Raw genomic sequence first — 55,745 nt, 5'->3', positions numbered from 1 at the left:
CGGCCAGCCGGCGGCGGTGGTCGTCCGCCGAGCCGTGGGAGAAGTTGAGGCGCACCACGTCGACGCCGGCGGCGATCATCGCCTCCAGCACGCCCTCCCGGTCGCTGGCGGGGCCCAGGGTGGCGACAATCTTGGTGCGGCGAACCGGCTCGTGGATCGGGGCATGGGGCGGCAGTGTCATGAGCTCCTCGGCAGTACCAGGATGGCACGAAAGTCGTTGACGTTGGTGCGCGTCGGCCCGGTCACGATCAGGTCGTCGAGCGCTTCGAAGAAAGTATAAGCGTCATTGCGTGACAGATAGGCGTCCGGGTCAAGGCCCAACGCCTGCATGCGTGCCCAGCAGCCAGGATCGAAGATCGCGCCGGCGTTGTCCTCGGAACCGTCGATGCCGTCGGTGTCGATAGCCAGAGCGTGGATGCCCTCGGCCCCCTGGAGGGTCGAAAACAGTCCCAGCAAATACTCGACGTTGCGTCCACCGCGTCCGTCGCCGCGGACCGTCACGCTGGTCTCGCCGCCGGACAGGATCACCAGCGGCCGCGTCAGGCCGTCCTGGGCGGAGAGCGCCATGCGCCCCTGGGCCCGGCCAAGCTCGCGGGCTTCGCCTTCCAGATCGTCGCCCAGCAGCCGCACCTCGACACCCTCGTCTTCGGCAGACTCGCGGGCCGCGGCCAGGGCGTCGCAGGCGCGGGCCAGGATCTCGCTCTCGTCCCGGGCGAAGCCGGGGTCGGCGGGGCGCGGCGCCTCGGTATTGGCCTCGAGCTGGTGACGCACCGCGTCGGAGATCTCGATGTCGTAGCGTTTGAGGATCGCCAGTGCCTCGGCCGGGGTGCTGGCATCGGGCAATGTCGGGCCGGAGGCGATCAGCGAGGCCTCGTCGCCGGGCACGTCGGAGATCAGCCAGGTCAGCACCCGGGCCGGGTGGGCGGCGGCGGCCAGGCGTCCGCCCTTGATCGCCGACAGGTGGCGGCGCACGGTGTTGATCTCGCGGATCGGCGCACCGCTTCTCAGCAGCGCCTTGTTGATGGCCTGCTTCTTGGCCAGCGGGATGCCCGGCGCCGGCAGCGTCATCAGCGCCGAACCGCCACCGGAGATCAGCGCGATGACCAGGTCGTCCTCGCCGAGGTCCTCGACGGCCTCGAGCATGCGACGAGCGGCCTTCTCGCTCAGGTCGTCGGGCATCGGGTGCGAGGCCTCGAGGACCTCGATATGGCGACACTCGGCACCCTGACCTTGAGGACCATGGCCGTAGCGGGTCACCACCAGGCCGGACAGCGGCGCCTCGGGATGGCGCGCCTGCCAGGCGCGCTCCAGGGCGGCCGCCATGGCGGCCGCCGCCTTCCCGGCCCCTACCACCAGGGTGCGGCCGGCCGGGGGATCGGGCAGCCGGTCGGGCAACAGCGTGTCGGGATGCACGGCCGAGACCGCGGTCTCGCCGAGCCGCTTCAGCCAGGCACGCGCCGCCTCGGGCCGCTCGCGGGAAAGCAGGGGGGAAAGGGCATTCATTCGGGGGTCTCCTTAACAAAAGGGCCCGGTGACGAGCCTGGGGTCTACAGGGGAAGACTCAACACCGGGCAAAGGACCGTCAAGCGACGGTCCAGGTAGACGACGACCCGACGCCTACCATCAGGGAGCAGTCACCTCCCCTGTCCCCCGCCGACCGTCGCCCGACGGCCGGCGGGACGGACTCAGCGGCTGCCGATCTCGTGATCGGCGAGCTGTTCCAGGGCACGGGCGATGCCGGCGTGGTCCCAATCGGCGCCGCCGTGGGCGACGCAGGCCTGGAACAGCTGCTGGGCATTGGCGGTACCGGGCAGCGCGACGTTGAGGCTGCGCGCGCCCTCCAATGCCAGGTTGAGGTCCTTCTGATGCAGCTTGATCTTGAAGCCGGGATCGAAGGTGCGGTTGATCATACGCTCGCCGTGGACGTCGAGGATCTTCGACTGGGCCAGGCCGCCGAGCAGCGACTCGCGAACCTTGGCCACGTCGGCGCCGGCCTTGGAGGCGAACAGCAGCCCCTCGGAGACCGCCTCGATGGTCAGGGCGACGACGATCTGGTTGGCCACCTTACAGGTCTGGCCGGCACCCTGGTCACCGATGTGGGTGATGGTCTTGCCCATGATCTCGAGCAGCGGCTTGGCGCGCTCGAAGCCTTCCGGGGTGGCGCCGACCATGATGGTCAGGGCGGCATTGATGGCACCGCCCTCGCCGCCGGAGACCGGGGCGTCGACGTACTCGCCGCCGGCGTCCTGGATGCGCTTGGCGAACTCCTGGGTGGCCAGCGGGGCGATCGAACTCATGTCGATCACCAGGGTGCCGGGCTTGAGGCCCTCGATGACGCCGCCCTCGCCGAACAGCACCTCTTCGACGTCAGGGGTGTCAGGGACGATGGTGATGATCACTTCGGAGGCCTCGGCGACCGCCTTGGGATTATCGAGTTCCTGCATACCCTTGGAGGCCAGGGTCTCGTCCAGGGTGCCACGCTTGACGGTGGTCAGTTCGTGGCCGGCGTCCATCAGGTGACCCGCCATGGGACGGCCCATGATGCCCAGGCCAATAAAACCGATCTTGCTCATGATGATTCTCCTGTCACTTGCGTGATGCGTCGCATCGTCTCTTGATCTTTCCAGGTGCGAAACGCGTTACGGGCTCGAGATACCGAGCACAGTCGCGTTTCAGCGAACGCTATCCAGCCAGCCAAGACCTTCCTGGGTCGACCCGGCCGGCTTGTACTCGCAGCCGATCCAGCCCTGGTAGCCCAGGCGATCGAGGTGGCCGAACAGGAAGGGATAGTTGATCTCGCCGGTGCCCGGCTCGTGGCGCCCCGGGTTGTCGGCCAGCTGGACGTGGGCGATGCGATCGAGGTGCTTCTCGATGGTCGGCGCCAGGTCCCCTTCCATGATCTGCATGTGATAGATGTCGTACTGCAGCTTCAGGTTGTCGCTGCCCACCTCGTCGAAGATCGCCAGCGCCTGAGCGGTGCGATTGAGGAAGAAGCCCGGAATGTCGCGGGTGTTGATCGGCTCGGCGATCAACAGGATGCCCGCGGCCTTGAGCTTCTCGGCGGCGAAACGCAGGTTGTCGACCAGCGTCTTGCGAGCCTCGTCGTCGCTCACGCCCTGCGGCTGGATGCCGGCCAGGCAGTTGACCTGGGTGTTGCCGAGCACCTTGGCGTACTCGATGGCGCGATCGACGCCGGCGCGGAACTCCTCGACGCGGTCCGGATGGCAGGCGATGCCGCGCTCGCCGGCGCCCCAGTCGCCGGCCGGCAGGTTGAACAGTACCTGGGTCAGGTCATTGTCATCGAGGCGCTGGCGGATCTCGGCGGCCTCGAAATCGTAGGGGAAGAGATATTCCACGCCCTTGAAACCGGCCTTGGCGGCGGCCTCGAAGCGGTCGAGGAAATCGACCTCGGTGAACAGCATGCTGAGATTGGCGGCAAACTTGGCCATGTGAATCTCCCTGTGTCTTCTCGTGTATGTCAGCGTACTTCTCGAGCCGCCCGGCCGCCGGTCCCCACCGGTGGCCGGGCGACGACCATGCTCAGCGCAGGGCGGCGATGGAGCTCGGCGCGTCTGCCTCGTTCTCGGCCAGCGCCTCGAACTCGTTGACAGTGCTCAAATCCTTGCCGCTCATCGAGATGTTGGTGACTCGCTCGAGAATCACCTCCACCACGACCGGCACCTTGTGCTGATCCTTGAGCTGCTTGGCCTGCTCCAGCGCCGGGGCGATTTCCTCGGGGTCGGTAACGCGGATCGCCTTGCACCCCAGGCCCTCGACCACGGACACGTGGTCCACGCCGTAGCCGTTGATCTCCGGGCAGTTGATGTTCTCGAACGACAGCTGCACCTGATAGTCCATGTCGAAGCCTCGCTGGGCCTGACGGATCAGCCCCAGGTAGGAGTTGTTCACCAGCACGTGGATGTAGGGCAGGTTGAACTGCGCGCCCACCGCCAGCTCTTCGATCATGAACTGGAAGTCATAGTCGCCGGAAAGCGCCACGATGTCCGCCTCCGGATCGGCGCGACGCACGCCGAGCGCGGCCGGAATGGTCCAGCCCAGCGGACCCGCCTGGCCGCAGTTGATCCAGTGGCGCGGCTTGTAGACGTGCAGGAACTGGGCGCCGGCGATCTGCGACAGGCCGATGGCCGTCACGTAGCGGGTGTTCTTGCCGAACGCCTTGTTCATTTCCTGATAGACGCGCTGGGGCTTGACCGGCGTTTCCTTGAAATCGGTCTTGCGCAGCATGGTGCGCTTGCGCTCCTGGCACTCCTCGGCCCACTGGCTGCGATCCTTCAGCTTGCCCTCGGCCTTCCACTCCTTGGCCACTTCGACGAACAGCTCCAGGGCCGCCTTGGCATCGGACACGATGCCGAGGTCCGGGCCGAAGATGCGGCCGATCTGGAACGGCTCGATGTCGACGTGAACGAACTTGCGGCCTTCGGTGTAGGTGGCCAGATCGCCGGTGTGGCGGTTGGCCCAGCGGTTGCCGATCCCCATCACGAAGTCGGCTTCGAGCATGGTGGCATTACCGTAGCGGTGCGAGGTCTGCAGCCCCACCATGCCGGCCATCAGCTTGTGATCGTCGGGAATGGTGCCCCAGCCCATCAGCGTCGGGATGACCGGCACGCCGGTGATCTCGGCAAACTCGGTGAGCAGGTCGCTGGCATCGGCGTTGATGATGCCGCCCCCGGCCACCAGCAGCGGCTTGTCGGCCTCGTCGAGCATGCCCAGCGCCTTCTCGACCTGGGCACGGGTCGCGGCCGGCTTGTAGCCCGGCAGCGGCTCATAGGTGTCCGGATCGAACTCGATCTCGGTCATCTGGACGTCGATCGGCAGGTCGAGCAGCACCGGGCCCGGACGCGAACTACGCATGATCTGGAAGGCTTGCTGGAAGGCACGCGGCACCTGGGCCGGCTCGCGCACGGTGATGGCCCACTTGGTGACCGGGCCGGCGATGGCCTGGATGTCGACTGCCTGGAAGTCTTCCTTGTGCAGCTTGCTGGCCGGCGCCTGGCCGGTGATGCACAGGATCGGGATGGAGTCAGCAGAAGCGGAGTACAGACCGGTGATCATGTCGGTGCCGGCCGGCCCCGAGGTGCCGATGCACACGCCGATGTTGCCCGGCTGGGTGCGGGTGTAGCCCTCGGCCATGTGCGAGGCGCCTTCGACATGGCGTGCCAGGACGTGATCCACGCCCCCGACCTTGCGCATGGCGGCATAGAAGGGGTTGATAGCGGCGCCGGGCAGGCCGAAGGCAACATCAACGCCTTCCTTCCGGAGCACGTGAACGGCAGCTTCCGCGGCAGTCATACGAGCCATGACGAATCCTCCAGTGACGGGTTCTATTTTTTGGAAAATATTTCTGTATACAGAGACTAGACCCGTACCGAGAGCGTCGTCAACACTTTTTGGAAAACATTTCCAACCTTATATCTTCAAAAAAATACCCAAGCCATATCAGTAGCTTGGGATATTGGAAAATTTATCCACAAATTCAATGATCGCGACGCCAGACGCCATACCTCCGAAGGGGTAGGCACCGGCCCGGGCGAGCCGCGCTCGTATACCCTCAGGGGGTGAGGCGCAGGCTCGCTTCGCCGATACCGGCGAAGACCAGCCGGGCCCGCTGGCCGGCGAGCATCTCCACCACCCCGTCGAAGGTCCCCGTGGTGATCACCTCGCCGGCGGCGAATCCCTCGCCGTCCCGGGCGATGCGAGCATTGACCGCTTCCACCAGCAGCGCGGCCGGATCGCCGCCGGGATGGCCACCCCGGCCGGCCAGGGCCTCCCGGCCGTCGAGGGTCAGCCGGTACTCGGCATCAACCATCTGGTCGAGCGCCCCGGGCGCGATGCCACTGCCGAGCACGAAGCCGCCATGGCTCAGGCCGTCCGCCAGTTGCCACAGGGGCGGTACCTCGGGCCAAGCGTCGAAACGACTGTCGACCAGCTCGATGGCGGCATGCAGGCCATCGACCCGGGTGGCGATCTCGGCCAGGGTGTAGGGCGCCTCGCGGGCCGGGATGTCCTCGCCGAGCACCACGGCGAGCTCCGGCTCGAGGAACACCACATAGTGGTTGCGGCGCCGAACGCTCCCGGGCGAGGCCTGGTTGCGCTCGGCGAACAGCCGGGAATAGCGCGGCGTCTCGCCGCGCACGATGCCGCCCAGCTTCCAGCCGGCATGGGTGCCCAGGGTCGCGGAGACCCGCTCTTGGATGGCGTAGGCGTCGGCCTCCTCGGCCAGTGGAATTTCGCGGGGCACCGGAATCGCTCGCCCCTCGCGGTGGGCGGCGATCAGGCGCTCGGCGCCGGCACTGATGATCTCGTCGCGTGTCATGCTCAGAACCCCTTGGCCGCGCCGCGCGGCCGCGCCGGCTGTGGCCTGTCGCACTTCAGGAACTGCCCATGGCCCGGCTCGGCAACGGGCCGGCCGTCCCGCGAGACCATCTCTCCCCGACACAGGGTCAGCACCGGCTTGCCGGTGAGCTCCAGCCCCTCGTAGGGGGTGTAGTCCACGGCATGGTGCAGGTCGGCGTTGCGTACCGTGGTGCGGGCGGCGGGATCCCACAGGGTCAGGTCGGCGTCGCTGCCGATGGCGATGGTGCCCTTGCGCGGATAGAGGCCGTAGATCTTGGCCGGCTGGGTGGCGGTCAGCGACACGAAGCGGGTGGCATCGATGCGCTGCTTGACCACCCCCTCGGAGAAAAGGATCGACAGCCGCGTCTCCAGCCCAGGGATGCCGTTGGGAATGTGCGCGAAACCGGCGGACTCGCCGTGCAGCTTCTTGCCCTTGGGATCCTCGTAGCGGAAAGGCGCATGATCCGAGGAGAACACCTGGAAGACGCCGCTCTCCAGGGCCTCCCAGACCGCCTCCTGGGCAGCGGGATCCCGTGGCGGCGGGCTGCAAACGCACTTGGCCCCCTCGAACCCCTCCTGATCCAGGTCGGAGGCGGTCAGCATCAGGTACTGGGGACAGGTCTCGCCGTAGACCCGCAGGCCGCGGCTCTGGGCCCAGCGGATCTGCTCGATGGCCTCGGGGCCGGAGACGTGCACGATCAGCAGCGGCACGTCGATCAGCTCGGCCAGCGAGATCGCCCGATGCGTGGCCTCCCGCTCGGCGATGCTCGAATGCGCCACCCCGTGATAGTAGGGCGCGGTCCTGCCCTGCTCCTCGAGCAGCTCGGTGAGGTAAGCGATGCAGTCGGCGTTCTCGGCGTGCACCATCACCATGCCGCCCTCGCGGCGGGCCATGGCCAGCACGTTGAGCACCTCGCGGTCGTTGAGCTTGAGGTCGTCGTAGGTCAGGTAGATCTTGAACGAGCTGTAGCCCTCCTCGATCAGCGCTGGCAGCTCCTCCTTGAGCACCGTCTCGGTGGGGTCGGTGACGATCATGTGGAAGGCATAGTCGACGACGGCCTGGCCCTCGCTGCGCCGATGGTAGTCCTCCACCGCGGCGCGCAGGCTCTGGCCCTTCTGCTGGGCGGCGAAGGGAATCACCGTGGTGGTGCCGCCACAGGCCGCCGAGCGTGTGCCGCTCTCGAAACCATCGGCCATCACCGCGCCGTCGCCGAGCGGCTGGTCCAGGTGGCAATGGGCGTCGACGCCGCCGGGCATCACCCACAGCCCCTCGGCGTCGATGACCTCCCCGGCCTCGCCCGGTTCCTGGATCAGTTCCTGGCCCAGGGCGACGATGCGCCCGTCCTTGATGCCAATGTCGGCGGTGTAGCGGTCGGCCGCGGTGATCAGCTGGCCGTTGGTGATCAGGGTGTCGAAGCGTGACATGTCGTGTGCCTCGTCGTGAGTGTCGGAAGGGAAAAGGGGCTTAGCTCATGGCGTTGGGCAGCCATAGCACCAGCCCGGGCCAGAGCGTGATCAGCAGTACGAAGAGCAGCATGATGACGAGGAACGGCAGGCTGCCGAGCATGACGTCGCCGATCGAGCCTCGCCCGCGCACGCCCTGGACCACGTAGAGGTTCATGCCGATGGGCGGGGTGATCAGCGAGATCTCCATCATGATCACCAGGAAGATGCCAAACCACACCGGGTCGAAGCCGAACTGCACCACCATGGGCACCACGATGGGCACGGTGGCAATCATCATCGACAGGGTCTCGAGGAAGCAGCCCAGCACCAGATAGAAGACCACCAGCGCCAGGATCAGCTCCAGCGGCGACAGCCCCAGGTCGGCGACCCACTGGGTCAGGGTATGGGGAATGCCGAGGATGCCGACGATGTAGTTGAGGAAGAAGGCCGCCACGATGATCAGCATGATCATTGCCGTGGTGCGGGCCATCGACAGGAAGCACTCATGCAGCATGGCAAGCGTCAGCTTGCGGTTGATCGCAGCAAGCACCAGGGCGGCGACCACGCCCAGGGCGGCGGCCTCGGTGGGGGTCGCCCAGCCGCTGTAGATGCTGCCGATGACGATGGCAAAGACGAAGGCCGGTGGCAGCAGGTCCACCAGGGAAGCGAGCCGCTCGCGCCACGAGGCCAGGGGCTCGGCCTCGCCGGCCACCCCCGGGCGCAGCAGGCTGAAGGCCATGATCGCCAGCATGAAGGCCCCCGCCAGCGCCAGCCCGGGCAGTATGCCGGCGATGAACAGCTTGCCGATGGAGGTGTTGGTGATCGCGCCGTAGATGATCATGTTGATGCTCGGCGGGATCAGGATGCCCAGCGTCGCCCCGGCGGCCAGGGTGCCCAGCGCCAGGCGCTCGCTGTAGCCACGCTCGGCGAAGGCCGGCAGTGCCACGGTTCCAATGGTGGCGGCGGTGGCCACCGAGGAACCGGACATGGCGGCGAACACCGAGGAGGCGCCGATGTTGGTGTGCAGCAGCCCCCCGGGCATGCGGTTGAGCCACACCGACAGGGCACTGTACATGCGTTCGGTGATGCCGCTGCGCAGCAGCAGCTCGCCCAACAGGATGAACAGCGGGATGGCGGTGAGGATGAAGTCGTTCAGGGTCCCCCACAGGGTATCGCCGAAGGAGAACAGCAGCGGCGTACCCAGGTACATCAGGGTGCCCAGCGCGGCCACCGTGAAGATGGCCACCGCCACGTGGATGCCGGCCGCCATCATGCCCAGCATGACGAGAAAGCCGATCAGGACCTCGATTGCACCGATCATGTCGACGCCTCCCCTTGCACGTTATGGGTCGTGTCTCCGACGTAGTCCTGCCGGGCCTCGTCCAGCTCGTCCCGGGCGCTGCGCGGGCCGTAGTCTCGGTTGAGCGCACGGAATCGACCGGTCACGAGCTGCCCCAAGGCATGCAGGGCCAACAGGCAGGTGAACAGGGCGAAGACGCCGAGCCCCAGGATCCACAGGGTCTGGGGAATCCACAGCGGGGTCTGCAGCGGGGTGCTGGCGAGGCTGCCGAACTCCAGCGTCTCGTGCAGCGTGGCCAGCGCCCTCCACAGCATGAACAGTGAGAAGCTCGCCAGCATCGCCATGGCCAGGGCGTTGAGAGGCGCCTGCAGGGCCTTCGGCAGGCGGGTCATCAGCACGTCGACCCGGGTATGGGCGCGGTGCAGCAGGGCATAGGCGAAGCTGAAGGCGACGCCGATCGCCAGCACGTAGCCGCCGATCTCATCGACGCCCTGCAGCGAGAAGTTGAACAGCTTGCGGGCGATCACCTCAAAGGTGATCAGCAGCGACAGGCCCAGCGCGCCGTAGCCGGCGGCCACGGCGGCGCCGTGAGCCAGCCCACGGGCGAGCCAGTAGAGACTCCGTAATACCATCGGGCACCTCCAGAGCGCCCCGGCCGCGGCCGGGGCGCGGTTTGACGACGCTTACTGGATGCTCAGGCCAGTGGCCTCGCCGACGGTGGCGTTCCAGTCCCGGGCGCAGCCGTCGTACTGCTGGCTGCAGGTCTCGGCCCACACCGGCAACACCGCCTCGCGGGTGATCGACTCGACCAGCTCACGGGAGTCCGGGTCGATGTCCACCAGGTCCATGTCGTAGGCCTCGTGGCCGGTGCAGCTGTCCTGACCGGTGTTGCAGGCGATGGCGTCGTCGTTGACGTCATAGGCCAGCTCCCACATCTGGTCCTCCAGCCGGGCGAAGGCCTCGGTGAGCTCGCGCTGCTGGGCCTCGCTGAAGCCGTTCCAGGTGTCCAGGTTCATGAAGTGCCCCTGCACCGAGTAGGCCAGCGGCAGCGGCACGAAGGTGTCGGTAACCTCTGGCCACTTGCCGTTGTTGCCAGCCGAGGGCGCGGTCACGCCACAGTCGGCCACGCCGCGTTGCAGGGCCAGGTAGACCTCGCTGAACTGCAGGGTCACCGGGGTCGCCCCGAGCCCCTGGACCAGGCGCGACATGGACGGCGTGAAGACCCGCACCTTCTTGCCCTCCAGGTCCTCGACGCCCTCGATGTCGCCATTGCAGAACATCATCTGCGGACCAAAGGGCCAGAGCGTCATCAGCTTGGCGTTGAAGCGCTCCTGCAGGCGGGCATCGAACTTATTGCGTACCGCGTCCACCGCCTCGCGCTGAGCATCGAGCCCCGAGGCGACGCCGGCCAGGTCGATGCCCTCGAAGAAGGGCTCGTCCCGGGAGGCCATGCCGATCTGTACCGACATCACGTCGAAGGCGCCGGAACGGATCAGGCGCAGGGCGTCGGCCGCCTCGACGCCGATGGCGTCCATGGGGTTATAGACGACCGCCAGGTCGTCCCGAGCGTCGAGCTCGCTGAAGAAGGGGCGCTCCACCTCCTCCACATGCAGCTTGTTGCCGGAGAAGTTGCCGACGGTGCGCAGCATGGTCTCGGCCTGGGCCAGCCCGCCGATCAGCAGGCCGGCGGCCAGGGTCCCGCCGAGGGCGGCGATCTTGGGCGTCATGGTTGGCATCGGGTCACCTCTTGATTGGGATTGTTGATGGTGGTCTTGCCTGAGTATCCAGCCTCACGCCGCCAGGCGCGGGTCCTGGAAGAGCCGTCCCCAGCCCGCGATCCGGCCGGGATCGACGCCGGCCAGGGCGAGGGTCTTCCACACCGTCACGCTGACCGAGTCGTAGATGGGGATGCCGAGCTCCCGCTCCAGCTCGGGCACGATGCCCGCGCCGCGCAGGTTGGTGCACAGGATGGTGATGGCCTCCGGCTCGGCCTTGGCGACCTCGCGGACCATGCCGGCCAGGGTCGCCTCGTCGTATTCGGAGAAAGAGAAGTTGCCGCGATCGTTCAGGTGGCGCTCGGCGACCACCTCGATGCCCTCGGCCCGATAGTTGTCGACGATCGCCGCCTGGATGTCGTCCAGATAGGGCGTCACCAGGCCTAGCCGGGTCACGTCGGTACGCGCCAGCGCCTCGTTGAGCGCCAGTACGCTGGTGGTGGCCGGCACCCCGGTGGCATCCAGGATGGCCGCACACAGCCGGCGATCGCTCTCGAAGCCCAGCCAGCTCGCGGAGGTACCGTTCCAGGCGATGACATCCATCCGGGCATCGTTGAGCAGGCGGGCGGCTTCGAGCAGCGGGGCCGGGTCGAACTGCGCGAGTGCCGCCTCGTTCAGGGAGATCTCCTTGACCGTGAAGCGCTGGAAATGCACCGAGACAGACGGCGACAGGTCGTGCAGCAGGGCAGCCGTGCAAGGCTCCAGCACGGTGTTGGAGGACGGCGTGAGCATGCCGATGAGGGTGCGATCCATGGGCGTAATCCTTGTTTTTATCGTATTCTGCATTTTGAATTCAAAATACACGAACCTCAGCGTTGCACAAGCGAGAGATTTTGCAAGTACACTTTTCCCTCGCCGCACCGCCCTCAGGAGATTCCATGGATCACACCGCCCTGCACGACGAGCCCGCCGCGCCCCACACCACCGCCCCGCGGCTGAGGCGTATGTCGCTCTATGAGGTGGTCGCCGAGCGCCTGCGCGACATGGTGTTGGAGGGCGAACTTGCGCCGGGCAGCCGGATCTCGGAAAAGCGACTCTGCGAGAGCTTCGAGGTCTCGCGCACGCCGCTGCGCGAGGCGCTCAAGGTGCTGGCCAACGAGGGGCTGGTGGAGCTGCTACCCAATCGTGGGGCCAAGGTGACCGAGGTGGACCCGCAAGCGGTGGCCGACCTGTTCGAGGTCATGACGGAACTGGAGGGACTCTCGGGGCGCCTGCTGGCCGAACGGGCCGACGACACGGCGATCGCCGAGATTCGCGCGCTGCACGAGCAGATGCTCGACCATTACCGACGCCAGGAGCGCCAGGACTACTTCGCCCTCAACCAGCACCTGCACCGTCGCTTGACCGAGATCGCTGACAACGGCGTGCTGCTCGAGCTGGAAACCTCACTGACGGTGAAGGTCACCCGGGCCCGTTACGCGGCCAACCTGCAGCTGGGACGCTGGGAGGAGTCGGCCCGGGAGCACGCCGAGATCCTGGCGGCCCTGGAGGCCCGCGATGCCGAGACCCTGTCGCGCACCATGCGGGACCACATGCGACGCACCGGCGAGGCGGTGCTCCAGGGGCTGGGAGCGGCGGAGTCATTGGAAAAACAATAATCGCCAAATTATTGTTTTAAATACAAAAAATAAAATATTGTATTCTGTATTTTGTATTTTCCAATAACCTGACCTATGGTTTTCCTTGAGTCGTCACCGCGCTGCGGCGCGACCATTCCGTCCACCCGCGAAGGAAAACCGCATGACAACAACAACGCGTACCCCCCGTATGACCACCGCCCTGCTGCTCGCCCTGGGCCTCGGCAGTCCGCTGATGGCCCACGCCGAGTCCCTGCGCTTCGGCGGCAACTTCACCGATGACCACTCCAGCAGCCGCGCCATGGAGATCTTCCAGGAGCAGTTGGCCGAGCGCACCAACGGCGAGCTGACCGCCCAGCTGTTCCCCAACATGCAGCTGGGTGGCGCCGGCGAGAACGTCGACCAGGTCGCCTCCGGCGCCATCATGGGTACCTGGATCGGCGTCTCCTATCTGTCGCGCACCGTGCCCGAACTGGAGGCCCTGAGCCTGCCCTTCGCCTTCGACAGCCGCGAGGACGCCTTCGCGTTGATCGACGGCGAGGTCGGCGAGCTGCTCGACGAGAAGCTCGCCGAGGCCGGTTTCACCGCCCTGGGCTACATGGAGCTGGGCTTCCGTCACGTCACCAACGGCGTGCGGCCCCTCGACACCATCGAGGACTTCCAGGATCTCAAGATCCGCCTGCAACCCAACCAGACGCACCTGGACACCTTCCGCGCGATCGGCGCCAACCCGGTCTCCATGGACATCAACGAAGTCTACGGGGCCCTTCAGCAGGGGGTTCTGGACGGCCAGGAGAATCCCTACAGCATCATCAGCACCAAGCGTCTCGACGAGGTGCAGAGTCACCTCTCCGACACCGGCCACTTCTATGACTACATCGTGGTGGTCGCCAACCGCGACAAGTTCGAGTCGCTGAGCGACGAGCAGCAACAGGCCGTGCAGGCCGCCATGGACGAGGCCGTGGCCTGGCAGCGCCATACCGCCGCCGAGGAGGACACGGCCGCCCGCGAGACCCTGATCGAGCGCGGCATGGAGTTCACTCCGATCAGCGACGAGACCCGCAGCGCCCTGCGCGAGGCCAGCCAGGGCGTGGTCGATGACCTGCGCGACAAGATCGGCGCGGACATCGTCGACCGGGTGCTCGGGGAGCTCGAGTCATGACACCCGCCTGGCACCGGCTGGAGGCATACGCCTCCACCCCCTTCAAGCGCCACTTCCTGCATGGCCTGGCGTTGCTCGACCGCACTTCCTACTACGCCATCCTGGTAGCCATGGCCCTGATGACCCTGCTGGTCTCGGCCCAGGTGTTCGCCCGCTATGTGCTCGGCACCTCCATCGACTCCGCCGACGAGCTGTCGCGCCTGTTCTTCGTCTGGGCGATCTTCCTGGCCATCCCCCACGGCATCAAAGTGGGCATCCACGTCGGTATCGACGCCCTGGTCAGCCTGCTGCCGCAGGCCTTACAGGAGCGACTGGCCCAACTGATGGCGCTGATCGGCGCCGTGTTCATGGCGGCGCTGTGCTGGATCAGCCTCGGCGCCGTGGCCGACAAGTGGCAGGAGCTGATGCCGACCCTGCCGGTCACCGCCGCCGTCTTCTACATCGCCGTGCTGATCTGTGCCGGGCATGGATGCCTGCACCTGATCGCCCAGGCCTGTCGACTGGAGCCGCTGCCCAGCGCGCCTCCCGGCCGGCAAGGAGGGAACGACTCATGACCCCCGCCATCATCTTCACCTTCCTGGGCTTCGCCCTACTGCGAATGCCGCTGGCCTTCGCCCTGGGGCTGGCCTCACTGATCGGCCTCTACGTCGGAGGCATGGACTTCGCCGTGCTGCCCCAGCGCATGATGCACTCGGTCAACAGCTTTCCGCTGATGGCCATCCCGCTGTTCATGCTGGCCGGCGAGCTGATGGTCGCCGCCGGCATCCTCCAGCGCCTGGTGGATTTCGCCAACTCGCTGATTGGACGCGTCCACGGCGGCCTGGCCCACGTCGCCATCGTCGCCGGCATGGTGCTGGCGGCGGTCAGCGGCGCCGCCGTGGCCAGCGCCAGCGCCCTGGGCAGCTCGCTGGTACCGTCCATGCGTCAGCAGTACGACACCGGCTACAGCAGCGCCGTGGTCGCCTCGGCCGCCAACCTGGGCGCCATCATCCCACCCAGCAACGCCATGATCGTCTATGCCCTGATGGCCGGCTCCTCGGTCTCGGTGGGCGGACTGTTCATGGCCGGCGTGGTGCCAGGCATCATCCTGGCCGTGGGCTTCATGGGCCTGGCCAGTTTCATCGCCATGCGTCGCCGCTACCCGCTGGCCGGCGGCGAGATCGGTCTCAAGCACGTGCTGGTGCAGACCTGGCGCGCCCTGCCGATCCTGCTGATGCCCATCGTCGTGGTCGGCGGCATCGTCACCGGGGCCTTCACGCCCACCGAGGGGGCCGCCATCGCCGTGATCTACGCGCTGCTGATCGGCTTCTTCGTGACCCGCCAGCTACGCCTGGCGGACCTGCCCCGGGCGATGTTCAACGCCGCGGTGACCGCGGCCATGGTCGGCGCGCTGATCGCCTTCGCCTCGACCATGACCTTCGCCTTCACCATCGACCTGATCCCGATGCGGCTCACCGACTGGATCCAGGGGGTCACCGCCGATCCACTGATGTTCCTGCTGCTGGTGATGGCGCTGCTGATCGGGGTGGGCATGTTCATCGAGTCCAACGCCGCCTACATCATGCTGGTGCCGCTACTGGCGCCGATCGCCCTGGCCTATGGCATCGACCCGCTGCTGTTCGGCTTCCTGTTCGTGATGAACCTGGTGGTGGGCATGATGACCCCGCCGGTGGGCGTACTGCTGTTCGTGATGTGCGGCATCTCCAAGATCAGCCTCAACGAGCTGATGAAGAGCGCCTGGCCGTTCATCGCCTTCCAGTACGCGGTGCTGATCGCCTGCATCGCCTTCCCTGGCATCGTCACCTGGCTGCCCCGCGCCCTGGGCTACTGACCCGCAAGAAAGACATGACACGCGTCCCCCGCCACGACGGCGGGGTCGGCCCCCTGCGGCCCGAACGACGACGATAACAAGGAACGACAAGAGAACACGCCATGAAACTCCTCGTCATCAATCCCAACATCTCCACCGACGTGACCCGCCTGATCGAGGCCGAGGCACGGCGCAGCGCTCGCCCCGGAACCGCGCTGACCATGGCCACCGCCCCCTTCGGCGTGGCCTACATCGAGACCCGGGCCGAGGCCCAGATCGGCGGCTATGCCGCCATGCAGGTCGCCGCCGAGGCCCATGAGGGCCACGACGCCGTCGTGGTCGCGGCCTTCGGCGACCCGGGTCTCACCGCCCTGCGCGAGATCCTGCCGATACCGGTAGTGGGCATGACCGAGTCCGCCCTGGTCAGCGCCTGCCAACAGGGCAGCCGCTTCTCGGTCATCGCCATTTCCCAGCGCATCCAGGCCTGGTATCGGGAGACCATCGCCGCCTATGGCCTCGTCGACCGTCTGGCCAGCATCCGCGCCCTGGACGAACCGCTGGCCCACATCGGACACGTCCAGGAGGACCAGGGCGATCGCCTGGTGGCGCTGGCCGAGCGGGCGGTGGCCGAGGACGGCGCCGACGTGCTGATCCTGGCCGGCGCCCCACTGGCGGGGCTCGCCCGCACGGTGGCCCACCGACTGCCGGTGCCGGCCCTGGACGGTGTGACCTGCGCCCTTCACCAGGCCCAGGCGATGGTCGACCTGGATCCCGCCGTCGCCCGCGGCGGCAGTTTCGCCGTGCCTCCCACCAAGGACTGCCGGGGCCTGCCCGAGGCCCTGTCACGGCTGGTCGGCCGCCAGCCGCTCGCCACCCAGGGTGCTTGAGGCCGCCGGCCCGCCGCCCGCGGCGGGCCGTGCCCGGTCGACCTCCATCGAGACGCTTCACCGTGAGGATAATAATGACAATGCTGATTCCGACCGACCTGCCCCGCCGTTTCCTGGCTCCCTGGCTGCTGGGCGCCGCCCTGAGCGCCGGCGCCGCCCAGGCCTCCGATCTGCCCGTCGCCACACCGGCCGACCATGGCATCGACCCCGGGCACCTCACGGCGCTCTCGGCCTGGCTGCGCGAGGACGGCCTGGATGTGCGCAGCCTGCTGGTAATCAAGGACGGCGAGCTGGTCTTCGAGCGCTATACCGATGGCCTGACCCGCAACCACAACTACGAGCTCTATTCGGTGACCAAGACCGTCACAGCGCTGCTTGCCGGCATGCTCATCGAGGACGGCAAGATAACGCTGGACGAAGACATCGCCTCGGTGATCAGCGACTACCGGCCGGATCTCGCCGAGCGGGTCGCCGACATGGACGACATCGAGCTGCGCCATGTGCTGTCGATGTCGTCTGGCCTGGCCTATGACTTCGCCCCCGAGGGCGATCCCATCTACTACGGAGCCGACGATCGCCTGGACCTGATCGCCGATACGCCCACCCGGTTCGCACCCGGCAGCGACTTCGAGTACACCGACGTCAACCCGGTATTCGCCGCCGCCATGCTCGACGCCGCAAGCGACGTGCCGCTGCCCGAATATGCCGCCGAGCGGCTATTCGAGCCCATGGGCATGGAGCACTACGCCTGGCAGCGCGCCGACGACCGTGGTCTGGTGTCCGCCGGCTGGGGGCTGAGGCTGCGCCCGGTGGACCTGGCCAAGCTCGGCATGCTGCTGATCAACGACGGCCAGTGGCAAGGCGAGCAGCTGGTGCCCGCCGACTGGATCGCCCGGATGACCACCCCGCAGGCAGTGCGCGACTTCGGCTACTACCTTTGGCGCCAGCATATCGTCGACACCGAGATGAGCTATGACATGATGGGCTTCAAGGGACAGTTTGTCACCGCCCTGCCCGAGCATGACACCGTGGTGGTGATGACCGGCATGCTGCCCATCGATGGCGGGCTGCGTCACGCCAAGAACGTGCGACTCTTCCGCGATATCGTCAACGACTACGTGCTCCCGGCACTAGACGCCGAGACGGCGGAGGCCGAGGTCGCGCAGGAGGCCCTGGAGGCGGAGCTCGCCGCCAGCCTGGCCAGCCACCCCGAGCCCGGCGTCTTCGTCGATCCCACCGACGAGCCCCAGCGCTGAACGGGGCCGGCCGCCGGGGGCTGCCCGGCGGCTTCTCGGCTCCTGGCCGGGCACCGTATACTGAACACATTCCGGCCCTCGCGACCCCTAGACCCAAGGAGGCCATGCCCATGACCACGGACACCGAGGCATCCGTCGCCGACGATACAGGCGGCGCCACCGCCGGTCGGCGGCGCATCCAGACTACTTCGCTGGCCCAGGAGGCCTATCGCATCCTGCAGCGGATGATCGTGCACGGAGAGCTGGCCCCGGGCGAACGGATCGTCGAGCCGACGCTGTGCGACCAGCTCGGCATCTCGCGCACCCCCCTGCGCGAGGCCCTGCGCATGCTGGCCAGCGAAGGCCTGGTGGCCACCCGGCGCAACCGCAACGCCGTGGTCACCCTGATCGATCCTCAGGAGCTCGAGCACCTCTTCGAGGTCGAGGCCGGCATCGAGAGCCTGGCCGTGGGCCTGGCCGCCGAGCGCATGACCAATACCGAGCTCAAGCAACTGGAGTCCCTCCAGGAGCGTCTGGAGAAACTCCATGCGAAGGGCGACCGCGACGCCTACTTCGAGCTCAACCAGCGCATCCACGCCCTGCTGGTGGCCGGCGCCAAGAATCCGGTGCTCGAGGAGACCCACCGCCGCCTGCTCGGCCGCCTGGAGCGCGCCCGCTATCTGGCGCTGGACCGCATCGGCCGCTGGCAGGAGTCCACCGACGAGCACCGCGCCATCCTCGAGGCGCTGAAGGCCCGGAACGGCGAACGGGCCCGGCGCCTGCTCGCCGACCATGTCCAGCACACCGGCGACTCCATCACCGATATCAACCGCGGCTGACGCCGAGCGCCCTTCGCCCTCCCCCGAAACGACGACACCCGCCGAGGGGCGGGTGTCGTCATACCGTTGCGTGCCGGGGCCGATCGCAGCGATCAGCGACGCTTGCTGTAGGGCAGCGCCATATGCCGGTTCACGTCCTTGTAGAGCAGGTAGCGGAACGGGCCGGGGCCGCCCGCGTAGCAAGCCTGCGGGCAGAAAGCGCGCAGCCACATGTAGTCGCCGGCCTCGACTTCCACCCACTGCTGGTTGAGGTGGTAGACCGCCTTGCCCTCGAGCACATAGAGGCCGTGCTCCATGACGTGGGTCTCGTCGAAGGGGATCACCCCGCCGGGCTCGAAGGTGACGATGGTCACGTGCATGTCGTGGCGCAGGTCGTCCTGGTCGACGAAGCGGGTGGTGGCCCACACCTCATTGCAGTCCGGCATCACCGACGGGGCGATGTCGTTTTCGTTGACCACGAAGGGCTCGGGCACCTCGATGCCGTCGACGTACTCGTAGGCCTTGCGGATCCAGTGGAAGCGCACCGGGGCGTCGGCCTCGTTGCGCAGCTGCCAGTCGCATCCCGGCGGCAGGAAGGCATAGCCACCTGGCACCATGCGATGCTTCTCGCCGGCGATGGTCAGCACCATCTCGCCCTCCACCACGAACAGCACGCCCTCGGCGCCCGGATCGCTCTCGGGACGCTCGCTGCCGCCGCCGGGAGAGACCTCCATGATGTACTGGGAGAAGGTCTCGGCGAAGCCTGACAGCGGACGCGACAGCACCCACAGGCGGGTGTTCTCCCAATGGGGCAGCTTGCTGGTGACGATGTCGCGGTACACGCCCTTGGGGATGACGGCGAAGGCCTCTGTGAACATGGCGCGGTCGGTGGTCATCACTTTCTGACCCGGATGACCGCCCTGGGGAGCGTAGTACTGACGCTGACTCATGAGGTTTCCTCTTGTTCGCTGGTAGACGCGACGGCCTCGCCCTGGGGCAGGGTCACGCGGATGTCGATCGGATGCTCGTCGCAGTTATTGCCCTCGCCGCCACGGTCGACGACCAGGAACTCGCCCTCGCGCTCAAGCACCGACTGGATGGCGTGCCAGGTGCCGGCGCGGTAGTTGACGCCTTGGCGGCCGTCGGTGACGAAGGCCCGCACCTCGGCGGGATCGATGGCCTCGCCCGGCGGCGCCACCACGACGATGAAGCGCTCTTCGTGCATCGGCACGAAGGCCTGACTGCCCTGGGGATGGCGTTCCAGAAACGTCAGCTCCAGCGGTACCGTGACGGGCTGGCTGACGAAGATGCTGATCAGCGCCCGGGCCTGGTCGCCGAGGGTCTCGACCTTGGCCAGGTCGTGGTAGCGGCGGGTGCGCCCGGCATTGATATGAAAGTAGTCGGACGTGCGGGTATCGATCACGTCGCCGAAGGGCGCGAAGGCCTCCGGCGTCAGGGGACGGGCCTCGAGTTCGAGCATGCAACCTCCTGTCGGGGAGAGCGGGCGGCCCTCCCGGGAATGGTGAGACGGTCAAGACGGCCTGCCCAGGCACCGAGGCCTCGACGTATCACGGCGCATCCCGGCGGTCAGGCATTGACCTGCCGGCTATCCGGTACCATCATCTTAACCGCCGAAACTCAAATTTCAATAACGGCCAGCTAGTGAAAAAACAGTTGTGGAAATTTTTTCCACGATAGGCTTCACTCACTATGGCTCGTCTACGCAGCGGAGAGGCTGCGTAGCCAGCGATACCACCACACCCGAAAGAGGATGCGGCGAATCGAGAAAGGCTTGATGAGTGAAACGCGAATTTCGTGATATCACTCGATACTCTCTCGACGTATCAGGTCCGACGACCGTGACGTCGAGGCGGTTCGGCGCAGACCAACAACAACCCGAGGTCCCGTATGTCTCAACAACCTCAGTCCGGTGAAACGACGTCCCACGTCCACAAACACAAGGGCGCGTTTCAGATTCCCCACATCTATGTGATCCTGTTCGTGTTCATCGCGCTGGCGTCGATCGCGACCTACTTCGTGCCGGCCGGCGTCTACGAGCGCATCCCTGGCCCCAACGGGCGCATTACCATCGACCCCGAATCGTTCCAGTTCGTCGAATCGACCCCGGTGGGTCTGGTCGACTTCATGCTGGCGATTCCCAACGGCCTGATGAGTGCCGGCCAAGTGGTGTTCTTCACCTTCATGATCGGCGGCATGTTCATGGTGCTGCATCGCACGGGCATCATCGAGATCGGCGTCGACAAGCTGAGCCGACGCTTCGCCAACCGCAGCCTGCTGCTGATTCCGGTGCTGATGACCGTGTTTGCCGTCATCGCTACCATCATCGGCACCCAGGAACTGGCGCTGGTCTACGTGCCGGTGATCCTGCCGCTGATGATCGCGCTGCGTTTCGATTCGGTGACCGCCGCCGCCGTGGCACTGTGCGCGACCACCGCGGGCTTCACCACCGGCATTCTCAATCCCATCAACACCGGGCTCGGCCAGCAGCTGTCCAACCTGCCGCTGTATTCCGGCTTCGGCCTGCGGGCGCTGGCGTTCGCCGCGGTACTGGGCGCCGGGATCTTCTTCGTGATGCGCTACGCGCGGAAGATTCGCCGCAACCCCGAGCTCAGCCTGATGGCCGACGACGCCACCGAGGCCGAGAAGCGCATTCACTTCCAGCATGCCACCGACGAGGGTGCGCTGATCGCCAATACCCGCCAGAAGTGGGCGGCGCTCGCCACCTTCGGCTTCCTTGCCCTGCTGGTCTACGGCGTGCTGACCCAGGGCTGGTTCATGATGGAGATGGCCGGCCTGTTCATCGTCATGGGCATCGTCGTCGGCCTGATCGCCGGGCTGTCCACCGAGGACATCTGCGAGGGCTTCAACAAGGGCTTCCGCGACGTGCTGGTCGGCGCCATGATCGCTGGCGTGGCACGCGGCGTCGCCGTGGTGCTCGAGGACGGCCAGATCATGGACACCCTGGTCTACGGCCTGGGCAACCTGGTCGGCGAACTGCCCACCCTCCTGTCGGCCATCGGCATGTACTTCGCCCAGCTCGGCTTCAACTTCGTGGTGCCGTCCGGCAGCGGCCAGGCCCTGGTCACCATGCCCATCATGAGCCCGCTGGCCGACCTGATCGGCGTCACTCGCCAGACAGCAGTGCTCGCCTACCAGCTCGGAGACGGCATCGGCAATATCCTCTACCCGACCTCCGGCTATTTCATGGCGACGCTGGCCATCGCCGGGGTGCCCTGGCAGAAGTGGGTCAAGTTCTTCCTGCCGCTGTTCGGCACCTGGGTACTGATCTCGCTGGGCTTCCTGGCCTTCGCCCAGGCCACCCAGTGGGTCGGCTGACACCCTCCCTCCACGACTGACGTCCCACGCCGGGCGCCGTGCCCGCTGTCCGAGATGCCCTCGGACGGCAGGCACGGCGCCCGGCTTTTCATGGGTCGTCGGAAACGCCATGAGGGCAAGCCTCAGCCCTGCGATGCGGGGTGATGCTCGGCCCAGTGCCGGGCGATGTCCAGCCGCCGGGTCACCCAGACGCGATCGTGAGCCTCGATATGATCGAGGAATCGCTGCAGGGCGCGGAAGCGGCCGGGGCGCCCCAGCAGACGACAGTGCATGCCCACCGAGAGCATCTTCGGGGTGTCCTCACCTTCCGCGTACAGCACGTCGAAGGCATCGCGCAGGTAGGTGAAGAAGTGGTCCGCGGTGTTGAATCCCTGGGGCGCGGCGAAGCGCATGTCGTTGCTGTCCAGGGTATAGGGCACTACCAGGTGGCTGTGCTCGCGGCCCTGGCTGTCCGCCTCGCGAGTCCAGAACGGCAGATCGTCGCCGTAGTAGTCGCTGTCGTAGAGGAAACTGCCCTCGTCGAGCACCAGGCGCCGGGTGTTGGGGCTGTCGCGCCCGGTGTACCAGCCCAGCGGCTTCTCGCCGTAGAGCGACTGGAAGATCTCGATCGCGCGGCGCATGTGCTCGCGCTCGACGCTCTCGGGCACGTTCTGGTAGTGGATCCAGCGATATCCGTGACAGGCGATCTCGTGGCCCAACTCCTTGAAGGCCTGAGCCACTTCGGGGTTGCGCTCCAGCGCCATGGCCACGCCGAACACGGTCAGCGGCAGGCCGCGGCGCTCGAACTCACGCAGGATGCGCCACACGCCGGCCCGCGAGCCATACTCGTAGATCGACTCCATGCTCAGGTGGCGGTCGGGGTAGGCGTCGGCGCCGATGATCTCGGACAGGAACTGCTCGGAGCCGTCGTCTCCGTGCAGCACGCAGTTCTCGCCGCCTTCCTCGTAGTTGAGCACGAACTGAACGGCAATGCGCGCCTTGCCGGGCCACTTGGCCTCGGGCGGCGTGCGGCCGTAGCCGATCAGGTCGCGCGGATAGTCGCGTCGTGTCGTTGAGGTCATGGCGAAGCCTCCCGGTCTTGTGATGATCCGTTGTTTTGGGTCGGCTCGGGGCGAGGGCTCGCGATCCTGAGCGACACTTACTGTATACAATAAAATTCTAGAATGTACTCACTTATCTTGCAAGCGACGCTCCAGTCGCCGAGCAGGGGCCTCGACGGCTCCAGCGGCCCGGTTACCGGCCGCGTTCAGGCCGTCAGCGACATCAGCGCCCGAGCCTGGGCCAGGGCCGCATCCAGCGAGTCCACCAGCCGGCAGCCCGGCGGCGCCTCGAGCTCCGCGGCCAGCCCGGCCAAAGCGGCACCGCCGACGATGATGACGTCCGGTGCCAGCGTCGCCGCCTGTTCACGAACCGCCGCCGCGGTGCGCTCCCGGGCCTCGTCACGCTGTGCGGGCAGTGCGAGATCGTCGATGATCACCGGCGTGATCCCCAGGCATTGGCGGCCGACGCCCAGGTCGTGGAGCACATCCTCGATCATTCGTGGCCAGCGTCGCCCTGGGGTGATGATCGAGAAGCGCGCCCCCAGCTGCAGGGCACTCAATACCGAGGCCTCGAGCATGCCGACCACCGGCACCGGGCTGAGCTCCCGCGCGGCCGCCAGGCCGGGCTCGCCGAAGCAGGCCAGCAGCACGGCCTGCTGTATCGCGAGATCCTGTGACTCGAGGCTCGCCACCAGTGCACCCGCGGCCAGGGCACAATCCCGTCGCGAGGCGATATAGGGCACACCCTGAGCGGCCGTCTCGGCCCGCACTTCGACCTGCTCGCCGTAGAAGGCTGCGGCGCGCCTTGCCATCCAGTCGGTCATGGCGACGTTGGTGTTGCCGTTGAGCATCAACAGGCGCATGGCGGCTCCTCCACTGGGATACGGCATTCAGCCTCCCTCTTTGTATACAAAAAATCAATCCCTCTCGCATCCCTCGGCTTGCACACGCCTTGCCGGCCGATGCGACGGCCCGAGGACCGGGTCGTGGAAGGAAAACAAGGGTAAGACCCAAAATGTATACATTCTATCGACTCAAAGAACACCATTTAAAAACAAGTGATTTGCAATTTTTCATGTATACATAAAAAGACGACATGAAATTATTCTTAGACATTTCGCAAGTTATTGTTAATAAAAAGAAAGCATGATCCCTTCGACGGCCACGGGTCGCTTGATTTTTCGACTTCGTCGCGACTACTTTGTGTACAAAGACATTTTCTTTTGTCCACAAAAACAATCCTGGAGCTTCCATGCAGATTCGCGTCATCAACCCCAACACCACTCGCGGCATGACCGACACCATCGCCACCGCCGCCCAGGGGATCGCCGCGCCCGGCACTCGGATCAGTGCCACCCAGCCAGCCCATGGCCCGGTCTCCATCGAGAGCCACTTCGACGAGGCGATCAGCGCCGTGGGCGTGCTCGAGGAAGTGCGGGCCGGCGAGCGCGAGGGGGTGGATGCCTACATCATCGCCTGCTTCGGCGACCCCGGCCTGCTGGCCGCGCGGGAGCTGACCCGAGCCCCGGTGATCGGCATCGCCGAGGCCGCCTTCCACATGGCGACGTTGATCAGCACCCGCTTCTCGGTGGTCACCACACTGGGCCGCACAGGCATCATCGCCGAGCACCTGCTGGACCAGTACGGTTTCCACCACCACTGCCGCCGAGTCCGCGCCGCGGAAATTCCGGTACTCGACCTGGAGGACGACGGCGAGGCCGCCCTGGCACGCATCATCGACGAGGGCCGCCGGGCCCGGGACGAGGACGGCATCGGCGCCATCGTGCTGGGCTGCGGCGGTATGGCCGATCTCACCGACGAGATCGCCACGGCGGTGGGCCTGCCGGTGGTCGAAGGCGTGACCGCCGCGGTCAAGCTCGCCGAGGCCCTGGTCGGCCTGGGGCTGGGCACCAGCAAGCACGGCGACCTGGCCTTTCCCCGTCCCAAGCCCTTCATCGGCCGCTACGCGCACTTCTCGGAGGACGCCAACCTGAGCTGACGGACGCTCGCTCCTCGAATCCCGCACCCCGCGCGTCCGCGGGAGAACGACAACCACAATCACTGCACCCGTTTGCGAGGACCCCATCATGACCCTCTCGACTTCCCGCCCCGCCACGGGCGACGATAGCCACGTGAACCCTGCCGCCTCCCACGACACCAAGGCCGCCGGCCACGAGTCGCTGGCGCCTCAGAAGACCCGCATCATGGGCCGCACCTCCTACCTGCTGGCCTGGTTCGGCGGCTGCGTGTCGATCGGCACCTTCACCATGGGCTCCAGCGTGGTCGGCACCCTGAACCTGCTGCAGGCCACGCTGGCGATCGCCATCGGCTGCTTCGTGATCGGCATCGCTCTGGCGCTGAACGGGGCCGCCGGCTACAAGTACGGCATTCCCTTCATGGTCCAGGCGCGCAGTGCCTTCGGCTTTTCCGGCACCCGTCTGCCGGGTCTGGTACGCGCCGTGCCGGCGATCGTCTGGTACGGCTTCCAGAGCTGGATCGGCGCCGGCGCCCTGAACATGGTCTCGTCGACGCTGTTCGGCTTCGACAACCTGATCTTCTTCTTCATCACTTTCCAGCTGCTGCAGATCGCCCTGTCGGTACTGGGCTTCCAGGGCATCAAGTGGCTGGAGAACATCGGCAGCGCCTTCATCCTGTGTTCGCTGGTGTACATGTTCTACAGCACGGTGCAGCGCTACGGCGACGAGCTCTCGGCCAGCATGCTGACCATGGACGGCTCCTGGGGCCTGCCCTTCTGGGGCGCCACCATGCTGTTCCTGGGCATCTACAGCACCATGATGCTCAACGTCAGCGACTATTCCCGCGAGCACAAGGAGGGCAGCGGCCCGGGGCTGCTGACCACCCTCTACGCCATGTCGATCCTGCCCTGCACCCTGTTCATGGGCCTAATCGGCTACATGGTGTCCGAGGCCACCGGCGTCGCCGACCCGATCAAGGTGTTTTCCAATGCGGTGGACAACACGCCGCTGCTGATGACCACCCTGCTGTTCATCGCCTTCGCCCAGGTCACCACCAACGTGCTCAACAACGTGGTGCCGCCGACCTACGTGCTGATGGACGCCTTCAAGCTGAAGTTCCGCACCGCCACGGTGATCGTCGGCCTGCTGGCCTTCGCCACCTTCCCCTGGGAGCTGGTCAAGGACGAGTCCGCCGCCGGCCTGCAACTGTTCGTGCAGACCTACTCTGCCTTCCTCGGTCCGATCTTCGCCATCCTGGTGGTCGACTACTACCTGATTCGCCGCCGCACCCTGGACCTCGGCAAGCTGTATGACGCCGAAGGCCCCTATCGCGGCGTCAACCCGGCGGCATTGATCGCCACCGCCGCGGGGGCCGTGGTCGCCCTGAGCTTCGCTTCGGTCTCCTGGTACGCCAGCCTGCTGCCAGCCGGCCTGACCTACCTGCTGCTGATGAAGACCTGGGGCCCCTGCCAGCGCTTCCGCGACTGACGCCCCGCCCGCAAGCCATACGGCCCTCCCCCGGCGGGGAGGGCCGACTATCATCACAACAAGACACCAAGGACGCTGCCATGACGGACATGACCGACCGCGAGCTGGAAATTCGCCACCGCGATCCGCGGCTTTACAACGACGACCTGGCACCGATCAAGAAGGGCGATCGCAACTGGGGCTGGTTCGAGATCTTCAACGTGTGGTCGAACGACATCCAGAGCCTGTTCGGCTACACCCTGGCGGCCTCGCTGTTCATCTCCTACGGCCTGAACGGCTGGGCGGTGATGGCGGCGATCATCCTCGCCGGCTTCGTGGTGATGGCGCTGGTCAACCTGACCGGCAAGCCCAGCGTCAAGTACGGCATTCCCTTCCCGGTGATGATCCGGGCCAGCATGGGCGTCCACGGGGCCAACTTCCCAGCCATGCTGCGCGCCATCATCGGCATCTTCTGGTACGGAGTGCAGACCTACTTCGCCTCCACCGCGGTGGCGCTACTGCTCACCGCGCTGTTCGGCGATCCCGGCGGCCAGTGGCTCGGCATGTCGATCATCGGCTGGCTGTCGTTCGTGATCGTCTGGGTGTTCCAGATCGCGCTGTTCTGGCAGGGCATCGACAGGATCAAGCACTTCCTCAACTGGGCGGGGCCACTGGTCTACGTGGTGATGGTGGCGCTGATGCTGATCGTATGGTTCCAGGCCGGCAGCGACCTGCTGCCCGCGGTGAGCACCATCTTCAGCGGCCAAAGCGACTATGAGGGCAGCGCGATCGGCGCCTTCCTGGCGATCACCGGCACCATGATCGCCTACTTCGCCGCGGTGGTGATCAACTTCGGCGACTTCACCCGCTTCGTGCGCAGCGAGCGCGAGATGAAACTCGGCAACCTGCTGGGGCTGCCGCTCAACGTGGCCTTCTTCTCGTTCATCGCCCTGATCATCACCGCCGGCACCCTGGCGCTGTTCGGTGAGACCCTGACCAACCCCTCGGACATCATCGAGCGGGTCGATTCCCTGCCGCTGACCATCATCGCCGCCATCACCTTCTTCGCCGCTACGGTGGGCATCAACCTGGTCGCCAACTTCATTCCCCCGGCCTACGACCTGGCTAACCTCTTCCCACGCCGCATCAGTTTTCGCATCGGCGGACTGATCACCGCGGTGGTGGCCTTCTTCGTCGGCGCGCTGTGGGTGGCGGTCATCAGCCGCATCGGCATCGCCGGCTTCGTCAACGCCCTGGGGGCCATCGTGGCGCCCTTCTACGGCATCATCGTGGTGGACTACTACCTGGTGAAGCACCAGCGCCTGAACCTCCAGGACATGTTCTCCACCGATCCCCGGGGGGCCTACCACTACGTCAAGGGCTGGAACAAGCGCGCCATCGGCGCCTTCGCCCTGGCCGCGCTGTTCTCGATCTCCTCGGTGTGGGTTCCGGCCCTGGAGGCGCTGGGCGGCTACGCCTGGCTGATCGGCGCCGCCCTCGGCGGGCTCTTCTACTACCTGCTGATGCGCGGCCAGCCCCAGGCGATTCCGGAACAGGGCTGAGCCCTTCTCCGCCGGGCAGCATCGCCGCCGACGCCACCGCGCGGCCGCTGAAATCAGAATTTCAGCGGCCGCGCATCTATGGTAGCGTCTCGGAAACGATCGCCCGCCTCCCGGGACGCCTTCTCTCTTCACGGCCAGCCAGAGGACCCGGTATGTCCGGCTCTCACTCCCAGCCCCAGGAAAGACCTCGCTCCCTCGAAGCCCGGATCCAGGAACACCTGCCGGACCTGCCCTCCAGCGAGCGCAAGCTCGCCGAGCTGATCCTCGACTTTCCCGGCGAGCTCTCCGCCTACAATGCCACCGAGCTGGCCAAGCTGGCCGGTGTCTCCAAGGCGGCCGCCTCGAGGCTGTTCAAGCGCCTGGGCTTTCGCAACTTCGAGCAGGCCCGCCGCTTGGTCCGCGACATCAAGCAGTGGGGCTCGCCCATCTACCTGCACGAGCGCCAGCAGGATTCATCTCCCCAGCCCTCCGAGAAGCAGGCCTTCCTGGATGACCATGTCACCGCCCTGACACGCACCTTCGACCAGCTTCCCGCCGATGACATCGAAGCCGCCCTGCAGCGCATCGTCGGCGCCCGGCGCATCTGGCTGGTCGGCTATCGCAACAGCTATTTCATGGCCGCCTACGCCCGCTGGCAGTTCATCCAGTTCCGACCCCGCGTCGACCTGCTGCCCCATCCGGGCGAGACCCTCGGCGAGCACGTCACCGAATTCGAGCCGGACGACCTGCTGATCGCGGTGGGCATGCGCCGGCGCGTGCCGGAGCTCGACCGCGTGATGCAGGCCGCCCACGAACGCGACATGCCGGTGCTCTACATCACCGACTCGCTGGCCGGCGACAAGCCCTTCACCACCTGGACCCTGCGCTGCGACATCTCCAGCAGCTTCCTCTTCCACAGCTACGTGGGGCCCATGGGGCTGATTCACTACCTGAGCGTGCAGGCCTTGCGACTGACCGGAAAGGCGGGACGCCTGCGCCTCGAGGACATCGAGATCGCCCACGAGAAGCTGCGCGACTTCGACGACTGAGCTTGTGAGATACCCGCCGCAGCACCTGCCCCGCGACGTTGGCAGGGTAAGGACATATCGCCGGGGCGACTGCGCCGCCTGACCTGACCTCAACGACGAAGATCGCCCGAGCTCAGCCCGAGAAGATCTCGTAGAGGTCCGGCGACTCGTCTTCTTCCTCGTGAATGGAGAGCGAGGCCTCGATGGCCTTGAGGTGGCGACTCATGAAGGCGCGGGCCCGCTCCCCGTCGCCGCCCTCCAGATAACCGAGCAGATCATCGTGGTCGTGGGATTCGCAGCCCAGGTGGCCGGCGTTGCCGTAGACGGCAAGGATCAGCGAGGAGCGCGAGCACAGCTGCTCGACGAAGGCAGCCAGGGTGGCATTGCCCGAGATGTGCGCCAGCCGCCCGTGGAAGGCAGCAGACAGCTTGATGGCAGTGCTCTGCTCGCCGGCCTTGAGGGCCCGGTGTTCGCGGCGCGCCATGTCGCGCAGGGCCTCGAGGTCATCGCCGTTGATACGCCGCGCCACCTCGGGCATCAGGCCGCACTCGACCATCTGGCGCGCATCGAAGACGTCCTTGGCCTCGTCGGCGGTGGGACGCGTCACGCTGGCGCCGCGGCGCGGCGTCAGCGTGACCAGCTGCTCGAGTGCCAGGCGCTGGAGAATCTTGCGGATGCCGGTGCGGCTGATGCCGAAGACTTCCGAGAGCGCATCCTCACGCAGCCGTGCGCCGGGCTTGAGCCGATGCTCGATGATGGCATCGCTGATCGAGCGATGAATCGCCTCATGGCGTTCGGCACCGTCGCCGTTCTTGCCGGGACGGCCGCCGCCCGCGGCGGGCTTGCGCTCGGTGTCGACCTGGCGCTGGTTCATGGGCTGCACACCTCCTGAAGACCCTTACCAGGCCGCATTGTATACGCTTTCCCACCGCAAACACGACCGCCGCCCACCGGGGGACGGCGGGCGGCGGCATGCACGGGGTAGCAGCAGGGTTCAGGGGGTCCAGCCGGCGACCCGCTGGCGCTCCTCGTCGGTCATCTGGGTGAGGTTGCCCAGCGGCATGTAGCCGCTCGCGATCACCTGCTTGACCTGCGTGGCCTGGCGCAGCAGCTGGTCCTCGGTCTCGAGGCTGACCCCGGCCGGCGCCGCCGCGAAGCCTTCGTGCTCCGGATTCTGGGCGTGGCAGGACACGCAACGTTTCTCCATGATCGCGTGGATCTCGCCCAGCGCATCGCCGGCGGCGACGGTCTCGCCACCCGAGGCGGCATCACCGGTGGCGGCCGCCTCTTCGCTGACCGAGGGCGACTCGGTGCTGGCGGTGGCCACACCGTTGTTGCTCGACGGCGCGCCGATCCACACCGCCACCAGGATCAACGCCACGCCGGCGGCCGGATAGGCCGGCTTGGTGTGCCCGGCATGCATCAGCACGAAGAACTGGCGAATCAGGGCCCCGGCGAAGATGAACAGCACCATGATCAGCCAGGACAGCTCATGGGTGTAGGTGAAGGAGTAGTGGTTGCTGAGCATCAGCAGCACCACCGGCAGCGTGAAGTAGGTGTTGTGCACCGAGCGCTGCTTGCCGCGCTTGCCGTCGATGGGGTTGGGCGTCTCGCCGGCCTTCATCGCCTTCACCATGCGCCGCTGGCCGGGGATGATCCAGAAGAACACGTTGGCCGACATGGCGGTGGCCATCACCGCGCCGGTCAGCAGGAAGGCCGCCCGACCGGCGAAGATGTGGGTGCTCAGGTAGGCGACCACCACCATCAGCACGGCCACACCGAGGCTGAGGATGCCATCGCGCTCCATGTTGGGGCTGATGCGCTTGCACATCTCGTTGTAGACGACCCAGCCGCCGAGCAGGAACAGCAGGGCCACCACGTTGGCCTGCCAGCCGGTCAGGTTGGCGGCCCACTCCCAGGAACTGTTCGGGTTGACCAGGTAGAAGCTGGGATTGGCCATGTACAGCAACACGAACAGGCCGAAACCGGACAGCCAGGTGGTATAGGCCTTCCAGAACGACCAGTGCAAATCCTCGGGCAGCTTCTCGGGGGCACTGGCGTACTTCTGGTTGTGGTAGAAGCCGCCGCCGTGCACGGCCCACATCTCGCCGAACACGCCCTTGTTCTTGTCCTCGGCCGCCTTGGGCGGACGCAGGCCATTGTCGAGCATCACGAAGTAGATCGACTCGCCGATCCAGGCCACGGCGGCGATCACATGCAGCCACCTCAGCAGGAGGTTGGCGAAGTCGAGAAAGTAGGCTTCCATCGGTCAGGCCTCGTTGGAATTATGCGATTGTTGTCTCGATGCTGGCGGTAGAGTGCCAGCTGGGCAGTGGCTGAAGAGACGGCGAGCCCGGCCCCTGGCCGGACACCGCTTAGCTGCCGCGATAGGTGGAGTAGCTGTAGGGCGACAGCAGCAGCGGCACGTGATAGTGCTGGCCGGCATCGGCCACGCCGAAACGCAGCGGAATCACGTCGAGGAAACGCGGCTTGTCCGCGGCAACGCCGCGACGATCCAGATATTCGCCGGCATGGAACACCAGTTCGTACTCGCCGACGGTGAAGGCCTCGCCCTCCAGGATCGGCGCGTCGCAGCGGCCGTCGTCGTTGGTCACGGCCTCGGTCAGCAGCTGACGCTCGCCGCCCTCCAGGCGGTAGACCTCAATCCGGATGCCCTCGCCCGGCAGGCCGAGGGCGGTATCCAGCACGTGAGTGGTGAGGTAGCCCATCATCTTCTCCTCTTGTCATCGGTGCCCGGCGAGACGCCGGCGGGAGTGTCATCGCGATCGGCGCGCCGACCGCGCGCCTACTCTTTAGAAACAGTTTTAGCTGGTGATAGAGTACATTTCAAAGACTTTATTGTATACAGTTTTATCGCTATCCTGACGGTATCGAGGCAGACACGCACCATAGGAGCCCTACCATGAGCACCAAGACGCTTTCGCCACGGCCCAGCCAGCTGGATCAAGCCGCCTTCGTCGAGCGCTTCGGCGACATCTATGAACACTCGCCCTGGGTGGCCGAGCTGGCCTGGCAGCGCGGCCTCTCAGCCGAGCAGGACAGCCCCGAGGGGCTGGCCGAGGCCATGGGCCGCGAGCTCAGCGAGGCCGACGCCGAGCGCCAGCTCGAGGTGATCCGCGCCCACCCGGACCTGGCCGGTAAGGCGGCGATCGCCGGCGAACTCACCGACGACTCCACCAAGGAGCAGGCCGGCGCCGGGCTGGACCAGTGCACCCCCGAGGAAATGGCCCGCTTCGAGCGCCTCAATGCCGCCTACAAGGAGCGCTTCGGCTTTCCCTTCGTGATGGCGGTCAAGGGCAACGACCGACACGATATCCTCGCCGCCTTCGAGACTCGGCTGAGCAACGAACCAGCAGAGGAACGTCGCACCGCCATCGAGCAGATCAACCGCATCGCCGCCTTCCGTCTGGAAGAGCGCGCCGCCTGAGCGCGCCTCGACGCGGATAACGCCAAAGCGCTGCCGGGATCTCCCGGCAGCGCTTTTTTCATGCCTCGCGGCTTGGGTGATTCGCGTGACGGCTGGAATGCCGCGGGGCGGGCAAGTGCCCGCCCCGGCCCTCATTTCTCGGCCTTCAGACCACCCTGATCGGCCGCTTGCTCGGCATCCGCCTCGGCAATCGCCTCACGTTCACGGGCCTCATCCGCCAGCGTCTTGCGCGGCAGCGTCAGGTTGAGCAAGAAGGCCGTGATCGCGGCGACCACGATAGGCGCCCCGCCGATCACGTTCTGCAGGGTCTCAGGGAACTCGGCGATGGCCGAGGGCACCGCCGAGATCCCCAGGCTCAGCGCCAGGGCCAGCCCGACGATAGTCATGTTGCGGGCCGACATTTCATCCTTGGTCAGCAGCTGGATGCCGGTCATGGTGATCATCCCGAACACCGTGATGGTGGCACCGCCGAGCACCGGATAGGGAATGGTGGTCATGATGGCCCCGAACTTGGGGCTGAGACCGGCCAGCAGCATGAAGATCCCGGCAATGGCCAGGACGTAGCGGCTGATCACCTTGGTCATGGCCACGATGCCCACGTTCTGGCTGAAGGTGGACGTGGGCAGGGCGCCAAAGAAGGCACTCGCCGCCGTGGTCAGACCGTTACCGAGCAGGCCACCGGTCAGCTCCTTGGTCTTCAGCTCGCGGTTCATGCCGGCCACGCTGGTCGCCGAGAGGTCACCGATGGTCTGCACGGAGTTGATCACGCAGATCACCACCAGCGAGACGATGGCCGCCGAATGGAACTCCATCTCGAAGGGCATCACCTGGGGCACAGCAATCCACTCGGCATTGGCCACGGAGCTGAAGTCGACCATGCCCAGCGGCAACGCGATCAGGTAACCGACCAGGATGCCGACGATGATCGCCGAGAGCTTGACCACGCCTTTGCCGAACTGGGAGGCCAGCAGCACGGTAACCAGAGTCACCAGGCCCACGCCCCAGTTCTGCAGCTCGCCGAAGCCGGGAGCATTCACGTTGCCACTGCCGGCGATGTAGCGGATGGCGATGTCGTACAGCGACAGGCCGATGACCAGCACCACCGTGCCCGCCACCACCGGCGGAAAGAGATGGCGAATGTACTGGATGAAATAGCCCACCACCATCATGGTGATGCCGCCGATCAGCTGGGCGCCGAGGATGCCCTCGATGCCGAACTGGCTGCCCACGGCGATCAGCGTCGGCACGTAGGCAAAGCCCACGCCGAAGATCGCCGGCAGCCGGGCGCCGAATTTCCAGACGCCGTAGAGATGGAACAGCGTGCAGATCCCCGAGGCCAGCACGGCGATCTGAATCAGCAGCAGTTTCTCCTGCGGCGTGGAGCCCACCACGCCAGCAATGATGATGGGCGGCGTGATCACGCCGGCGATCATCGCCAGCACGTGCTGGAGGGAGATCGGCAAGGCCTTCAGGAAGGAGGGCCTGCCATGGAAATCGAATATCGAAGTGTTGTTGACGTTGGTCTGCATGATATCGGCCATTGGGTGTGGTGTTGTTGTGGCGTCCTGCTCCCTCGGCATGCACGCACCGGGGAGCGGGGATCCCATGGGTGTCCGTCGCGGACAGCCGGCCTCGTCGGGTGGGTCCCGGCCGTCTCGTGAACGGCCGTTGTTTATGGTTGTGTATCGAATACCACCCTAATTGGATACAAAGAGGACGAGATCCTTGCAGCACGATAATGGAGCATCATGTATACAATCAAGGCATCTCTACGATCCGATTCCCGGGATCTGAACTAGACTCAAGGCAGTGAGGCGACGCGAGGAGCGATCCATGTTCCGCGACCGGCGGGATGCTGCCCAACAGCTGGCGCGACGACTCGAACACCTGAAGGGCATCCGCCCCTTGATCCTTGCCATCCCTCGCGGCGGGGTGCCCATGGCGCGACTGATCGCCGACGAGCTCGAGGGCGATCTCGATGTGGTACTGGTACGCAAGCTGGGGGCTCCGGGCAATCCGGAGTACGCCATTGGCGCGGTGGGCGAAGAGGACCGGGTACAGTTGGAACCGGCGGCACAGTACTACGACGAAGATGACATCGCCCGAGAAGTCGAGGCTCAGCAGGCACGTCTCGCCGAGCGCCGTCGGCGATACACGCCGGTGCGTGCTCCGATCGATCCGGCTGGCCGCATCGTGGTGATCGTGGACGACGGCAGCGCCACCGGCGCCACCATGGCCATGGCGCTGACCAGCCTGCGACCGCACCGTCCGGCGCTGCTGGCCGCCGCGCTCGGTGCCGCCCCTCCGGAGACGATAACGCGCCTGAAGCCGCTCGCCGACGAGGTGGTCTGCTTGCTGACGCCAGCAAACTTCAGCGCTGTCGGCCAGTTCTATGCCGACTTCGGCCAGGTCAGCGACGACGAGGTCGTTCGCCTCCTGGGCACCGAGCACGGTTGAACCGGCAGATGACTTCTACAAAAAAGGGCCAACGCCTTTCGGCGATGGCCCAAAGGCCCGGCAATGGGCCCCTTGCCTGACGTGTTTCAGGAAATTCCGGTCGCCTTCATTTGACCTTCGACCAGTTTCTGACTCTTCTGCACGTAATCCTGCCCCAGGCTCATCAAGGTCTCGGCATCCGACTTCAGACGATCGCCGAGCGACTTCACCGTTTGCTGCTGCCCGTCCAGCGCCTTCTGGTAGTCCTCGACCCCTCTTACCGACAGCCAACTGCGCGCCTGTGCCAGCGCCGCCTCAGAAAACGACTCAGCGACGCCGAACTGGGTAACCACCAGCTTTTCGGCGGCCTCCAGATTGAGGGCACCGTAGGCCCGGAACGGGGTAACGAACATGGATTCGAACTGCTCGCCGGTCTTGACGGTCGCGGTCTTGGTCATGGCACACCTCCAATGGAAACGTACAGCGGGTGAAGCGCCCGTGTTGCATTGCAACATAGCAGCCGTTTTTGTGCACCGCAACATCAAATTCGCCCTTACGACTATCGAGGTTAACTCCCTGGCTATCGAGCCATTGCCTTGCAAAGTCGGCTAGCAAAACCCAGGACCGGGCACGCGTTCGAGCCGATGTCCAACGTCGTGTGCCGAGCACGGACACTGCTAGGCCCGCGCCTAGCGATAGGCGCCCTCGATGTCGGTCACGCGCAGCGCCTCGCGCCCCAGGCCGCCGTGGCAATCGAGCATCCGTTCGCGCCAGGCGTGGACCGGGTCGGCATTGGAGACCAGATCGGCGCTGGAGACACAGCGCGCCCACATGAAGAAGCCGAATACCAGATAGTCGGCTCCGGCCGGCGCCGCGCCGTCCAGGAAGTCGGCGTCTTCCAGATGGCCACGCAGCGGCGCCAGAGCCGCATCGAGCTGGGCGAGCCCCTTGGCCGGCGAATGGAACTCCTCCAGCGAGCGGCCGAAGCGCTTCTCGCGACTCTCGCGGAAGTAGGCACGGTCGTCGGGGTGGATGGCGTTGAACAGGTCCATGATGATGGTGCGCATCATGGCCGGCGCCAGGGCTCGCTCGGCGTAGTGCTTGAAGAAGCGGCCCCGGACTTCGGCCTGCCCATCGCCGAGCAGCGGCGCCTCGGGATAGGTGCGGTCGAGGTAGCGCAGGATGGCATAGCTGTCGGTCACGACTTCGTCACCATCGACCAGCACCGGCACCTTGTCGTGATTGGCAAAGGTCAGCTCGGCCTTGTCGGTGAAGCGCCAGGGCCGCGCCTCGACGTCGAGGCCCTTGTGGGCCAGCGCATAGCGCACTCGCCAGCAGTAGGGAGAAAAACGCAGCCGCTCGTCCAGGCCGCAGAGGTCATAGAGCACCCGTGTCATACCGACTCCTCGTCACCGATGGAAAAGCCCGATGGTGACAGGCTTGCCGCCGGCCCGCCATGTCGCGAGCCGCCCCGGCTACCTTGTCCATTAGTCGAACCAATGTCTGCCTCCCCTGGCCAGCTTCTGTTCCCGTTGCCACGCAGCACCTTGAATTCACGACCAACTTTTCATAGTGACGGGCCAGCCAGGCTTGATAATTATTGGTAATACCAATTTACCCTGGATGGTGATCACAATCGGGCGGCCCTATGGTGATAGGAGTTTCGTCATGTCTCACGGTGCCGACCGCCTCGCTCGAGGGGGTGTCACAGTGTCGCAGAGCGGCACGGCTCGATCCGCTGCAGGGCGCGTGAGAAAGCCGTTGGCGGAGAGTCGCAGCATGAATCACGCCGCATCGACATAAAAACGGAAATTTTTTCCATAGATTTATGAAAACCACTTCCATAGTATCGAACCAACGGATGCCTTCCCGTTCCGGAGCCGCCATGAACATCCACTACGACTCGCGACTCGATGGCGACCTGCCTCGCCAGGACAAGGCCACGGTGCTGGCCGACCTGGAGCGGTCCGTGCCTGGCATGACCCTGCTGCACCGAGAAGAGGACCTGCGCCCCTTCGAGTGCGACGGTTTATCCGCCTACCGTGTCCTGCCGATGCTGGTCGCCCTGCCGGACGACCTCGACCAGGTCGCGACCCTGCTGACACGCTGTCATGCCCTCGGCGTACCCGCGGTCACCCGCGGCGCCGGTACCGGCCTGTCCGGCGGTGCCCTGCCCCTGGAACAGGGCGTACTACTGGTGATGTCGCGCTTCGACCGCATCCTGGAAGTGGATCCCGACGCCCGAACGGCCCGGGTCCAGCCCGGAGTGCGCAACCTGGCCATCTCCGAGGCCGCCGCCCCTTTCGGGCTCTACTACGCGCCCGACCCTTCCTCGCAGATCGCCTGCTCGATCGGCGGTAACGTCGCCGAGAACGCCGGCGGCGTGCACTGTCTCAAGTATGGCCTGACCGTGCACAACGTGATGCGCGTCGAGCTGCTGACGCTGGAGGGCGAACGTCTGGTGCTCGGCAGCGAGGCGCTGGACGCTCCCGGCTTCGACCTGCTGGCGTTGATCAACGGCTCCGAGGGCATGCTCGGGATCGTCACCGAGATCACCGTCAGGCTGCTGCCCAAGCCCGAAAGCGCCAAGGTGCTGATGGCGAGCTTCGACGACGTGGCACAAGCCGGTCGCGCGGTGGGCGACATCATCGCCGCCGGCATCGTGCCCGGGGGGCTCGAGATGATGGACAGCCTGGCGATCCGTGCCGCCGAGGACTTCATCCACGCCGGCTACCCGGTGGAGGCCGCGGCCATCCTGCTGTGCGAGCTGGACGGCGTAGAGGACGACGTGGACGCCGACTGCGAGGCCGCCAGGCGGGTGATGGAAGCCGCTGGCGCCATCGAGGTCCGTCAGGCTCGCGACGAGGCCGAACGCGCCCTGTTCTGGGCCGGACGCAAGAACGCCTTTCCGGCAGTGGGCCGCATGTCGCCCGACTACTACTGCATGGACGGCACCATTCCGCGGCGCGCCTTGCCCCGGGTGCTAGGGACCATCGCCGAGCTCTCCGAGACGTACGGCCTGCGCGTGGCCAACGTCTTCCACGCCGGCGACGGCAACATGCACCCGCTAATCCTCTTCGATGCCAACCGCGAGGGCGAGCTGGAGAGGGCCGAAGCGCTGGGCGGTCAGATCCTCGAGGCCTGCGTGGCCGCCGGCGGCTCGATCACCGGCGAGCACGGGGTGGGCCGCGAGAAGATCAACCAGATGTGCGTGCAGTTCCAGTCCGACGAGCTGACGACCTTTCACAGCGTGAAGGCCGCCTTCGACCCCAAGGGGCTGCTCAACCCGGGCAAGAACATCCCTACGCTTGCGCGCTGCGCCGAGTTCGGCGCCTTGCACGTGCACCACGGCAAGCTGCCGCATCCCGATCTGCCACGTTTCTGAGGAGTGCTCATGGATACGTCCACCCAGACGCTCCCGGACAGGGACGCCACCCAGGAGCTCGGCGAACGCATTCGCCAGGCCGACGCCGAGGGCACGCCGCTGCACATCATCGGCGGCGACACCAAGGCCTTCTATGGTCGGCAGGTCGAGGGCCAGGCGCTCTCGACCCGCGAGCATCGCGGCATCACCACCTACGATCCGGTGGAGCTGATCGTCTCGGCACGCGCCGGCACGCCGCTGGCCGAACTGGAGGCGACGCTCGCCGAACAGGGCCAGATGCTGCCCTTCGAGCCGCCTCATTTCGGCGCGGGGGCCACGGTAGGCGGCATGGTCGCCGCCGGACTCTCCGGGCCGCGGCGCCCCTGGGCCGGGGCAGTGCGCGACTTCGTGCTCGGCATACGCATGATCGATCGCCACGGCCGGTCGCTGCGCTTCGGCGGCGAAGTGATGAAGAACGTCGCCGGCTACGACCTGTCGCGGCTGGCGGTCGGCGCCCAGGGCACCCTGGGGCTCGTCGCCGAGGTCTCGCTCAAGGTCCTGCCACGCCCCGCCGCTCGCCACGGCCTGCGCCTGCCGATGTCACGGGAAGAGGCCAGGCAACGCCTGGCCGAGTGGGGCCGTCGACCGCTGCCGATCAGCGCCGCCGCCTGGCAGGACGGCGCCCTGAACCTGCGTCTCGAGGGCGGTGCCGGCTCGGTGGCCGCGACCCGGCGCGAGTTCGGCGGCGACGACCTGGAAGACGACTACTGGGGCTCACTGCGCGAGCTGCACCTACCCTTCTTCGACGGCACGGATCCGCGGCCCCTGTGGCGACTTTCCCTGCCCCAGCGGGCGCAGCTGGATATCGAGGGGCTCGACGAGGACGCCATGCTGCATGACTGGGCCGGCGCCCAGCGCTGGCTGAAAAGCGACCTCGACGCCGGGACGCTGCGCGACGGCGTGACCCGCGCCGGTGGCCATGCCACCTGCCTGGCGCCCGGTGCCGCCGAGCCCTTCACGCCGCTGGCGCCACCGCTGGTCAAGTATCACCAACGCCTCAAGGCCGAGCTGGATCCCCATGGGATCTTCAATCCCGGCCGACTCTACGGGGGGCTATGACATGCAGACGCACTTCACCGCCGAGGACCTCCAGCAACCGCACCTGCGCGAAGCCGACCGGGTGCTGCGCAGCTGCGTGCACTGCGGCTTCTGCAACGCCACCTGCCCCACCTACCGGCTGCTCGGCGACGAGCGCGACGGTCCGCGCGGACGCATCTACCTGATGAAGGCACTGCTCGAGGACCGCGAGGAACGCGCCGACATCACCGCCGAGACCCGACTGCACCTGGACCGCTGCCTGAGCTGCCGCAACTGCGAGACCACCTGCCCTTCCGGGGTGGAGTACCACAAGCTGCTCGACATCGGCCGCGCCGAGCTGGAGCGTCGCCTGCCGCGGCCGGCCAGCGAACGGGCCTTCCGCTTCGCCCTGCGTCACGCCGTGGTGGAACCGGCCCGTTTCAAGGCGCTACTCAAGGTCGGTCTGACCTTTCGGCCGCTGCTCGCCGGCCGCCTCGCGACCAAGCTGCCGCCCGCGCCGGTGGACGCCGGCACGCGTCCCGACGGCCGACGCCATGCCCGGCAGATGCTGATTCTCGAGGGCTGCGTGCAGCCCGGGCTCTCGCCCAACACCAACGCCGCCGCCGCGCGAGTGCTGGATCGCCTGGGCATCGGTCTGACACCGGTTCCGGAGGCCGGCTGCTGCGGCGCCGTGGACTTCCACCTGGACGCCCAGGAAGCCGGCAGGGATCGCGCCCGCGCCAATATCGACGCCTGGTGGCCGCACATCGAGGCCGGCTGCGAGGCCATCGTCCAGACCGCCAGCGGATGCGGCGCCTTCGTCAAGGAGTACGGCGAGCTGCTCGCCGACGACTCCGCCTATGCCGAGCGTGCCGCCCGGATCAGCGCACTGGCCCGTGACCTAGTGGAAGTGCTGCGCGACGAAGATCTCGAACCGCTACACGCCAAGGCCGAAAGGCGCCTGGCCTTCCACTGCCCCTGCACGCTGCAGCACGCCCAGAAGCTGGGCGGCGCAGTAGAAGGCGTACTGACTCGACTCGGCTTCTCGCTGACCTCGGTCCAGAGCCCGCACCTGTGCTGCGGCTCGGCGGGCACCTACTCGATCACACAGCCCGAACTCGCCGCCCGGCTGCGCGACGACAGGCTCGACGCACTGGAAGCCGGCGAGCCGGAGGTGATTGCGACGGCCAACATCGGCTGCCAGACCCACCTCGGCGGCGCCGGTCGTACCGCCGTGCGCCACTGGATCGAACTCGTCGATGAGGCGCTGGCATGACCGGCCATCCCTCGTGGGAGCGCAATTCATTGCGCGAATGGCGCCGCCAGGCGCCCTGCCGCCGGCACGCAGCCGACCACCGCTTCGCGGCGGATCGCGCTGCGGAGCAGCGCTCCCACGTCGTGCATTCCCTTGCGGCGCAACAACTGTCCGGCGCCGGCCGTACCGAAGTGCGCCACTGGATCGAACTCATCGACAAGGCCTTGATCCGGGCCTCGGGCGACGGGCCTCGAGCCACGAGCGGCCCGAAGCCCGAAGCCCGTGGCACTCGGCCGAACAACCATTTCTCCCCCCGAGCCCAAAGCCCGAAGCCCAAAGCCCGAAGCCCGAAGCCCGAAGCCCGAAGCCCGAAGCCCGGGGATCCTCTGCTCTAACCCAAATCCAAACCAAGGAGCATGCCATGCAGACCAAAGCCATTCTCGGCCTCACCGAGGTCAACGCCATCCTCGACGCCGCGCAGCGTGAGGCCGAAGCCAATCAATGGAACGTCACCATTTCGATCACCGACGACAGCGGCGAACTGCTGGGACTGCGCCGCCTCGACGGCGCCTCGCCGATGACCGCCATGATCAGCGCCCAGAAGGCTCGCACCGCCGCCCTGAGCCACAAGGAGACACAGGTCTTCGAGCGCATGATCAACGAGGGCCGCCACGCCTTCCTGTCCGCGCCCCTACAGGGCCTGATGGAGGGCGGCGTGCCGGTGGTCGTCGACGGCCAGGTGATCGGTGCGGTGGGCGTCTCCGGCGTCAAGGCCGACCAGGATGCCCAGGTGGCCCGCGCCAGCATCGCCGCCGTGCTCTAGCGCCCTGACGCAGGGATAGACCATGGCAACCAGGCGGCCTCTCGGGCCACCTACTCTTCTCACGGTCATCCGCAGCGAAACACCAGCACGCGTTCCGTCCCATGCCAAGACTCCGGCTGCCGCCGGGTCTTGGCGTTTCGTGGCCAATACTTGCATCCATCAAGAATATTGCATAGGTTTTGTATAGCATTCGACGCAATGCACGGATGCCAGACACGCCCATCACCGGACGAGAGGTACATCATGAAACGTATTGCGACTGCTGCCATTACCCTGAGCGCCCTGATGATGCTGGGCGGCACCGCCCTGGCGGATCACCATGAAGGGGACGAGATGGCGCCGAACAGCGGCGCAGACAGCGCCAACACGGTGGAAGAGTCCAGTATGAATCACGACGAAGCCGCCATGGGCGACGAGCCCATCGTCGAGGAAGGCGGCACGGACACTGCCAACGCCCCGTCGGATGCAGATACCTCCCACGCCGAGGGCAGTCTCGACGAAGATATGGCACCCAAGGGAGGCGTGGATTCCGCCAACGATCCCGAGGGCTGAGGTCAGGTATCGCGAAAGCCTATGACCAATGCCAGCCCCCGGCCTCATGCCGGGGGCTGGCGTGAGAAAATACACTAGCTCGACAGCATCCAGTCGACGAATGCCCACTTGGCGGTACGACGATCCTCCGGGTGCACATCGATCACCCCATACCCGCTGGACGTACCCAGCGAGAGATTTTCCAGGCCCACCAGCATGCCGCGCTCGATCAAGTCATCCACCAGCCCTCGCCAGCCAAGTGCCACGCCCTGACCGGCGATTGCCGCCTGTACAAGTAATGGATAATTATTGAAGATCAGCTCGGAGGGCGCCAAGTGCGCCCTGCCGCCCATGCGTTCGAAGTAACCGGGCCAGTCCAGCCAGCGCTGCCCCTGATCGGCGGTCAGCGTCAGCAGCGGCACCTCACCGAGCCGGTCCAGATCATCGATCGACCCATGCTGTTCCAGAAACCCCGCGCTGCACACCGGAAAGACTTCCTCGTCCAGCAGGCGCGGCGCCCCCTCCAACCCTCGCCGGTCGCCGAACACGATGGCGATATCGACCTCCTGCCCCTGCCAGTCGAAGCCCCCCTGGTTGGTCATGATCCGCACATCGATGTGCGGGTGCAGCCGACGAAACACTGGCAGCCGAGGCAGCAGCCAATAGGAGGCCAGCGAGAAGTCGGTGAGGATGTTGAGCCGCGGATTGCGATGACGCTGCTGCAGCCGATCGATGGTGCGCTCGATGGTCGAAAACCCCTCCTGCACGGCCTCGAACAGGACCTGGCCCGGCTCGCTCAGGCGCACGCCGCGATGCACCCGATCGAACAGCTTGAGGTCGAGCGCCTCCTCGAGGGCGCGAACCTGCTGGCTGACCGCGGACTGGGTCGAACGCAGCTCCTGTGCGGCAGCGGTGAAGCTCAGGTGACGGGCCGCCGCCTCGAACACCCTCAGGCCATTGGGCGACACCCTTTTTTCCATCAAAGACATTAATTCTACTAATCCCAGACATAAAAAAACAGCGAGTTTACAGGGTATGAGATTAGCATAGAGACTGGGAGTAGCTTCACCACCCACTCCGACAACGCCTGGGAGCCTCCCGATGTCCCACCAGCAGCCGAATATCCTGTTTCTGATGGCAGACCAGATGGCGGCCCCGTCGCTGCCTTTCTACGGCCACAAGGTCGTCAAGACCCCGAATCTCTCCCGCCTGGCCGAAGAAGGCGTCGTCTTCGACTCGGCCTACTGCAACAGCCCGCTGTGTGCGCCGTCGCGCTTCACCCTGATGGCCGGCCAGCTGCCCTCGCGGATCGGCGGTTTCGACAACGCCGCGGAACTCTCCGCGGATACGCCGACCTACGCCCACTACCTGCGCGACGCCGGCTACCTGACGGCGCTGTCCGGCAAGATGCACTTCTGCGGCCCGGACCAGCTGCACGGCTTCGAGGAGCGCCTGACCTCCGACATCTATCCGGCCGACTTCGGCTGGTTCGTCGACTGGGAGAACGTCGAGGAGCGTCCGAGCTACTACCACAACATGTCCTCGGTCACCCAAGCCGGGCCCTGCGTGCGCTCCAACCAGCTCGATTTCGACGATGAAGTCACCTTTCGCGCCCAGCGATTCATCTATGACTATGCGCGCAGCGATCGGGATCGCCCCTTCTGCCTGACGGTCTCGCTGACTCATCCCCACGATCCCTACACCATTCCGCAGGAGTACTGGGACCGCTACGATCACGACGAGATCGACATGCCGCGGGTGCCCTACTCGCGCGAGCTGATGGATCCGCACTCCAGGCGCCTGCGCCAGGTCTACCAGTGCGACGAGGACACCATCGACGACGCGCAGATCCGCAACGCGCGTCGCGCCTACTATGGAGCGATCAGCTACGTCGACGACCAGCTCGGCAAGGTGCTCAAGGCCCTGGAGGAAAGCGGCCTGGCCGAGGACACCATCATCGTGTTCTCCGGCGACCACGGCGACATGCTCGGCGAGCGCGGCCTGTGGTACAAGATGAGCTGGTTCGAGGGCTCCGCCCGGGTGCCGATGATCATCCATGCGCCGGGGCGCTTCGCCGCCGGCCGGGTCAAGCAGTCCGTCTCCACCATGGACCTGCTGCCGACCTTCGCCGAATGGGGCAACGACGGCCGGGCCCCGCAGTACGCGGTGCCCGTCGACGGCCGCAGCCTGAACCCGCACCTGACCGGGGAAGTTGGCCACGACGAGGTGATCGGCGAATACTGCGGCGAGGGTGCCATCGCCCCGCTGCTGATGATCCGCCGCGGCCGCTACAAGTTCGTTCACTCCACGCCGGACCCCGACCAGCTGTTCGACCTCGAAGCCGATCCGCTGGAGCTGACCAACCTCGCCGAAGACGCCGACCATCAGGAACTGCGCCAGCGCTTCCGCGACGAAGTCGCCCGGCGCTGGGATACCGACAAGCTGCACCAGCAGGTGCTCGACAGCCAGCGCCGCCGCAAGCTGGTGTCCCGCGCCAACATGAAGGGCAAGGTCACCTCCTGGGATCACCAGCCGTTCTTCGACGCCAGCGTCCAGTACATGCGCAACACCATCGACCTGGATGACCTCGAGGCACGTGCGCGCTTCCCGAAAGCGGGCACCTGAACGCATCGTCCCTCGCCTTGCTGGATGACCACGCGGGCCCGGGAGAGGCCCACCCACACCCGGCAGCGACCGTGGAGAGCATCGCGGCGATGCCCACGGTCCTGCCACTATCCTTCAAGAGGCCATCCCCGCGACATCACGACAAACGACGGCCGAGCGGATGATGCGAGATTCCTCGGCCTGCTCTCGAACGCGCCGGCCCCGATTACCAGGGTCGGCTTGTCAGCGTTCCCCTCGCCCCCCTGTTAATGACACAAGGAGAAGACGCCCATGAGCGTTCCAAGCGATCCGGCCCCACCTGCGGTGGCCAGTGACATGCAGACCGACTACACCGTCGGCCAGGACAATATCGAGGGGCGACTGGGCCCCTTCGCCTTCGATATCCATAACCGGGTATTCGTCGTCTCGGCGGTCGCCTCGGTGATCTTCATCGTGCTCACCCTGCTGTTCCCGGACCAGGCCAGCAGCGTCTTCCAATCCATCGTCGCCTTCTCCACCGGGACGCTGGACTGGTACTTCATGATCGTGGTGGATTTCTTCATTCTGTTCTGCGTGGCACTGATCATCCTGCCCTACGGGAAAGTCCGGCTAGGCGGGCCGGATGCCCGACCCGAGCACGGCTACCTGTCGTGGTTCGCGATGTTGTTCGCTGCCGGGATCGGCATCGGTCTACTGTTCTTCGGCGTGCTGGAGCCGGTCTACCACGCCAACGTTTCCCTTCCCTTGGGCATCACGCCTCCGTTTGGCGCCGATGGCGAGCTCAACCCGGAGGCCGTGGCCGAGGCCAGCGCCATGGGCATCGCCGGCACCTATCTGCATTGGGGCATCCACGGTTGGGCCGTGTACGTGGTCATGGCGCTGGCCCTGTCCATTTTCACCTACAACAAGGGCCTGCCCTTCTCCATCCGCTCGGCCTTCTTCCCGATCCTCGGCGACCGCGTCTGGGGCTGGTGGGGCCATGTCATCGACATCCTGGCGGTGTTTTCCACCCTGTTCGGGCTGGCCACGTCGCTCGGCCTCGGGGCGCAGCAGGCCAACGCGGGGATGAACTTCGTCTTCGGGCTGGACGTCAACGCCACCACCCAGGTCATCGTCATCGTACTGGTCACGGCGGTGGCTCTGGTATCGGTGTGGCGCGGCCTGGAGGGCGGCGTGAAGAAGCTCTCCGAGATCAACATGGTCATGGCCGTGCTGTTCTTCTTCTTCGTGCTGTTCGCCGGCCCGACCCTGGTGGCCCTGAGCGGCTTCTGGACCGGCCTTACGACCTACGTCACGGACTTCCTGCCGCTATCGGCGCCCTTCGGCCGTGACGACGACGCCTATCGCCAGGCCTGGACCATCTTCTACTGGGCCTGGTGGGTCAGCTGGGCGCCGTTCGTCGGCATGTTCATCGCCCGGGTCTCGCGGGGACGCACGGTGCGGGAGTTCGTGATCTGCGTGCTGCTGATTCCCAGCCTGTTCATCTTCGTCTGGATGGGCGTGTTCGGCGGCACCGCCCTCGACCAGCTCTATGCCGATCCCGCCGGCAGCCTGGTCAAGGACTACGTGATCGACAACTACAGCCCCGAGCTGTCGCTGTTCGGCATGCTCAACGAGCTGCCATTCTCGGGCCTGATGTCGACCCTCGGCATCATCCTGGCGCTGATTTTCTTCGTCACCTCCTCGGACTCCGGCTCGCTGGTGATCGACACCATCACCGCCGGCGGCAAGGTGGATGCCCCGCGCCCCCAGCGCATGTTCTGGGCCGCCGTGGAAGGCTTGATCGCCATCGTACTGCTGCTCGGCGGCGGCCTGTCGGCGCTCCAGGCCGGGGTGACGGCAACGGCGATCCCGTTCTCGATCGTCATGCTGCTGATGTGCTACACCATCATCCGCGCGTTGAACGGCGAACTGCGCCTGATGCGCCGCCAGGTCGCCTGACGCCCTCGATCGGGCGTCGTCCCCCGGACATTGCGGGTTGGCGATGTCCGGGGGACGCCCGGATGTCGCAACGAGCATCGCGCCGCCCCGCGGGGCACGCTAGTCTGGGGCCTGGAGGGCCATGACGCCCCGGGGCAGCAGGCAGAAGGCTCGGCGCGAGCTGGAGGAGACGACACCATGGCAGGCGGCTGGTCGAAAGACGGCGATGTGCAGCAGCAGATCGACGACAGCGTACGCGACGAACTCGAGCGCGCCAGACGCTCACTACCTCGCGGCGAGAGCGCCCACTACTGCCACGAATGCGACGAGCCGATCCCCGAGGCACGACGCCAGGCCGTGCCCGGCGTACGGCTGTGCCTGGCCTGCCAGGCCGAGCGCGACCGGCGCCAAGGCCCGGCGGGCGGCTTCAATCGGCGTGGCAGCAAGGACAGCCAGCTGCGTTAAGGCCGGGCGTCTCTCACCATTCGGTCCAGGCACCGGCCGACGCCATTAGCACTCTCATCGATTCCCCCCTATCATCGACACACCATTTTCGGGTCCCGGGGACGGGGCCCATTTCGTCATGTCAGGGACGTCATGCCATTACTGCATTTTCTGCCGCCGCTCGGCGCCGTGCTGATCTGGTCCGGCAACATGACCATCAACCAGCTCACCGTGGGCGCTATCGCCCCGAGCAGCATCGCCTTCCTGCGCTGGCTGCTGGCGCTCGCCGTGCTCACCCCTTTCGTCGCACCCGCCGCTTGGCGGCATCGCGCCGAGCTGCGCCGCCACTGGCCGAAGCTGGCGGTGCTCGGCCTGCTGGGCATGGGGCTGTGGCAAGGGCTCGCCTACGTGGCCGCCGAGACCACCTCGGCCACCAACATGGGCATCCTGGCCGCCATGGTGCCGCTGCTGACCGTGCTGCTCAGCGCGCTCATCCTGCGCGAGCCGCCCAGCTTGGGCGGCGTCATCGGCGGCCTGCTGGCACTCGCCGGCGTGTCGATCCTGCTGGGCCACGGCAACCCGCTGTCGCTGCTCGACCTGGAGGTGGCCGTAGGCGATGCCCTGATGGTAGTGGCCGCCACCTGCTACGCCCTCTATGGCGTGATGCTCAAGCGATGGCCCCTGGCGCTGCCGCCCTGGGTGCTGCTCTACGGACAGGTGATCTGCGCCGTGCTGATCCTGCTGCCGCCCTACCTGCTGGGCCCCATGACCCCGGTGAACGCCGGCAACCTGGGCCTGATCCTCTACGCCGGTATCCCCGCGTCCATCGTCACTACCTTCCTGTGGATGCTGGCCATTCGTCGCATCGGCGCCAGCCAGGCCAGCATCTTCATCAACCTGATGCCGCTGTTCAGCGCCGTGATCGCCATGTTCGCCCTCGGCGAACGCCTCGCCGCCTACCATGTCGTCGGCGGTGTCCTGGTGCTGGCCGGCGTGATCATGGCCCAGACGCTGACCCGGCCGCTGACACGCACGCCGCGCCGAGGCGCTGCCGACCGCGCTCGCTGACGCGTCCCGTCGCGGGGCTTCCCCGTGGCGGTCGCCACCCTGATAGACTGCGATTTTCGTTACCCGACCGGAGAGTCCGCGGCCATGTCCCTCGATGACCTGCACCTCAACCTGCGCAACCTGACGCAGGACGACTACCCGCAGCTCAAGGCGCTGATGGACGCCGTCTACCACGACATCGGCGGCGCCTGGCCCGAGCACACCATCGACAAGCTGATTCAGGAGTTCCCCGACGGCCAGATCGTCATCGAGGACGATAGCCGCCTGGTCGGCGTGGCGCTGACCGTGCAGGTCGACTACGACGAGTTCTCCAACCCGCACCAGTACGATGACCTGATCGGCCAGCGCGAGATCATCCTCAATGACGCCGACGGCGATGCCATGTACGGTCTCGACGTGCTGATCCATCCGGATTACCGCGGCTACCGCCTGGGCCGGCGGCTCTACGAGGCCCGCAAGGAGCTGTGCCGCTCGTTGAACATGCGCGCCATCCTGGCCGGCGGGCGCATCCCCCAGTATCACCATTACGCCGACGAGCTCTCCCCGGCGGAGTACATCGACAAGGTGGCGCGCAAAGAGGTCCACGACCCGATCCTGTCGTTCCAGCTGGCCAACGACTTCCAGGTCAAGCGGCTGCTGCGCAAGTACCTGCCCGAGGACGAGAAGTCCCAGGGTTACGCGACCCTGCTGGAGTGGAACAACATCCTCTTCGAGCCCGCCGAGCGGGTGCTGGAGACTCGCCGCACCCAGGTGCGGGTCGGCGCCGTGCAGTGGCAGATGCGCGAGTTCGCTTCGGTGGAGGCGGTGCTGCAGCAGGTCGAGTACTTCGTCGACGCCCTGGCCGACTACCAGAGCGACTTCGCGGTCTTCCCGGAGCTGTTCAACGCCCCGCTGATGGGTCTGCAGGATCGCGCCGCCCAGCAGGACCAGCTGGCGGCCATCCGCTTCCTGGCCGGCTTCACCGAGCGCTTCAAGACCGAGCTGTCGCGCATGGCGGTGGCCTACAACATCAATATCGTGGCCGGCTCGATGATCGAGGTCGGCGAGGAGGACCGGCTCTACAACGTCGCCTACCTGTGCCACCGCGACGGCTCCATCGAGCGCCAGGCCAAGCTCCACATCACCCCCCAGGAGCGTCGCGACTGGGTGATCGAGGGCGGCGACGAGCTGCAGGTGTTCGAGACCGACGCCGGCCGCATCGGCATCCAGATCTGCTATGACGTGGAATTCCCCGAGCTGTCGCGACTGCTCGCCGACCAGGACATGGACATCCTGTTCGTGCCGTTCTGGACCGACACCAAGAACGGCTACCTGCGGGTGCGCCACTGTGCCCAGGCTCGCGCCATCGAGAACGAGTGCTACGTGGTGCTGTGCGGCAGCGTCGGCAACGTGCCGTCGATCGAGAACCTCGACATCCAGTACGCCCAGTCCTCGGTGTTTTCGCCCTCGGACTTCTCCTTCCCCCACGACGCCGTGCTGGCCGAGACCACGCCCAACACCGAGATGATCATGTTCTCGGACCTCGACTTGAACCGCCTCAAGGTGGTACGCAACGAGGGCTCGGTGACCAACCTCAAGGACCGCCGCCAGGACCTGTTCGACCTGCGGCTGCGCGACTGGTCGTGGAAGTCCGGGGGACGGGACGTGGAGGAGAGCTGAGGCCGTGCTGGAAAGGCTGAAGCGCTGGCGAGCGGCCCGCTTCGAGGCTCGCCACCCCTTCCCCGCCGCGGACTGGGACGAGGCCCGGGCGCGGCTGCCGCTGCTCGCCGCGCTGCCCGAGGACGACGCCGGGCGCCTCGGGCAGCGCGCCTGGTGGTTTGCCCACGCCAAGCGGCTGAGCCGCCATCCCGAACTGGACGCGGCGATCGACTTCGACGCGGCCGCGCGGCTGGCCATCGCCGCCCAGGCCTGCCTGCTGACCCTGGGCTGGGACGAGCGTACCCATCGCCAGGCCTTCGCCGGCGTCCATGAGATCCTGATCGTGCCAGACGCCTTCCATCGCCGGGTCGAGGAGCTCGACGAGTTCGGCGTGATGCACGAGTACGACGACGAGCGCGCCGGCGAAACCTCCCACCAGGGGCCGGTGGTGGTGGCTTACCCGGATCTGATGGAAAGCGGCCACCTGGACGGCTTCAACGTGGTGATCCACGAGCTGGCCCACAAGCTCGACATGGCCAATTCCCTGGGCGCCGACGGCTTCCCGCCGCTGCCCGGCGACATCGACCCGCGCGACTGGCATCGGGTATTCACCGCCGTGTGGGACGACCTCCAGGCGCATCTCGCCCGTGGCGAGGCCACGCCCATCGACGACTATGCTGCCAGCCAGCCCGGCGAGTGCTTCGCCGTGGCCTGCGAGTATTTCTTCTCCGCGCCCGAGGCGCTGCATGACGCCTACCCGGCACTGTACACGCTGCTCACCCGCTACTTCCGCCAGGATCCACTTGCCTGGCGCGCCGAGTCCGCCACCTGAGCCGATGGCTCGCTGGCCGGCGAGCGCGCCGGCCAGCACAGCGAGGCCTCGAGACCGTGGGGATGGCAGTTGCGTAGCGTCAGCCTGGCCTGCTGGCGCTCGGCCAGCTGCTGCACGATCGCGAGCCCCAGACCGCTGCCGGTGATACGCTGGTCGGCGGCGCGGCGGAAGCGCTCGGTGATGGTGCCGAGCGCTTCCTCGGCAATGCCCGGGCCGCTGTCGCGCACCGCTAGCACGGCCCCGCCGGCGGTCTCCGAGAGTTCGATCGTCACTTCGCCGTGCTCCGGGGTATAGCGCAGGGCATTGTCCAGCAAGTTACGAATAAGGATGCCCGCCTCGACGGGATCAGCACGCACCCACAGCGCCTCGACGCCGTGCAGGGACATCTCCTGGTGCCGGGCCTGGGCCCAGGGCCACAGCTCGGCAACCAGCTCGAGCACCAGCGGATAGAGATCGATGTCCCGCGCCTCACGCGCCTCGCGGCGGTCCAGCCGGGCCAGGACCAGCAGCTGCTCGACCACCCGCTGCAGCCGCTCCACACCACGGTAGGCCTTGTCCAGCGAGTCCCGTTCACCCGCCCGGGCATTGTCGAGATGGATCTTGAGCCCCGCCAACGGCGTGCGCAGCTCGTGGGCGGCATCGGCGGTGAAACGCCGCTCGCGTTCGAGCGTCTCGCGAAGCCGTGAAATGAAGTCGTTGATCGCCTGGCGCAGCCCCGAGAGCTCACGAGGCACCTCGACATCGAGGAAGCTCAGGTCGCGATCGTCGCGCCCGGCCACCTCGCGAGACAGCGTACCGATCGGCGTCAGCCCTCGCCGCACGATCCAGCCCATGGCGACGAGCAGCAGCGGCAGGGCCAGCAGCATCGGCACCAGATTGCCGAGCGCGACCTTGCGCTCCAGCTCCTGCATGAACTCGATGCTCACCCCGGAGCGGATCCAGGTCCCGCTGGCCTCATCGAACATCGAGAATACGCGCCAGCGCTCTCCGTCGTACTCGACCCAGGTATAGCCGTCCTTGCGAGGCGCGGGGAAGGCGCCCGAGCCGCTCCACTCCGCCCCCATCAACAGCGGGCTGCCGTCGCGATTCCAGAAGCCCAGCGACAGTTCGCGCTCCTCATGGTGGTAGAGCGCCGACTCGCGGCCGGTTTCGTCCATCGTCGGCACGCCGTCCTGATAGAAGCGCGCGGGATGCCCCGGATGACTGAGCCGCTCGGCGACCCGACGATAGGTGTCCTCGCTGGCCCCAGGCCCGATCAGGCTGGCCACCACCCGGCCCTGCAGGCTGAGCTGGGCGTCGAGGATCTCCTCGGTCTCGTGGGCGGTGATCAGATAGGCGGCCGTCACCACCAGCAGGGTCACCCCCGCCAGCACTAGCGCCAGGGTGCGGCTCAGATAGCGACGAATCGATTTCATGCGTCGCCGGCGTTCAATCGATAGCCGATGCCACGGATGGTGGTGATCAGCCCCTTGTGAAACTTCTTGCGCAGGTGATGGATATGCACCTCCACGGCGTTGGACGCCACCTCGTCCTCCCAGCCATACAACAGGCTCTCCAGGCGCGGCCGGGTCATCACCCGGTCGGCGTGGCGGGCCAGCTCCAGCAGCAGGGCGTATTCGCGACGCGTCAGCGCCACCTCCTCGCCCTGCCAGATCACTCGATGACGGGCCTCATCGATGCGCAGGCTGCCCACGTCGAGATACTGCGACACCCGCCCCTCGGCGCGGCGCGTCACCACCCGCAGTCGGGCCAGCAGCTCGTGCAGGTCGAAGGGCTTGAGCACATAGTCGTCCGCGCCGCCGTCGAGTCCGGCGATGCGCGATTCGATGTCGTCTCGGGCGGTCAGGATCAGCACCGGCAGGGCGCCATGGCCCCGCACCGATTCCAGTACCTTCATGCCGTCCATGTCCGGCAGCCCCAGGTCGAGGACCATCACCGAGAAATCGTCGTAGCGGGCCGCCGCCATGGCCTCACGGCCATTCTCCAGCCAGTCCACGGCATATCCCTCGCGCAGCAGGGCAGTCTTGATACCATCCCCCAGCAATGGATCGTCCTCCACCAGCAGCACGCGCATGCGTTTCTCCCCTTGGCTGTCCCGGTCGCGCCTGAGCGACCCATTGTCCGAGCACGTTCTTAACGATGGTTTAAGCGCTAGCCGAACCAGACTAGCGTGCCCGCCGTTTGCCCACCAGACCCGCCACGACGGGAGTTAACGTGGATCAAGCATCGGCGGGGTCGCCCCGCGAGGGCGTCCGACGGGCAACATAATGGAGACACCTTAAGGCGTGGTTAAGCTGACTGACCTAGCGTATCGGGCCCTGGCCAACGACGGTGGAGAGCGTCCCAAGTGAGTGTCCCGCTGGTTTCCGTGATCATTCCCGCTCGCGACGAGGCGGGTAACCTGCCGTCCCTGCTCGACGAAATCGCCGCCGCCCTGGCGGCCGTCGACCATGAGGTGCTGGTGGTGGACGACGCCTCACGAGACGATAGCTGGCGCCTGCTCGAGGCCCGCGCTGCCGAGGACCCAAGGCTGCGCCCGCTGCGCCATGCCGAGAGCGCCGGACAGAGCACCTCGGTGTGGCAGGCCGCCCACCGCGCCCACGGCGAGTGGCTGGCCACCCTGGACGGTGACGGCCAGAACGACCCCGCCGACCTGCCGCGGCTGATCGAGCGCGCCCGTCAGGGCGGCGTCACGCTGGTCGCCGGCCATCGCACCACCCGCCGCGACGACTGGCTCAAGCGCCTGTCCTCGAAGATAGCCAACCGCGTACGCAGCGCCCTGCTCAAGGACGACACCCCGGATACCGGCTGCGGCCTCAAGGTGATTCATCGCCAGGCCTTCCTGTGTCTGCCCTACTTCGATCACATGCACCGCTTCCTGCCGGCGCTGATCCTTTCCCAGGGCGGCTGCTGCGTCTCGCTGCCGGTCAACCACCGCCCGCGGGGCGCCGGCCGATCCCACTACGGCCTCAACAATCGCCTGTGGGCCGGGCTAATCGACCTGCTGGGCGTGATGTGGCTGCACCACCGCTCGCGGCTGCCGGCCGGCCTGACGACGCTCGAGCCCGCCCGCCGCCACACCCCGACACCGCAGGAGGAAATCTCATGAACACCGAATGGCTGTGGCTAGCCGTCGGCTTCCTGGGCCAGGCGCTGTTCTCGGCGCGTTTCCTGGTCCAGTGGCTGGCCAGCGAGCGCGCCCGTCGCAGCATCGTGCCCAAGGCCTTCTGGTTCTTCAGCCTGGCCGGCGGCGTCACCCTGCTGGCCTACGCCATCTATCGGCGCGATCCGGTGTTCATCGCCGGCCAGGGCGCAGGGCTGTTCATCTATTTCCGCAATCTGATGCTGATCCGCCGCGAGACCCGCCTCAGCCGGGCCCGCCAGTAGCCCTCGGTTCACCCTGCGTATTCACCTTCGATTTCCTCCTGCGAGTTCGACCATGACGCGACCCCGCTACCTTCGCCGTGTTCCGTCCCTGCCCTGGTGGTGGCTGCTGGGACTGGCGGCCATCTTCCTCGGCGTGGGCCTAGGCCTGCGCGACCCCTGGCCTGCCGACGAGCCGCGTTTCGCCCTCAATGCCCTGGAAATGCTCAAGACCGGGCAGTTCTGGATCCCCCACCGCGGCGGCGAGCCCTATCCCGACAAGCCGCCGATCTTCATGTGGGCCATGGCCGCCGGCATCCAGCTGACCGGCTCGGTGCGCCTCGGCTTCCTGCTGCCGTCACTGCTCGGCGCCCTGGGCACCCTGGCCCTGGTCATGGATCTCTCGGCGCGCTTCTACGGTCGGCGCGTGGCCTGGCTGGCCGGACTCGCCCTGCTCTCCTGCTTCCAGTTCGGGCTGCAGGCGCGCACCGCCCAGATCGACATGCTAGTCACCTGCTGGATCACTCTCGGCGCCTACGGCCTGATGCGCCACGCCCTGCTCGGCCCCGATCGCCGCTGGTGGCTGATCGGCTGCGCGGGCATGGGGCTCGGCGTGCTGACCAAGGGCGTAGGCTTCCTGCCGCTGCTGATGGTGCCTTTCTGGGGGCTGCTGGCCTGGCGTAGCCAGGTGGTGCGCCCCACCTGGCAAGACCTCGGCCTGGGGCTCGCCGTGCTGCTCGGCGTCGTGCTGCTGTGGGTGGGCCCCATGGCCATCTACACCAGCCTCAGCGACAACTCGTTACTGACGGCCTATCGCGACAACATCCTGTTCAAGCAGACCGGCGAGCGCTACGCCGACTCCTGGCACCATATCAAGCCCTGGTACTTCTTCCTCGCGGAGGTGATTCCCTGGGCCTGGCTGCCGCTGGTGCTGGCGCTGCCCTGGCTGGTGCCCGCCTGGTGGCGACGCGGCAAGCGCCTCGACGCCCGCGTGCTGCTGCCGCTTGGCGGCCTGGTGATGATCATCGCCTTCTTCTCACTGTCGCCGGGCAAACGCAGCGTCTACCTGCTGCCGGCCCTGCCGCTGCTGGTACTGGCCGCCGCCCCGATGCTGGCCGGCCTGCTGTGCCGACCGCGCCTGCAGTGGCTGGGCGGCGGCGTGCTGGCCCTGTTCGGCGTCGTCTTCCTCGCTGCCGGGTTACTCGGTGCAGTGGGGCTGCCGGCCCTGGCCGACCTCGCCGAGGAGCATGGCGTCGCCCCCTGGGCCTGGTGGAGCCTGCTGGGGCTTGCCGCCCTGGCGCTGCTGGCCTGGGGGCGTCCGCGCCGTGGCCTGGTGATGCTCTCGGCCTGGCTGGCAGTGTTCTGGCTGAGCTGGTCGACATGGGGCTATGCGCTGATGGATCACGCCCGTTCGCCCCGCGACCTGATGGCCGAGATCGTCGACCAGACCGGTCCGGATGCCTGGCTGGCGATGCCCGACTTCGACGAGGAGTTCCTGCTCCAGGCGCGCCAGCCGATGGTTCACTTCGGCTATCACACTCCGGACGACGAGCAGTTCCAGCGCGCCTTCACCTGGCTAAAGGCGGCGCCCGACGACCGCTGGATGCTGGTGCCCCAGCACCGCGACGAGGCGATCACCTGCGCCGATCTAGGCCGCGCCCGCGACCTGGGCATGCAGAACAGCGAGCGGTGGTGGCTGATCCCAGGCACCGCCTTCGCCGCCTGCCGGGGCAATGCCGAGGCCGCGCCGCTCTATGTGGCGCCGACCACCCTGGCCGCCAAGCCACACGACGAGCGGCACGCCGTGATGCGACTCGCCATGACGACGTTCGGCGGCGCGGCCCTGCATCACTTCACCGACTGGCGCGTGTCACCATGCCACTGGCCTATGACGGCGAACTAGGCGTCCAACCATGTCGTCCAACAAGGTCGTCGCGGCAGTAAGGGCCAGCTCACGCCCCGCCCCCGGGCGCACGCGCCCTTTGGCCCGCGCCGCCACTGCCGTATGCTGTGGCCTGACGCTGAACAGGAACCCCCAGTCCCATGTCTCGCTCCCTCGGCATCCTCGCTGCCGCCCTGACCCTGCTCGTCGCCCTTGGCCTGCTGTGGCAATGGCTGGCCATGCAGGACCTGCTCACCGTCGACACCCTGCTGACCCTGGCCAAGGGG

At 66.6% G+C, this 55,745-nt stretch carries 53 protein-coding genes (1 of these 53 only partly in view); 29 read left to right on the top strand and 24 right to left on the bottom strand.

Annotated elements, in window-relative coordinates; all coding sequences use genetic code 11:
* The 11 genes from ACGTN6_RS10510 to ACGTN6_RS10460 form a co-directional block, all read right to left on the bottom strand.
* Nucleotides 1-181, bottom strand: a 181-nt coding sequence (locus ACGTN6_RS10510; protein WP_394591450.1) for a pyruvate kinase, incomplete at its 3' end; no start/stop codon positions are given.
* On the bottom strand, nucleotides 178-1,503 hold the full coding sequence (locus ACGTN6_RS10505) for a glycerate kinase type-2 family protein (RefSeq protein WP_394591448.1): 1,326 nt from the start codon (nucleotides 1,501-1,503) through the stop codon (nucleotides 178-180). The genes ACGTN6_RS10505 and ACGTN6_RS10510, both read right to left, overlap by 4 nt.
* Before the next feature lie 182 nt (nucleotides 1,504-1,685).
* Nucleotides 1,686-2,573 (bottom strand): 2-hydroxy-3-oxopropionate reductase, encoded by an 888-nt coding sequence (locus ACGTN6_RS10500; protein ID WP_394591447.1) that lies wholly within the window; start codon nucleotides 2,571-2,573, stop codon nucleotides 1,686-1,688.
* A 99-nt stretch (nucleotides 2,574-2,672) separates the two neighbouring features.
* On the bottom strand, nucleotides 2,673-3,449 hold the full coding sequence (hyi, locus tag ACGTN6_RS10495; protein ID WP_394591446.1) for a hydroxypyruvate isomerase: 777 nt from the start codon (nucleotides 3,447-3,449) through the stop codon (nucleotides 2,673-2,675).
* Nucleotides 3,450-3,540: 91 nt separating this feature from the next.
* The gene (gcl, locus tag ACGTN6_RS10490) at nucleotides 3,541-5,319 is read right to left on the bottom strand and encodes a glyoxylate carboligase (protein ID WP_394591445.1); all 1,779 of its coding nucleotides are present in this window, start codon (nucleotides 5,317-5,319) and stop codon (nucleotides 3,541-3,543) included.
* 250 nt (nucleotides 5,320-5,569) lie between these two features.
* A complete protein-coding gene (locus ACGTN6_RS10485) occupies nucleotides 5,570-6,334 on the bottom strand; it encodes a 2-keto-4-pentenoate hydratase (RefSeq protein ID WP_394591444.1) in 765 nt (254 codons plus the stop codon).
* A 2-nt stretch (nucleotides 6,335-6,336) separates the two neighbouring features.
* A complete protein-coding gene (gene hydA / locus ACGTN6_RS10480; RefSeq protein ID WP_394591443.1) occupies nucleotides 6,337-7,779 on the bottom strand; it encodes a dihydropyrimidinase in 1,443 nt (480 codons plus the stop codon).
* Nucleotides 7,780-7,819: 40 nt separating this feature from the next.
* A complete protein-coding gene (locus ACGTN6_RS10475) occupies nucleotides 7,820-9,121 on the bottom strand; it encodes a TRAP transporter large permease (RefSeq protein ID WP_394591442.1) in 1,302 nt (433 codons plus the stop codon).
* Nucleotides 9,118-9,732 carry a TRAP transporter small permease subunit gene (locus ACGTN6_RS10470; protein WP_394591441.1) on the bottom strand — a complete coding sequence of 205 codons (615 nt, stop codon included), beginning with the start codon at nucleotides 9,730-9,732 and terminating at the stop codon, nucleotides 9,118-9,120. The genes ACGTN6_RS10475 and ACGTN6_RS10470 overlap by 4 nt, the downstream gene beginning before the upstream one ends.
* Nucleotides 9,733-9,783: 51 nt before the next feature.
* The gene (locus tag ACGTN6_RS10465) at nucleotides 9,784-10,836 is read right to left on the bottom strand and encodes a TRAP transporter substrate-binding protein (protein WP_394591440.1); all 1,053 of its coding nucleotides are present in this window, start codon (nucleotides 10,834-10,836) and stop codon (nucleotides 9,784-9,786) included.
* A gap of 54 nt (nucleotides 10,837-10,890) precedes the next feature.
* Nucleotides 10,891-11,628 (bottom strand): maleate cis-trans isomerase family protein, encoded by a 738-nt coding sequence (locus ACGTN6_RS10460; protein ID WP_394591439.1) that lies wholly within the window; start codon nucleotides 11,626-11,628, stop codon nucleotides 10,891-10,893.
* A 125-nt stretch (nucleotides 11,629-11,753) separates the two neighbouring features.
* Between ACGTN6_RS10460 and ACGTN6_RS10455 the strand changes: the two genes are divergently transcribed.
* The 7 genes from ACGTN6_RS10455 to ACGTN6_RS10425 all read left to right on the top strand — a co-directional run bounded on the left by ACGTN6_RS10455 (nucleotide 11,754) and on the right by ACGTN6_RS10425 (nucleotide 18,385).
* A complete protein-coding gene (locus ACGTN6_RS10455; RefSeq protein WP_394591438.1) occupies nucleotides 11,754-12,473 on the top strand; it encodes a GntR family transcriptional regulator in 720 nt (239 codons plus the stop codon).
* A 142-nt stretch (nucleotides 12,474-12,615) separates the two neighbouring features.
* Nucleotides 12,616-13,614, top strand: coding sequence for a TRAP transporter substrate-binding protein (locus tag ACGTN6_RS10450; RefSeq protein WP_394591437.1), 999 nt, complete (start codon nucleotides 12,616-12,618; stop codon nucleotides 13,612-13,614).
* Nucleotides 13,611-14,168 (top strand): TRAP transporter small permease, encoded by a 558-nt coding sequence (locus tag ACGTN6_RS10445; RefSeq protein ID WP_394591436.1) that lies wholly within the window; start codon nucleotides 13,611-13,613, stop codon nucleotides 14,166-14,168. The genes ACGTN6_RS10450 and ACGTN6_RS10445 overlap by 4 nt, the downstream gene beginning before the upstream one ends.
* A complete protein-coding gene (locus ACGTN6_RS10440) occupies nucleotides 14,165-15,445 on the top strand; it encodes a TRAP transporter large permease (RefSeq protein ID WP_394591435.1) in 1,281 nt (426 codons plus the stop codon). The genes ACGTN6_RS10445 and ACGTN6_RS10440 overlap by 4 nt, the downstream gene beginning before the upstream one ends.
* Before the next feature lie 101 nt (nucleotides 15,446-15,546).
* The gene (locus ACGTN6_RS10435; protein ID WP_394591434.1) at nucleotides 15,547-16,311 is read left to right on the top strand and encodes an aspartate/glutamate racemase family protein; all 765 of its coding nucleotides are present in this window, start codon (nucleotides 15,547-15,549) and stop codon (nucleotides 16,309-16,311) included.
* An 80-nt stretch (nucleotides 16,312-16,391) separates the two neighbouring features.
* Nucleotides 16,392-17,567, top strand: coding sequence for a serine hydrolase domain-containing protein (locus tag ACGTN6_RS10430; protein WP_394591432.1), 1,176 nt, complete (start codon nucleotides 16,392-16,394; stop codon nucleotides 17,565-17,567).
* Nucleotides 17,568-17,677: 110 nt separating this feature from the next.
* Complete coding sequence (locus ACGTN6_RS10425) at nucleotides 17,678-18,385, top strand: GntR family transcriptional regulator (RefSeq protein WP_394591431.1); 708 nt, start codon at nucleotides 17,678-17,680, stop codon at nucleotides 18,383-18,385.
* Nucleotides 18,386-18,477: 92 nt separating this feature from the next.
* On the opposite strand, the gene ACGTN6_RS10420 is transcribed toward ACGTN6_RS10425, so the two are convergent.
* Nucleotides 18,478-19,314 (bottom strand): bifunctional allantoicase/(S)-ureidoglycine aminohydrolase, encoded by an 837-nt coding sequence (locus ACGTN6_RS10420; RefSeq protein WP_394591430.1) that lies wholly within the window; start codon nucleotides 19,312-19,314, stop codon nucleotides 18,478-18,480.
* The gene (locus tag ACGTN6_RS10415) at nucleotides 19,311-19,844 is read right to left on the bottom strand and encodes an ureidoglycolate lyase (protein ID WP_394591429.1); all 534 of its coding nucleotides are present in this window, start codon (nucleotides 19,842-19,844) and stop codon (nucleotides 19,311-19,313) included. The genes ACGTN6_RS10420 and ACGTN6_RS10415 overlap by 4 nt, the downstream gene beginning before the upstream one ends.
* A 428-nt stretch (nucleotides 19,845-20,272) precedes the next feature.
* On the opposite strand from ACGTN6_RS10415, the gene ACGTN6_RS10410 reads away from it, so the two are divergent.
* On the top strand, nucleotides 20,273-21,721 hold the full coding sequence (locus ACGTN6_RS10410; protein WP_394591428.1) for a YfcC family protein: 1,449 nt from the start codon (nucleotides 20,273-20,275) through the stop codon (nucleotides 21,719-21,721).
* 122 nt (nucleotides 21,722-21,843) lie between these two features.
* Here the strand turns inward: ACGTN6_RS10410 and puuE are convergent, their stop codons facing one another.
* Complete coding sequence (gene puuE / locus ACGTN6_RS10405; protein ID WP_394591427.1) at nucleotides 21,844-22,782, bottom strand: allantoinase PuuE; 939 nt, start codon at nucleotides 22,780-22,782, stop codon at nucleotides 21,844-21,846.
* Between the two features lie 185 nt (nucleotides 22,783-22,967).
* Complete coding sequence (locus ACGTN6_RS10400; protein WP_394591426.1) at nucleotides 22,968-23,624, bottom strand: aspartate/glutamate racemase family protein; 657 nt, start codon at nucleotides 23,622-23,624, stop codon at nucleotides 22,968-22,970.
* A 389-nt stretch (nucleotides 23,625-24,013) separates the two neighbouring features.
* On the opposite strand from ACGTN6_RS10400, the gene ACGTN6_RS10395 reads away from it, so the two are divergent.
* The 4 genes from ACGTN6_RS10395 (at nucleotide 24,014) to ACGTN6_RS10380 (ending at nucleotide 28,794) form a co-directional block, all read left to right on the top strand.
* Nucleotides 24,014-24,760, top strand: coding sequence for an aspartate/glutamate racemase family protein (locus tag ACGTN6_RS10395; protein WP_394591424.1), 747 nt, complete (start codon nucleotides 24,014-24,016; stop codon nucleotides 24,758-24,760).
* Between the two features lie 88 nt (nucleotides 24,761-24,848).
* Nucleotides 24,849-26,225 carry an NCS1 family transporter gene (locus tag ACGTN6_RS10390; protein WP_394591422.1) on the top strand — a complete coding sequence of 459 codons (1,377 nt, stop codon included), beginning with the start codon at nucleotides 24,849-24,851 and terminating at the stop codon, nucleotides 26,223-26,225.
* Nucleotides 26,226-26,314: 89 nt separating this feature from the next.
* Entirely contained in the window at nucleotides 26,315-27,766 is a 1,452-nt protein-coding gene (locus ACGTN6_RS10385; RefSeq protein WP_394591454.1) for an NCS1 family nucleobase:cation symporter-1, read from the top strand.
* 152 nt (nucleotides 27,767-27,918) lie between these two features.
* The gene (locus ACGTN6_RS10380; protein WP_394591420.1) at nucleotides 27,919-28,794 is read left to right on the top strand and encodes a MurR/RpiR family transcriptional regulator; all 876 of its coding nucleotides are present in this window, start codon (nucleotides 27,919-27,921) and stop codon (nucleotides 28,792-28,794) included.
* 112 nt (nucleotides 28,795-28,906) lie between these two features.
* Here the strand turns inward: ACGTN6_RS10380 and ACGTN6_RS10375 are convergent, their stop codons facing one another.
* The 3 genes from ACGTN6_RS10375 to uraH form a co-directional block, all read right to left on the bottom strand.
* The gene (locus ACGTN6_RS10375) at nucleotides 28,907-29,647 is read right to left on the bottom strand and encodes a GntR family transcriptional regulator (RefSeq protein ID WP_394591418.1); all 741 of its coding nucleotides are present in this window, start codon (nucleotides 29,645-29,647) and stop codon (nucleotides 28,907-28,909) included.
* Nucleotides 29,648-29,767: 120 nt separating this feature from the next.
* Entirely contained in the window at nucleotides 29,768-31,039 is a 1,272-nt protein-coding gene (locus ACGTN6_RS10370; protein ID WP_394591417.1) for a urate hydroxylase PuuD, read from the bottom strand.
* Between the two features lie 109 nt (nucleotides 31,040-31,148).
* Nucleotides 31,149-31,502, bottom strand: a complete 354-nt coding sequence (uraH, locus tag ACGTN6_RS10365; RefSeq protein WP_394591453.1) for a hydroxyisourate hydrolase — start codon at nucleotides 31,500-31,502, stop codon at nucleotides 31,149-31,151.
* A gap of 194 nt (nucleotides 31,503-31,696) precedes the next feature.
* On the opposite strand from uraH, the gene uraD reads away from it, so the two are divergent.
* Nucleotides 31,697-32,221: a 2-oxo-4-hydroxy-4-carboxy-5-ureidoimidazoline decarboxylase gene (gene uraD, locus ACGTN6_RS10360; RefSeq protein ID WP_394591415.1), complete on the top strand. Its 525-nt coding sequence runs from the start codon at nucleotides 31,697-31,699 to the stop codon at nucleotides 32,219-32,221.
* Nucleotides 32,222-32,352: 131 nt separating this feature from the next.
* On the opposite strand, the gene ACGTN6_RS10355 is transcribed toward uraD, so the two are convergent.
* Nucleotides 32,353-33,750 carry a uracil-xanthine permease family protein gene (locus ACGTN6_RS10355; protein ID WP_394591414.1) on the bottom strand — a complete coding sequence of 466 codons (1,398 nt, stop codon included), beginning with the start codon at nucleotides 33,748-33,750 and terminating at the stop codon, nucleotides 32,353-32,355.
* A gap of 304 nt (nucleotides 33,751-34,054) precedes the next feature.
* Between ACGTN6_RS10355 and ACGTN6_RS10350 the strand changes: the two genes are divergently transcribed.
* Complete coding sequence (locus ACGTN6_RS10350) at nucleotides 34,055-34,678, top strand: phosphoribosyltransferase (protein WP_394591413.1); 624 nt, start codon at nucleotides 34,055-34,057, stop codon at nucleotides 34,676-34,678.
* A gap of 86 nt (nucleotides 34,679-34,764) precedes the next feature.
* Here the strand turns inward: ACGTN6_RS10350 and ACGTN6_RS10345 are convergent, their stop codons facing one another.
* Both ACGTN6_RS10345 and ACGTN6_RS10340 read right to left on the bottom strand, forming a co-directional pair.
* Nucleotides 34,765-35,115 carry a phasin family protein gene (locus tag ACGTN6_RS10345; RefSeq protein WP_394591412.1) on the bottom strand — a complete coding sequence of 117 codons (351 nt, stop codon included), beginning with the start codon at nucleotides 35,113-35,115 and terminating at the stop codon, nucleotides 34,765-34,767.
* A 231-nt stretch (nucleotides 35,116-35,346) separates the two neighbouring features.
* Nucleotides 35,347-36,054: a glutathione S-transferase family protein gene (locus ACGTN6_RS10340; protein WP_394591410.1), complete on the bottom strand. Its 708-nt coding sequence runs from the start codon at nucleotides 36,052-36,054 to the stop codon at nucleotides 35,347-35,349.
* Between the two features lie 488 nt (nucleotides 36,055-36,542).
* On the opposite strand from ACGTN6_RS10340, the gene glcD reads away from it, so the two are divergent.
* The 5 genes from glcD (at nucleotide 36,543) to ACGTN6_RS10315 (ending at nucleotide 41,728) form a co-directional block, all read left to right on the top strand.
* Nucleotides 36,543-38,042 carry a glycolate oxidase subunit GlcD gene (gene glcD, locus ACGTN6_RS10335; protein WP_394591409.1) on the top strand — a complete coding sequence of 500 codons (1,500 nt, stop codon included), beginning with the start codon at nucleotides 36,543-36,545 and terminating at the stop codon, nucleotides 38,040-38,042.
* A 9-nt stretch (nucleotides 38,043-38,051) separates the two neighbouring features.
* Nucleotides 38,052-39,140, top strand: coding sequence for a glycolate oxidase subunit GlcE (gene glcE / locus ACGTN6_RS10330; protein ID WP_394591408.1), 1,089 nt, complete (start codon nucleotides 38,052-38,054; stop codon nucleotides 39,138-39,140).
* A gap of 1 nt (nucleotide 39,141) precedes the next feature.
* Nucleotides 39,142-40,374, top strand: a complete 1,233-nt coding sequence (gene glcF / locus ACGTN6_RS10325; protein WP_394591406.1) for a glycolate oxidase subunit GlcF — start codon at nucleotides 39,142-39,144, stop codon at nucleotides 40,372-40,374.
* A 400-nt stretch (nucleotides 40,375-40,774) separates the two neighbouring features.
* Nucleotides 40,775-41,176, top strand: a complete 402-nt coding sequence (locus tag ACGTN6_RS10320) for a GlcG/HbpS family heme-binding protein (protein ID WP_394591405.1) — start codon at nucleotides 40,775-40,777, stop codon at nucleotides 41,174-41,176.
* A 243-nt stretch (nucleotides 41,177-41,419) separates the two neighbouring features.
* Entirely contained in the window at nucleotides 41,420-41,728 is a 309-nt protein-coding gene (locus ACGTN6_RS10315) for a hypothetical protein (RefSeq protein WP_394591404.1), read from the top strand.
* 74 nt (nucleotides 41,729-41,802) lie between these two features.
* Here the strand turns inward: ACGTN6_RS10315 and ACGTN6_RS10310 are convergent, their stop codons facing one another.
* Nucleotides 41,803-42,675 carry a LysR substrate-binding domain-containing protein gene (locus ACGTN6_RS10310; RefSeq protein WP_394591403.1) on the bottom strand — a complete coding sequence of 291 codons (873 nt, stop codon included), beginning with the start codon at nucleotides 42,673-42,675 and terminating at the stop codon, nucleotides 41,803-41,805.
* 133 nt (nucleotides 42,676-42,808) lie between these two features.
* Here ACGTN6_RS10310 and betC point away from each other — a divergent pair, with 133 nt between their 5' ends.
* The 6 genes from betC (at nucleotide 42,809) to ACGTN6_RS10280 (ending at nucleotide 50,213) form a co-directional block, all read left to right on the top strand.
* Nucleotides 42,809-44,332 carry a choline-sulfatase gene (betC, locus tag ACGTN6_RS10305; protein WP_394591401.1) on the top strand — a complete coding sequence of 508 codons (1,524 nt, stop codon included), beginning with the start codon at nucleotides 42,809-42,811 and terminating at the stop codon, nucleotides 44,330-44,332.
* Between the two features lie 270 nt (nucleotides 44,333-44,602).
* Nucleotides 44,603-46,252 carry a BCCT family transporter gene (locus ACGTN6_RS10300; RefSeq protein WP_394591399.1) on the top strand — a complete coding sequence of 550 codons (1,650 nt, stop codon included), beginning with the start codon at nucleotides 44,603-44,605 and terminating at the stop codon, nucleotides 46,250-46,252.
* Between the two features lie 177 nt (nucleotides 46,253-46,429).
* Nucleotides 46,430-46,696, top strand: a complete 267-nt coding sequence (locus tag ACGTN6_RS10295) for a DksA/TraR family C4-type zinc finger protein (RefSeq protein WP_394591398.1) — start codon at nucleotides 46,430-46,432, stop codon at nucleotides 46,694-46,696.
* 132 nt (nucleotides 46,697-46,828) lie between these two features.
* Nucleotides 46,829-47,743 (top strand): DMT family transporter, encoded by a 915-nt coding sequence (locus ACGTN6_RS10290; RefSeq protein WP_394591397.1) that lies wholly within the window; start codon nucleotides 46,829-46,831, stop codon nucleotides 47,741-47,743.
* Nucleotides 47,744-47,827: 84 nt separating this feature from the next.
* Nucleotides 47,828-49,402: a GNAT family N-acetyltransferase gene (locus tag ACGTN6_RS10285; RefSeq protein ID WP_394591396.1), complete on the top strand. Its 1,575-nt coding sequence runs from the start codon at nucleotides 47,828-47,830 to the stop codon at nucleotides 49,400-49,402.
* A gap of 4 nt (nucleotides 49,403-49,406) precedes the next feature.
* The gene (locus ACGTN6_RS10280) at nucleotides 49,407-50,213 is read left to right on the top strand and encodes a M90 family metallopeptidase (protein ID WP_394591394.1); all 807 of its coding nucleotides are present in this window, start codon (nucleotides 49,407-49,409) and stop codon (nucleotides 50,211-50,213) included.
* Here ACGTN6_RS10280 and ACGTN6_RS10275 read toward each other — a convergent pair.
* Both ACGTN6_RS10275 and ACGTN6_RS10270 read right to left on the bottom strand, forming a co-directional pair.
* The gene (locus tag ACGTN6_RS10275; RefSeq protein WP_394591393.1) at nucleotides 50,165-51,628 is read right to left on the bottom strand and encodes an ATP-binding protein; all 1,464 of its coding nucleotides are present in this window, start codon (nucleotides 51,626-51,628) and stop codon (nucleotides 50,165-50,167) included. The two genes, ACGTN6_RS10280 and ACGTN6_RS10275, sit on opposite strands and share 49 nt — an antisense overlap.
* On the bottom strand, nucleotides 51,625-52,287 hold the full coding sequence (locus ACGTN6_RS10270; protein ID WP_394591391.1) for a response regulator: 663 nt from the start codon (nucleotides 52,285-52,287) through the stop codon (nucleotides 51,625-51,627). Before ACGTN6_RS10270 ends, ACGTN6_RS10275 begins: the two co-directional genes overlap by 4 nt.
* 273 nt (nucleotides 52,288-52,560) lie before the next feature.
* Between ACGTN6_RS10270 and ACGTN6_RS10265 the strand changes: the two genes are divergently transcribed.
* The 4 genes from ACGTN6_RS10265 to ACGTN6_RS10250 form a co-directional block, all read left to right on the top strand.
* Nucleotides 52,561-53,322: a glycosyltransferase family 2 protein gene (locus ACGTN6_RS10265; RefSeq protein WP_394591389.1), complete on the top strand. Its 762-nt coding sequence runs from the start codon at nucleotides 52,561-52,563 to the stop codon at nucleotides 53,320-53,322.
* Nucleotides 53,319-53,600, top strand: a complete 282-nt coding sequence (locus tag ACGTN6_RS10260; protein WP_394591388.1) for a lipid-A-disaccharide synthase N-terminal domain-containing protein — start codon at nucleotides 53,319-53,321, stop codon at nucleotides 53,598-53,600. Before ACGTN6_RS10265 ends, ACGTN6_RS10260 begins: the two co-directional genes overlap by 4 nt.
* A 52-nt stretch (nucleotides 53,601-53,652) precedes the next feature.
* A complete protein-coding gene (locus ACGTN6_RS10255; RefSeq protein WP_394591386.1) occupies nucleotides 53,653-55,479 on the top strand; it encodes an ArnT family glycosyltransferase in 1,827 nt (608 codons plus the stop codon).
* Between the two features lie 140 nt (nucleotides 55,480-55,619).
* Nucleotides 55,620-55,745: the 5' end (the start) of a TVP38/TMEM64 family protein gene (locus tag ACGTN6_RS10250; protein WP_394591384.1), read on the top strand. Its footprint extends 552 nt past the window's final position; the window shows 126 of its 678 coding nt (coding positions 1-126); the start codon lies at nucleotides 55,620-55,622; its stop codon lies off the right edge, out of view.

Origin of the sequence: Halomonas sp. B23F22_20 (genome assembly GCF_043496985.1) — a bacterium.
Lineage (GTDB): Bacteria > Pseudomonadota > Gammaproteobacteria > Pseudomonadales > Halomonadaceae > Halomonas.
The sequence above is the reverse complement of the archived record's forward strand: the minus strand, read 5'-3'. Positions and strand labels throughout refer to the sequence as shown.

Coding starts and splice junctions, on each gene's coding strand:
- ACGTN6_RS10505 (WP_394591448.1), bottom strand. CDS start 1,503: ATGAATGCCCTTTCCCCCCTGCTTTCCCGCGAGCGGCCCGAGGCGGCG.
- ACGTN6_RS10500 (WP_394591447.1), bottom strand. CDS start 2,573: ATGAGCAAGATCGGTTTTATTGGCCTGGGCATCATGGGCCGTCCCATG.
- hyi (WP_394591446.1), bottom strand. CDS start 3,449: ATGGCCAAGTTTGCCGCCAATCTCAGCATGCTGTTCACCGAGGTCGAT.
- gcl (WP_394591445.1), bottom strand. CDS start 5,319: ATGGCTCGTATGACTGCCGCGGAAGCTGCCGTTCACGTGCTCCGGAAG.
- ACGTN6_RS10485 (WP_394591444.1), bottom strand. CDS start 6,334: ATGACACGCGACGAGATCATCAGTGCCGGCGCCGAGCGCCTGATCGCC.
- hydA (WP_394591443.1), bottom strand. CDS start 7,779: ATGTCACGCTTCGACACCCTGATCACCAACGGCCAGCTGATCACCGCG.
- ACGTN6_RS10475 (WP_394591442.1), bottom strand. CDS start 9,121: ATGATCGGTGCAATCGAGGTCCTGATCGGCTTTCTCGTCATGCTGGGC.
- ACGTN6_RS10470 (WP_394591441.1), bottom strand. CDS start 9,732: ATGGTATTACGGAGTCTCTACTGGCTCGCCCGTGGGCTGGCTCACGGC.
- ACGTN6_RS10465 (WP_394591440.1), bottom strand. CDS start 10,836: ATGCCAACCATGACGCCCAAGATCGCCGCCCTCGGCGGGACCCTGGCC.
- ACGTN6_RS10460 (WP_394591439.1), bottom strand. CDS start 11,628: ATGGATCGCACCCTCATCGGCATGCTCACGCCGTCCTCCAACACCGTG.
- ACGTN6_RS10455 (WP_394591438.1), top strand. CDS start 11,754: ATGGATCACACCGCCCTGCACGACGAGCCCGCCGCGCCCCACACCACC.
- ACGTN6_RS10450 (WP_394591437.1), top strand. CDS start 12,616: ATGACAACAACAACGCGTACCCCCCGTATGACCACCGCCCTGCTGCTC.
- ACGTN6_RS10445 (WP_394591436.1), top strand. CDS start 13,611: ATGACACCCGCCTGGCACCGGCTGGAGGCATACGCCTCCACCCCCTTC.
- ACGTN6_RS10440 (WP_394591435.1), top strand. CDS start 14,165: ATGACCCCCGCCATCATCTTCACCTTCCTGGGCTTCGCCCTACTGCGA.
- ACGTN6_RS10435 (WP_394591434.1), top strand. CDS start 15,547: ATGAAACTCCTCGTCATCAATCCCAACATCTCCACCGACGTGACCCGC.
- ACGTN6_RS10430 (WP_394591432.1), top strand. CDS start 16,392: ATGCTGATTCCGACCGACCTGCCCCGCCGTTTCCTGGCTCCCTGGCTG.
- ACGTN6_RS10425 (WP_394591431.1), top strand. CDS start 17,678: ATGACCACGGACACCGAGGCATCCGTCGCCGACGATACAGGCGGCGCC.
- ACGTN6_RS10420 (WP_394591430.1), bottom strand. CDS start 19,314: ATGAGTCAGCGTCAGTACTACGCTCCCCAGGGCGGTCATCCGGGTCAG.
- ACGTN6_RS10415 (WP_394591429.1), bottom strand. CDS start 19,844: ATGCTCGAACTCGAGGCCCGTCCCCTGACGCCGGAGGCCTTCGCGCCC.
- ACGTN6_RS10410 (WP_394591428.1), top strand. CDS start 20,273: ATGTCTCAACAACCTCAGTCCGGTGAAACGACGTCCCACGTCCACAAA.
- puuE (WP_394591427.1), bottom strand. CDS start 22,782: ATGACCTCAACGACACGACGCGACTATCCGCGCGACCTGATCGGCTAC.
- ACGTN6_RS10400 (WP_394591426.1), bottom strand. CDS start 23,624: ATGCGCCTGTTGATGCTCAACGGCAACACCAACGTCGCCATGACCGAC.
- ACGTN6_RS10395 (WP_394591424.1), top strand. CDS start 24,014: ATGCAGATTCGCGTCATCAACCCCAACACCACTCGCGGCATGACCGAC.
- ACGTN6_RS10390 (WP_394591422.1), top strand. CDS start 24,849: ATGACCCTCTCGACTTCCCGCCCCGCCACGGGCGACGATAGCCACGTG.
- ACGTN6_RS10385 (WP_394591454.1), top strand. CDS start 26,315: ATGACCGACCGCGAGCTGGAAATTCGCCACCGCGATCCGCGGCTTTAC.
- ACGTN6_RS10380 (WP_394591420.1), top strand. CDS start 27,919: ATGTCCGGCTCTCACTCCCAGCCCCAGGAAAGACCTCGCTCCCTCGAA.
- ACGTN6_RS10375 (WP_394591418.1), bottom strand. CDS start 29,647: ATGAACCAGCGCCAGGTCGACACCGAGCGCAAGCCCGCCGCGGGCGGC.
- ACGTN6_RS10370 (WP_394591417.1), bottom strand. CDS start 31,039: ATGGAAGCCTACTTTCTCGACTTCGCCAACCTCCTGCTGAGGTGGCTG.
- uraH (WP_394591453.1), bottom strand. CDS start 31,502: ATGGGCTACCTCACCACTCACGTGCTGGATACCGCCCTCGGCCTGCCG.
- uraD (WP_394591415.1), top strand. CDS start 31,697: ATGAGCACCAAGACGCTTTCGCCACGGCCCAGCCAGCTGGATCAAGCC.
- ACGTN6_RS10355 (WP_394591414.1), bottom strand. CDS start 33,750: ATGCAGACCAACGTCAACAACACTTCGATATTCGATTTCCATGGCAGG.
- ACGTN6_RS10350 (WP_394591413.1), top strand. CDS start 34,055: ATGTTCCGCGACCGGCGGGATGCTGCCCAACAGCTGGCGCGACGACTC.
- ACGTN6_RS10345 (WP_394591412.1), bottom strand. CDS start 35,115: ATGACCAAGACCGCGACCGTCAAGACCGGCGAGCAGTTCGAATCCATG.
- ACGTN6_RS10340 (WP_394591410.1), bottom strand. CDS start 36,054: ATGACACGGGTGCTCTATGACCTCTGCGGCCTGGACGAGCGGCTGCGT.
- glcD (WP_394591409.1), top strand. CDS start 36,543: ATGAACATCCACTACGACTCGCGACTCGATGGCGACCTGCCTCGCCAG.
- glcE (WP_394591408.1), top strand. CDS start 38,052: ATGGATACGTCCACCCAGACGCTCCCGGACAGGGACGCCACCCAGGAG.
- glcF (WP_394591406.1), top strand. CDS start 39,142: ATGCAGACGCACTTCACCGCCGAGGACCTCCAGCAACCGCACCTGCGC.
- ACGTN6_RS10320 (WP_394591405.1), top strand. CDS start 40,775: ATGCAGACCAAAGCCATTCTCGGCCTCACCGAGGTCAACGCCATCCTC.
- ACGTN6_RS10315 (WP_394591404.1), top strand. CDS start 41,420: ATGAAACGTATTGCGACTGCTGCCATTACCCTGAGCGCCCTGATGATG.
- betC (WP_394591401.1), top strand. CDS start 42,809: ATGTCCCACCAGCAGCCGAATATCCTGTTTCTGATGGCAGACCAGATG.
- ACGTN6_RS10300 (WP_394591399.1), top strand. CDS start 44,603: ATGAGCGTTCCAAGCGATCCGGCCCCACCTGCGGTGGCCAGTGACATG.
- ACGTN6_RS10295 (WP_394591398.1), top strand. CDS start 46,430: ATGGCAGGCGGCTGGTCGAAAGACGGCGATGTGCAGCAGCAGATCGAC.
- ACGTN6_RS10290 (WP_394591397.1), top strand. CDS start 46,829: ATGCCATTACTGCATTTTCTGCCGCCGCTCGGCGCCGTGCTGATCTGG.
- ACGTN6_RS10285 (WP_394591396.1), top strand. CDS start 47,828: ATGTCCCTCGATGACCTGCACCTCAACCTGCGCAACCTGACGCAGGAC.
- ACGTN6_RS10275 (WP_394591393.1), bottom strand. CDS start 51,628: ATGAAATCGATTCGTCGCTATCTGAGCCGCACCCTGGCGCTAGTGCTG.
- ACGTN6_RS10270 (WP_394591391.1), bottom strand. CDS start 52,287: ATGCGCGTGCTGCTGGTGGAGGACGATCCATTGCTGGGGGATGGTATC.
- ACGTN6_RS10260 (WP_394591388.1), top strand. CDS start 53,319: ATGAACACCGAATGGCTGTGGCTAGCCGTCGGCTTCCTGGGCCAGGCG.
- ACGTN6_RS10255 (WP_394591386.1), top strand. CDS start 53,653: ATGACGCGACCCCGCTACCTTCGCCGTGTTCCGTCCCTGCCCTGGTGG.